Origin of the sequence: Undibacterium sp. Jales W-56, from assembly GCF_025548535.1 — a bacterium.
GTDB lineage: Bacteria > Pseudomonadota > Gammaproteobacteria > Burkholderiales > Burkholderiaceae_D > Undibacterium.
In genome coordinates this window covers 230,687-287,003 of the sequence record NZ_JAJLQW010000005.1, presented here as the reverse complement: position 1 = coordinate 287,003, position 56,317 = coordinate 230,687, and the positions used below count along the sequence as shown (strand labels likewise).

At 52.8% G+C, this 56,317-nt stretch carries 60 protein-coding genes (2 of these 60 cut by a window edge); 30 read left to right on the top strand and 30 right to left on the bottom strand.

What is annotated here, in order from left to right; all coding sequences use genetic code 11:
• On the bottom strand, nt 1-1,034 hold the 5' portion of the coding sequence (locus tag LPB67_RS14955) for an MFS transporter (protein WP_262838179.1). It extends 151 nt beyond the left edge of the window; only the first 1,034 of its 1,185 coding nucleotides appear in the window; its start codon is at nt 1,032-1,034; its stop codon lies beyond the left edge, outside the window.
• Nucleotides 1,035-1,224: 190 nt separating this feature from the next.
• Here LPB67_RS14955 and uvrA point away from each other — a divergent pair, with 190 nt between their 5' ends.
• Nucleotides 1,225-4,176, top strand: a complete 2,952-nt coding sequence (gene uvrA / locus LPB67_RS14950) for an excinuclease ABC subunit UvrA (RefSeq protein WP_262838077.1) — start codon at nt 1,225-1,227, stop codon at nt 4,174-4,176.
• Here the strand turns inward: uvrA and LPB67_RS14945 are convergent.
• On the bottom strand, nt 4,133-4,513 hold the full coding sequence (locus tag LPB67_RS14945; RefSeq protein ID WP_262838076.1) for a hypothetical protein: 381 nt from the start codon (nt 4,511-4,513) through the stop codon (nt 4,133-4,135). The genes uvrA and LPB67_RS14945 overlap by 44 nt on opposite strands.
• A 208-nt stretch (nt 4,514-4,721) precedes the next feature.
• Here LPB67_RS14945 and LPB67_RS14940 point away from each other — a divergent pair, with 208 nt between their 5' ends.
• From LPB67_RS14940 to LPB67_RS14925, 4 genes are all read left to right on the top strand, one after another.
• Entirely contained in the window at nt 4,722-5,402 is a 681-nt protein-coding gene (locus LPB67_RS14940) for an ABC transporter ATP-binding protein (RefSeq protein WP_262838075.1), read from the top strand.
• Nucleotides 5,403-5,415: 13 nt separating this feature from the next.
• Nucleotides 5,416-7,851: an FtsX-like permease family protein gene (locus LPB67_RS14935; RefSeq protein WP_262838074.1), complete on the top strand. Its 2,436-nt coding sequence runs from the start codon at nt 5,416-5,418 to the stop codon at nt 7,849-7,851.
• 316 nt (nt 7,852-8,167) lie between these two features.
• A complete protein-coding gene (gene pth / locus LPB67_RS14930) occupies nt 8,168-8,743 on the top strand; it encodes an aminoacyl-tRNA hydrolase (protein ID WP_262838073.1) in 576 nt (191 codons plus the stop codon).
• A gap of 19 nt (nt 8,744-8,762) precedes the next feature.
• Nucleotides 8,763-9,860 carry a patatin-like phospholipase family protein gene (locus tag LPB67_RS14925; RefSeq protein ID WP_262838072.1) on the top strand — a complete coding sequence of 366 codons (1,098 nt, stop codon included), beginning with the start codon at nt 8,763-8,765 and terminating at the stop codon, nt 9,858-9,860.
• A gap of 29 nt (nt 9,861-9,889) precedes the next feature.
• Here the strand turns inward: LPB67_RS14925 and LPB67_RS14920 are convergent, their stop codons facing one another.
• The 3 genes from LPB67_RS14920 to LPB67_RS14910 form a co-directional block, all read right to left on the bottom strand.
• On the bottom strand, nt 9,890-10,090 hold the full coding sequence (locus LPB67_RS14920; protein ID WP_262838071.1) for a hypothetical protein: 201 nt from the start codon (nt 10,088-10,090) through the stop codon (nt 9,890-9,892).
• Between the two features lie 4 nt (nt 10,091-10,094).
• The gene (locus LPB67_RS14915) at nt 10,095-10,574 is read right to left on the bottom strand and encodes a hypothetical protein (protein WP_262838070.1); all 480 of its coding nucleotides are present in this window, start codon (nt 10,572-10,574) and stop codon (nt 10,095-10,097) included.
• A 343-nt stretch (nt 10,575-10,917) separates the two neighbouring features.
• The gene (locus LPB67_RS14910) at nt 10,918-11,841 is read right to left on the bottom strand and encodes an SPFH domain-containing protein (protein WP_262838069.1); all 924 of its coding nucleotides are present in this window, start codon (nt 11,839-11,841) and stop codon (nt 10,918-10,920) included.
• Between the two features lie 394 nt (nt 11,842-12,235).
• Between LPB67_RS14910 and LPB67_RS14905 the strand changes: the two genes are divergently transcribed.
• The 5 genes from LPB67_RS14905 to LPB67_RS14885 all read left to right on the top strand — a co-directional run bounded on the left by LPB67_RS14905 (nt 12,236) and on the right by LPB67_RS14885 (nt 17,845).
• The gene (locus LPB67_RS14905) at nt 12,236-13,603 is read left to right on the top strand and encodes an MATE family efflux transporter (RefSeq protein ID WP_262838068.1); all 1,368 of its coding nucleotides are present in this window, start codon (nt 12,236-12,238) and stop codon (nt 13,601-13,603) included.
• Nucleotides 13,604-13,726: 123 nt separating this feature from the next.
• Complete coding sequence (gene ychF / locus LPB67_RS14900) at nt 13,727-14,818, top strand: redox-regulated ATPase YchF (protein ID WP_262838067.1); 1,092 nt, start codon at nt 13,727-13,729, stop codon at nt 14,816-14,818.
• Nucleotides 14,819-15,336: 518 nt separating this feature from the next.
• Complete coding sequence (locus LPB67_RS14895) at nt 15,337-15,666, top strand: hypothetical protein (RefSeq protein ID WP_262838066.1); 330 nt, start codon at nt 15,337-15,339, stop codon at nt 15,664-15,666.
• Nucleotides 15,667-15,792: 126 nt separating this feature from the next.
• The gene (locus LPB67_RS14890; RefSeq protein WP_262838065.1) at nt 15,793-16,656 is read left to right on the top strand and encodes an MOSC domain-containing protein; all 864 of its coding nucleotides are present in this window, start codon (nt 15,793-15,795) and stop codon (nt 16,654-16,656) included.
• Between the two features lie 49 nt (nt 16,657-16,705).
• Nucleotides 16,706-17,845, top strand: a complete 1,140-nt coding sequence (locus tag LPB67_RS14885; protein ID WP_262838064.1) for a sensor domain-containing diguanylate cyclase — start codon at nt 16,706-16,708, stop codon at nt 17,843-17,845.
• 17 nt (nt 17,846-17,862) lie between these two features.
• Here the strand turns inward: LPB67_RS14885 and LPB67_RS14880 are convergent, their stop codons facing one another.
• The 3 genes from LPB67_RS14880 to rsmD are packed head-to-tail and all read right to left on the bottom strand — an operon-like array spanning nt 17,863 to nt 19,371.
• Nucleotides 17,863-18,129, bottom strand: a complete 267-nt coding sequence (locus tag LPB67_RS14880; RefSeq protein WP_262838063.1) for a YfhL family 4Fe-4S dicluster ferredoxin — start codon at nt 18,127-18,129, stop codon at nt 17,863-17,865.
• Nucleotides 18,130-18,161: 32 nt separating this feature from the next.
• A complete protein-coding gene (gene coaD / locus LPB67_RS14875; RefSeq protein ID WP_262838062.1) occupies nt 18,162-18,656 on the bottom strand; it encodes a pantetheine-phosphate adenylyltransferase in 495 nt (164 codons plus the stop codon).
• 43 nt (nt 18,657-18,699) lie between these two features.
• Nucleotides 18,700-19,371, bottom strand: a complete 672-nt coding sequence (gene rsmD / locus LPB67_RS14870) for a 16S rRNA (guanine(966)-N(2))-methyltransferase RsmD (RefSeq protein ID WP_262838061.1) — start codon at nt 19,369-19,371, stop codon at nt 18,700-18,702.
• Nucleotides 19,372-19,520: 149 nt separating this feature from the next.
• Here rsmD and ftsY point away from each other — a divergent pair, with 149 nt between their 5' ends.
• The 4 genes from ftsY to rpoH all read left to right on the top strand — a co-directional run bounded on the left by ftsY (nt 19,521) and on the right by rpoH (nt 23,329).
• The gene (ftsY, locus tag LPB67_RS14865) at nt 19,521-20,579 is read left to right on the top strand and encodes a signal recognition particle-docking protein FtsY (protein ID WP_262838060.1); all 1,059 of its coding nucleotides are present in this window, start codon (nt 19,521-19,523) and stop codon (nt 20,577-20,579) included.
• Between the two features lie 13 nt (nt 20,580-20,592).
• Entirely contained in the window at nt 20,593-21,267 is a 675-nt protein-coding gene (locus LPB67_RS14860; RefSeq protein WP_262838059.1) for a cell division ATP-binding protein FtsE, read from the top strand.
• Nucleotides 21,268-21,288: 21 nt separating this feature from the next.
• Nucleotides 21,289-22,203, top strand: a complete 915-nt coding sequence (locus LPB67_RS14855) for a cell division protein FtsX (protein WP_262838058.1) — start codon at nt 21,289-21,291, stop codon at nt 22,201-22,203.
• Nucleotides 22,204-22,432: 229 nt separating this feature from the next.
• Entirely contained in the window at nt 22,433-23,329 is an 897-nt protein-coding gene (gene rpoH, locus LPB67_RS14850; protein WP_262838057.1) for an RNA polymerase sigma factor RpoH, read from the top strand.
• 47 nt (nt 23,330-23,376) lie between these two features.
• Here rpoH and LPB67_RS14845 read toward each other — a convergent pair whose 3' ends face one another.
• From LPB67_RS14845 to LPB67_RS14825, 5 genes are read right to left on the bottom strand one after another with little or no spacing between them, the layout of a single operon-like run.
• On the bottom strand, nt 23,377-23,958 hold the full coding sequence (locus LPB67_RS14845; RefSeq protein ID WP_262838056.1) for an SCO family protein: 582 nt from the start codon (nt 23,956-23,958) through the stop codon (nt 23,377-23,379).
• Nucleotides 23,955-24,839, bottom strand: coding sequence for a heme o synthase (gene cyoE, locus LPB67_RS14840; RefSeq protein ID WP_262838055.1), 885 nt, complete (start codon nt 24,837-24,839; stop codon nt 23,955-23,957). Before cyoE ends, LPB67_RS14845 begins: the two co-directional genes overlap by 4 nt.
• A 27-nt stretch (nt 24,840-24,866) precedes the next feature.
• Nucleotides 24,867-25,955 carry a COX15/CtaA family protein gene (locus LPB67_RS14835; RefSeq protein ID WP_262838054.1) on the bottom strand — a complete coding sequence of 363 codons (1,089 nt, stop codon included), beginning with the start codon at nt 25,953-25,955 and terminating at the stop codon, nt 24,867-24,869.
• Between the two features lie 2 nt (nt 25,956-25,957).
• Nucleotides 25,958-26,476, bottom strand: a complete 519-nt coding sequence (locus LPB67_RS14830) for an SCO family protein (RefSeq protein ID WP_262838178.1) — start codon at nt 26,474-26,476, stop codon at nt 25,958-25,960.
• Between the two features lie 55 nt (nt 26,477-26,531).
• Nucleotides 26,532-27,245, bottom strand: coding sequence for an SURF1 family protein (locus LPB67_RS14825; protein WP_262838053.1), 714 nt, complete (start codon nt 27,243-27,245; stop codon nt 26,532-26,534).
• Nucleotides 27,246-27,278: 33 nt separating this feature from the next.
• Between LPB67_RS14825 and LPB67_RS14820 the strand changes: the two genes are divergently transcribed.
• Nucleotides 27,279-27,479, top strand: a complete 201-nt coding sequence (locus LPB67_RS14820) for a twin transmembrane helix small protein (protein ID WP_262838052.1) — start codon at nt 27,279-27,281, stop codon at nt 27,477-27,479.
• A gap of 73 nt (nt 27,480-27,552) precedes the next feature.
• On the opposite strand, the gene LPB67_RS14815 is transcribed toward LPB67_RS14820, so the two are convergent.
• From LPB67_RS14815 to LPB67_RS14785, 7 genes are all read right to left on the bottom strand, one after another.
• A complete protein-coding gene (locus LPB67_RS14815) occupies nt 27,553-28,413 on the bottom strand; it encodes a cytochrome c oxidase subunit 3 (RefSeq protein ID WP_262838051.1) in 861 nt (286 codons plus the stop codon).
• Between the two features lie 51 nt (nt 28,414-28,464).
• Nucleotides 28,465-28,680, bottom strand: a complete 216-nt coding sequence (locus tag LPB67_RS14810; RefSeq protein WP_262838050.1) for a DUF2970 domain-containing protein — start codon at nt 28,678-28,680, stop codon at nt 28,465-28,467.
• Between the two features lies 1 nt (nt 28,681).
• Entirely contained in the window at nt 28,682-29,260 is a 579-nt protein-coding gene (locus LPB67_RS14805; protein ID WP_262838049.1) for a cytochrome c oxidase assembly protein, read from the bottom strand.
• A 10-nt stretch (nt 29,261-29,270) separates the two neighbouring features.
• The gene (locus LPB67_RS14800) at nt 29,271-29,381 is read right to left on the bottom strand and encodes a cytochrome oxidase small assembly protein (RefSeq protein ID WP_410482748.1); all 111 of its coding nucleotides are present in this window, start codon (nt 29,379-29,381) and stop codon (nt 29,271-29,273) included.
• A 31-nt stretch (nt 29,382-29,412) separates the two neighbouring features.
• Entirely contained in the window at nt 29,413-31,017 is a 1,605-nt protein-coding gene (ctaD, locus tag LPB67_RS14795) for a cytochrome c oxidase subunit I (RefSeq protein WP_262838048.1), read from the bottom strand.
• 24 nt (nt 31,018-31,041) lie between these two features.
• Entirely contained in the window at nt 31,042-32,214 is a 1,173-nt protein-coding gene (gene coxB / locus LPB67_RS14790) for a cytochrome c oxidase subunit II (RefSeq protein WP_262838047.1), read from the bottom strand.
• A gap of 247 nt (nt 32,215-32,461) precedes the next feature.
• Complete coding sequence (locus LPB67_RS14785) at nt 32,462-33,370, bottom strand: methyltransferase domain-containing protein (RefSeq protein ID WP_262838046.1); 909 nt, start codon at nt 33,368-33,370, stop codon at nt 32,462-32,464.
• Between the two features lie 72 nt (nt 33,371-33,442).
• Between LPB67_RS14785 and LPB67_RS14780 the strand changes: the two genes are divergently transcribed.
• Complete coding sequence (locus tag LPB67_RS14780; protein WP_262838045.1) at nt 33,443-34,198, top strand: phosphoribosyltransferase family protein; 756 nt, start codon at nt 33,443-33,445, stop codon at nt 34,196-34,198.
• A 38-nt stretch (nt 34,199-34,236) separates the two neighbouring features.
• Nucleotides 34,237-34,707, top strand: a complete 471-nt coding sequence (trmL, locus tag LPB67_RS14775) for a tRNA (uridine(34)/cytosine(34)/5-carboxymethylaminomethyluridine(34)-2'-O)-methyltransferase TrmL (RefSeq protein ID WP_262838044.1) — start codon at nt 34,237-34,239, stop codon at nt 34,705-34,707.
• Between the two features lie 40 nt (nt 34,708-34,747).
• Here trmL and rfaE2 read toward each other — a convergent pair whose 3' ends face one another.
• The gene (rfaE2, locus tag LPB67_RS14770; RefSeq protein ID WP_262838043.1) at nt 34,748-35,224 is read right to left on the bottom strand and encodes a D-glycero-beta-D-manno-heptose 1-phosphate adenylyltransferase; all 477 of its coding nucleotides are present in this window, start codon (nt 35,222-35,224) and stop codon (nt 34,748-34,750) included.
• Between the two features lie 93 nt (nt 35,225-35,317).
• Nucleotides 35,318-36,178, bottom strand: coding sequence for a ferritin-like domain-containing protein (locus LPB67_RS14765; protein ID WP_262838042.1), 861 nt, complete (start codon nt 36,176-36,178; stop codon nt 35,318-35,320).
• Between the two features lie 213 nt (nt 36,179-36,391).
• Between LPB67_RS14765 and LPB67_RS14760 the strand changes: the two genes are divergently transcribed.
• From LPB67_RS14760 to LPB67_RS14725, 8 genes are all read left to right on the top strand, one after another.
• Entirely contained in the window at nt 36,392-36,967 is a 576-nt protein-coding gene (locus LPB67_RS14760; protein ID WP_262838041.1) for a glutathione peroxidase, read from the top strand.
• 222 nt (nt 36,968-37,189) lie between these two features.
• Complete coding sequence (locus tag LPB67_RS14755) at nt 37,190-38,476, top strand: NAD(P)/FAD-dependent oxidoreductase (protein ID WP_262838040.1); 1,287 nt, start codon at nt 37,190-37,192, stop codon at nt 38,474-38,476.
• Between the two features lie 13 nt (nt 38,477-38,489).
• Nucleotides 38,490-39,278 (top strand): DUF1365 domain-containing protein, encoded by a 789-nt coding sequence (locus tag LPB67_RS14750; protein WP_262838039.1) that lies wholly within the window; start codon nt 38,490-38,492, stop codon nt 39,276-39,278.
• Entirely contained in the window at nt 39,275-40,513 is a 1,239-nt protein-coding gene (locus tag LPB67_RS14745) for an SAM-dependent methyltransferase (protein WP_262838038.1), read from the top strand. Before LPB67_RS14750 ends, LPB67_RS14745 begins: the two co-directional genes overlap by 4 nt.
• Nucleotides 40,510-41,088: a chalcone isomerase family protein gene (locus tag LPB67_RS14740; protein WP_262838037.1), complete on the top strand. Its 579-nt coding sequence runs from the start codon at nt 40,510-40,512 to the stop codon at nt 41,086-41,088. Before LPB67_RS14745 ends, LPB67_RS14740 begins: the two co-directional genes overlap by 4 nt.
• Nucleotides 41,089-41,137: 49 nt before the next feature.
• Entirely contained in the window at nt 41,138-41,689 is a 552-nt protein-coding gene (locus LPB67_RS14735; RefSeq protein WP_410482747.1) for a DUF3833 domain-containing protein, read from the top strand.
• Nucleotides 41,690-41,694: 5 nt separating this feature from the next.
• Nucleotides 41,695-42,468, top strand: coding sequence for an SDR family NAD(P)-dependent oxidoreductase (locus tag LPB67_RS14730; protein ID WP_410482746.1), 774 nt, complete (start codon nt 41,695-41,697; stop codon nt 42,466-42,468).
• Nucleotides 42,465-42,911 (top strand): nuclear transport factor 2 family protein, encoded by a 447-nt coding sequence (locus LPB67_RS14725; protein ID WP_262838035.1) that lies wholly within the window; start codon nt 42,465-42,467, stop codon nt 42,909-42,911. The genes LPB67_RS14730 and LPB67_RS14725 overlap by 4 nt, the downstream gene beginning before the upstream one ends.
• Nucleotides 42,912-42,933: 22 nt before the next feature.
• Here LPB67_RS14725 and LPB67_RS14720 read toward each other — a convergent pair whose 3' ends face one another.
• Nucleotides 42,934-43,761, bottom strand: a complete 828-nt coding sequence (locus tag LPB67_RS14720) for a PhaM family polyhydroxyalkanoate granule multifunctional regulatory protein (RefSeq protein WP_262838034.1) — start codon at nt 43,759-43,761, stop codon at nt 42,934-42,936.
• A 70-nt stretch (nt 43,762-43,831) separates the two neighbouring features.
• Nucleotides 43,832-45,115, bottom strand: coding sequence for a branched-chain amino acid ABC transporter substrate-binding protein (locus LPB67_RS14715; RefSeq protein ID WP_262838175.1), 1,284 nt, complete (start codon nt 45,113-45,115; stop codon nt 43,832-43,834).
• A 394-nt stretch (nt 45,116-45,509) separates the two neighbouring features.
• Between LPB67_RS14715 and LPB67_RS14710 the strand changes: the two genes are divergently transcribed.
• Nucleotides 45,510-46,703, top strand: coding sequence for a DUF3108 domain-containing protein (locus LPB67_RS14710; protein ID WP_262838033.1), 1,194 nt, complete (start codon nt 45,510-45,512; stop codon nt 46,701-46,703).
• 2 nt (nt 46,704-46,705) lie between these two features.
• Entirely contained in the window at nt 46,706-47,473 is a 768-nt protein-coding gene (locus LPB67_RS14705; protein ID WP_262838032.1) for a DUF3108 domain-containing protein, read from the top strand.
• Between the two features lie 36 nt (nt 47,474-47,509).
• Here LPB67_RS14705 and LPB67_RS14700 read toward each other — a convergent pair whose 3' ends face one another.
• Nucleotides 47,510-48,319, bottom strand: coding sequence for a substrate-binding periplasmic protein (locus LPB67_RS14700; RefSeq protein WP_262838031.1), 810 nt, complete (start codon nt 48,317-48,319; stop codon nt 47,510-47,512).
• 277 nt (nt 48,320-48,596) lie between these two features.
• Nucleotides 48,597-49,886 carry a lipopolysaccharide biosynthesis protein gene (locus LPB67_RS14695; protein ID WP_262838030.1) on the bottom strand — a complete coding sequence of 430 codons (1,290 nt, stop codon included), beginning with the start codon at nt 49,884-49,886 and terminating at the stop codon, nt 48,597-48,599.
• Between the two features lie 302 nt (nt 49,887-50,188).
• On the opposite strand from LPB67_RS14695, the gene queC reads away from it, so the two are divergent.
• From queC to LPB67_RS14680, 3 genes are all read left to right on the top strand, one after another.
• Nucleotides 50,189-50,902, top strand: a complete 714-nt coding sequence (queC, locus tag LPB67_RS14690) for a 7-cyano-7-deazaguanine synthase QueC (protein WP_262838029.1) — start codon at nt 50,189-50,191, stop codon at nt 50,900-50,902.
• Nucleotides 50,903-50,971: 69 nt separating this feature from the next.
• On the top strand, nt 50,972-51,715 hold the full coding sequence (locus LPB67_RS14685; protein ID WP_262838028.1) for a metallophosphoesterase family protein: 744 nt from the start codon (nt 50,972-50,974) through the stop codon (nt 51,713-51,715).
• Nucleotide 51,716: 1 nt separating this feature from the next.
• The gene (locus LPB67_RS14680) at nt 51,717-53,174 is read left to right on the top strand and encodes a bifunctional serine/threonine-protein kinase/universal stress protein (RefSeq protein WP_262838027.1); all 1,458 of its coding nucleotides are present in this window, start codon (nt 51,717-51,719) and stop codon (nt 53,172-53,174) included.
• Nucleotides 53,175-53,179: 5 nt separating this feature from the next.
• On the opposite strand, the gene LPB67_RS14675 is transcribed toward LPB67_RS14680, so the two are convergent.
• The 4 genes from LPB67_RS14675 to LPB67_RS14660 form a co-directional block, all read right to left on the bottom strand.
• Entirely contained in the window at nt 53,180-54,250 is a 1,071-nt protein-coding gene (locus tag LPB67_RS14675) for a flavodoxin family protein (RefSeq protein ID WP_262838026.1), read from the bottom strand.
• A gap of 75 nt (nt 54,251-54,325) precedes the next feature.
• Nucleotides 54,326-55,030, bottom strand: a complete 705-nt coding sequence (locus tag LPB67_RS14670) for an ABC-type transport auxiliary lipoprotein family protein (protein WP_262838025.1) — start codon at nt 55,028-55,030, stop codon at nt 54,326-54,328.
• Nucleotides 55,027-55,983, bottom strand: coding sequence for an MlaD family protein (locus tag LPB67_RS14665; protein ID WP_262838024.1), 957 nt, complete (start codon nt 55,981-55,983; stop codon nt 55,027-55,029). The genes LPB67_RS14670 and LPB67_RS14665 overlap by 4 nt, the downstream gene beginning before the upstream one ends.
• Nucleotides 55,984-55,997: 14 nt before the next feature.
• Nucleotides 55,998-56,317, bottom strand: partial view of an ABC transporter ATP-binding protein gene (locus LPB67_RS14660; RefSeq protein WP_262838023.1) — the 3' end only. 511 nt of this gene lie beyond the right edge of the window; the window shows 320 of its 831 coding nt (coding positions 512-831); its start codon lies off the right edge, out of view — the gene reads right to left on this strand; it ends in the stop codon at nt 55,998-56,000.

Below are 56,317 nucleotides of genomic sequence, written 5' to 3'. Positions count from 1 at the left end.
CCGCAAGCCAGACCCAGCGCCTGCAAGGTGTTATACACGCCCAAAGCAGCGCCTTTGGCGGCTGGCGGCGCGATCCGCGATACCAGGGACGGTTGGCTGGCTTCCAGAATATTAAAAGCCAGAAAAAACGCAAACAATAATCCCAGCAACATCGCCGGATTGTTCAAAAATTGCCAGAAACCGATCTGCACTGCGAGCAATAAAGCGATCGCCATGATGAATACCTGTTTCATCCTGCCTTGTTTTTCACCGATGATGATCGCCGGCAGCATCGCAAAAAAAGACCCGAGTACGGCCGGCAGATACACTTTCCAATGCGACGCCAGGGGCATGTCTGCGTATTGAATCAACGCCGACGGGACAACGACAAACATCGCGACCTGCGTCAGATGCAAAACGAACACCCCGTAGTTCAGGCGCATCAGTTCAGGGTTTTTCAGCACGACGCTGAAAGCTACTTTTTCTTGCGTAGTCGCGGGGGCGGCGGGAGTCACCCAGATCACGACGGCAATCGCCGCGACCGCCAATAATGCCGTCATGCTGAAGATACCGTCCATGCCGATACCTTGATACAGTGCCGGAGCAGCGACCAGAGATAGCGCAAAAGTGAGTCCGATCGAACCGCCGACCATCGCCATCGCCTTGGTGCGATGCTCTTCGCGGGTAACGTCGGCGATCAGCGCGGTAATCGCTGCAGAGATGGCACCCGCACCTTGCACAGCCCGGCCTATCAGGATCCCCATGACGGTGTGCGACAAAGCAGCGATCAATGCACCGCAGGCGAACAATATCAGGCCAATCACGATAATGCGTTTGCGACCGAATTTATCCGATGCGATCCCAAACGGAATTTGCAAGCATGCCTGAGTCAGCCCATAGATCCCCATCGCCAGACCAACCAGGGTCGCGTTATCGCCGTCAGGCAGGGATTTTGCATGAATTGCAAAAACCGGCAAGATCAGGAACAAGCCCAGCATGCGTAAAGCGAAGATAGACGCCAGCGAACTGCCGGCACGGATTTCAGCGCGACTCATGCCTTCGGGCAGATGATGCACGCTGGTTTGTGTAGCAAAAGTCATAATACCAATGAGTTACGGAAACAGGGCAGAAACAAAGCGGATACGTCATCCGCGTTAAATTTCAAAAACCCGTTATAGTATCAGGTTGCTTGTTCCCACATCAAAATCGCGGGACGCCACATCATCCTTTTGGAAAGCAGTTGATATGACACAAAATACGGCCAAAGTTCGCTCAAAATCGGCTAAAGCCTCCAAACCGGCAGAAATTGACTTTGACCGTGCCGGTCTCGTTGCGCCGAAGAAAGAAGAAATCCGGATTCGTGGCGCGCGCACCCACAATTTAAAGAATATTAATCTCGATCTGCCCCGTAATAAGCTGGTGGTGATCACGGGATTGTCGGGTTCGGGCAAGTCCTCATTGGCCTTCGATACCTTATATGCGGAAGGGCAGCGCCGCTACGTCGAATCGCTGTCGGCGTATGCGCGCCAGTTTTTGCAATTGATGGAAAAACCCGATGTCGATCTGATCGAAGGTTTGTCGCCGGCGATTTCGATCGAGCAAAAAGCTACCTCGCATAATCCGCGTTCGACCGTCGGCACCGTGACCGAGATCCACGATTACCTGCGCTTGCTGTACGCCCGGGTCGGTACACCGTATTGCCCCGATCATCCTGAAAATCCGCTGGCGGCCCAATCGGTATCGCAGATGGTCGACACCGTCCTGGCGATGCCGGAAGATACCAAGCTGATGATCCTGGCGCCGGTCGTTGCGAATCGCAAAGGCGAGCATCTGGATTTGTTTGAACAGATGCAGGCGCAAGGTTTTGTGCGCTTCCGCGTGCAGAGCGGTACCCACAATGCGAAGATCGTTGAAGTCGATGATCTGCCTAAGTTAAAGAAAACCGAAAAGCATACGATCGATGTCGTGATCGACCGCGTCAAGGTCAAAGCCGAGATCAAACAGCGGCTGGCGGAATCCTTCGAGACTTCGCTGCGCATCGCGAATGGCCGCGCCCTGATCGTGAATATGGACAGCGGCCACGAGCAATTATTTTCGAATAAATTTGCCTGCCCGACCTGCGGTTATTCGCTGCAAGAACTGGAGCCGCGCCTGTTCTCCTTCAACAATCCTATGGGTGCCTGTCCGGAATGTGATGGACTCGGCCATATCGAATTTTTTGATCCCAAGCGGATTGTCGCCTTCCCGAATTTATCGCTGGCCAGTGGTGCGGTCAAAGGCTGGGACCGACGCAATCAGTTCTATTTCCAGATGCTGTCGAATCTCGCTGCCTTCTACGACTTCGACATCGATACGCCGTTCGAGCAATTACCGGAATCTGCGCAGCAAGTCATTTTGTACGGATCGGGTAAACAAAATATCCCGTTCACGTATATCAATGAACGCGGCCGCACCGTGATCAAGGAACATACCTTCGAAGGCGTGATCCATAATCTGCAACGCCGTTACCGCGAAACCGATTCGATGGCGGTGAAAGAAGAACTCGCCAAGTTCATCAACGAAAAACAATGCCCAAGCTGTAACGGCGCCCGCTTGCGGATCGAAGCACGTTATGTGAAGGTCGGCAACGGCGCACAGGAAAAAGCGATTTATGAAATCAGCGCCCTGCCTTTGCGCGCTACGCTGAGCTTCTTTGAGTCACTGACGTTGCTGGGAGCAAAGAGAGAAATCGCCGACCGCATCATCAAGGAAATCAGTTCGCGCCTGACCTTCCTGAACAATGTCGGACTCGATTATTTATCGCTGGACCGCAGCGCCGATACCTTGTCCGGCGGCGAAGCGCAGCGTATTCGGCTGGCATCGCAAATCGGCTCCGGCCTGACTGGCGTCATGTATGTACTGGATGAGCCTTCGATCGGTTTGCATCAGCGCGATAACGACAGATTGATAGAAACGCTGAAGCATTTACGCGATATCGGCAACTCGGTGCTGGTGGTCGAGCATGATGAAGATGCGATCCGCTGCGCCGACTTTGTGGTCGATATGGGCCTTGGCGCCGGCGTGCATGGCGGTGAAGTGATTGCCCAGGGTAGCCTGGAAGACATTATGAAGAGCGAACGCTCTTTGACTGCGCAATACCTGAGCGGTGCGATGGGAATCAAGGTGCCGAAAAAACGCACCCAATTCAGTCTGGACAAACAGTTCGTGATCGAAGGCGCACGCGGCAACAATCTGAAAAACGTCAGCTTGAAATTGCCGGTCGGTTTGCTGACCTGCGTGACGGGCGTATCGGGCTCAGGCAAATCGACGCTGGTCAATGACACCTTGTACCCAGCCGCCGCCCGCCATCTGTACGGTTCGCAGACGGAGCCGGCGGCGTTTGACAGCATCAGCGGCCTGGAACATTTTGATAAAGTCATCTCCGTCGACCAGGCCCCGATCGGTCGCACACCGCGCTCGAATCCGGCAACCTACACCGGCCTGTTCACGCCGATCCGCGATCTGTTCTCGACCGTGCCGGTAGCCAAAGAACGCGGCTACAGCGCCGGCCGGTTCTCGTTCAACGTCAAAGGCGGGCGCTGCGAAGCCTGTCAGGGCGACGGCGTGATCAAGGTGGAAATGCACTTCTTGCCGGACGTGTATGTGCCCTGCGACGTCTGTCACGGCAAGCGCTACAACCGCGAGACTCTGGAAGTTCAGTACAAGGGCAAGAACATCAATGAAGTGCTGAGCATGACGGTAGAAGACGCGTATGAATTCTTCAAACCGGTTCCCGTCATCGCCCGCAAGCTGCACACCCTGCTGGACGTCGGCCTCGGCTATATCCGCCTGGGACAGAGCGCGACCACCTTGTCGGGCGGTGAAGCGCAGCGCGTCAAGCTGTCGCTCGAATTATCCAAACGCGATACCGGCCGTACCTTATACATCCTCGATGAACCAACCACCGGCCTGCATTTCCACGATATCGATTTGCTGCTGAAAGTCATCCATCGCCTGCGCGACCAGGGCAATACCGTAGTCATCATTGAGCACAATCTGGACGTGATCAAAACCGCCGACTGGATCGTCGATCTGGGACCGGAGGGCGGGGCTGGCGGCGGCATGATTATCGCGACCGGTACGCCGGAACAAGTCGCGGTCAATGCCGACAGTGTCACAGGCAAGTATCTGGGGCCTCTGTTGAAGAAAAGCAAATAAGCTCAGGACTTACGCAAAACGACACGCTGCTTACAACAACGTACATTGAACCCGCATGCTGGATGAGGGTTTCAGCGGCATTTCGTGCCAACAAGCGCACCCAGCTTGCGGGTCCATTTGAATATCGAAACGCCATGGTGCCTTTCCTCTCTCGCCTTTTCTCTGTGTCTCCGTGTCTCTGTGGTGAGAGGTTTGGTTTTTGCGTAAGTCCTATAAGCTGAGTTACACGATATCTATTCAGTATGTTTTTTTCAGGTGCTGTTTCCTGCAATACGGAAACAGCACCTTTTTCTTTTAGAAGCTGTAAAAAATAAATGATACCGGCGACAGTTTTCATCGGGGCAATCGATCGGCATAATCGATCGGGGAAATGCATGGGAAAAATGAATGCACTGTCCGCAATCGGACGATGCCGGTTGTCCGATTGCGGACAGTTTTCAATTTCAGCGGTGTTTTTGTGGCGTTTCTTCCCAAAAGCGGCGTATTTTTACCTGGCACAGGCTTTGCAATAAGACTCAATACATCAACCCGGAAAGTGAACTCTCATGATCAAGCTCAAAGGCGTCAGCAAAATCCATATCAGCGGCGCAGTACAGACTACCGCACTGGACCAGATTGATCTTGAAATCGATGCCGGTGAATATGTCGCCATCACCGGACCGTCGGGCTGCGGCAAATCCACCTTGCTCGGCTTATTGGGTTTAATTGATGTACCCAGTCAGGGCGAATATATTTTTGAAGGCCAGAATATCGCGGGCCGCAGCGAGAGCAAACTCAATCAGTTGCGGCGTGGCCGTATCGGTTTCATCTTCCAGAGTTTCAACCTGATCGAGGAATTGAGCGTGGCCGAGAATGTAGCGCTGGCACTGGAATACACAGGCACTCCGGCAAAGGAAAGACGGGAAAGAGTCGCTGCCATGCTGGCAAAGCTGGGCATCAGCCACAGAGCCGGACACCGGCCTTCGCAGCTCTCGGGCGGTCAGCAGCAACGGGTGGCAATTGCCCGCGCCCTGATTGCCAATCCGGCCGTGCTGTTAGCCGATGAACCTACCGGCAATCTTGACACAGCCCATGGCGACGAGGTCATGCGTCTGCTGCGCAAAATCAATGCCGAAGGTACGACCGTGGTGATGGTCACGCACTCCCCTACGCATGCGGCACAAGCATCACGCACCTTGCACCTGCTCGACGGGCGCATTGTGATTGATGCCCTGCAAGCAGCCTGACCGGAAGAACATCATGAAGCTAAGAGATTTCCGGATTGGCTGGCGCGTCCTGGCTCAGGAACCTGTATATTCGGCAGTGACAATTCTGGGGCTTGGCATTGGCCTGGCCGTCTGCCTGCTGATGCTGGGCTTCGTGCGTTATGCCTTTGAATACAATGCCCAGGTGCCGGATGTGGATCAGGTGTATGTGATCAAACATCGTTACAACGTCGATCCGGCCGAAGTCTGGTTTGATGAAGCGCCGCTGGCGTTGCGCGAAGCTGCCATGAAAATACCTGGCGTCGTCGATATAACGGGCTACCTGCGACGCCCCGCAGACTCGATCCGCGCAGGCAATCGTTTAACCAAGCTCAAGATCCTTCCCGTGCTGCCACGCTTCGCGGACATGCTCGGGGTACAGGTCATCGAGGGCGATTTAAAGGCCGCACTGGAACGGCCGGAGAACCTTGCCATCACCGAAGCATCGGCATTGCAAATTTTCGGTAAATCGCAGGCGCTGGGTCTGCGTATTCAGGCCGGCGACAAGCTACTGCGGGTCGCCGCCATCCTGCGCAATCCGCCGGATAACACGACCATTCCGTATAAGGCCATGGTCGGGTTAAATTCCATTCTCCTGGCCGATCCCGAACGCACGGAAGCGCTCACCGGAGCCTATGGGTCGGCGGGCAAGCTGTTTATTCGCCTACAGCCTGGCAGTTCGATTGCGGCGATCACGGCAACCCTGCAAGACTTGGTCGATCATGCGCCTGGCGTGCAAAACAATGTGATGCCCGACGCCAGGGAACGCCTCGGCAAGCGCAAAGTCATGGATCTCAGCCTGTCGCCTTTACGGGATGCGTATTTCGATCGCGAGGTTGCCAACAACCCGATTAGCTTGCCGGGGGACCGTGGCGATCCGGTCGTCATCAAGGGGCTGACTGCCATCGCGCTGCTGATCTTGGTACTGGCAGCAATCAATTATGTGAATCTGGCGACCATCCGCACTTTGCGTCGTCAACGTGAGATCGGTATGCGCAAGGTGCTCGGCGCCGGTACACGGCAGCTCATCTTGCAGTTCCTCGCCGAGTCCTTATTGGTGTCGCTGCTGGCAACCGGTCTTGGCTTGCTGCTTGCCTACCTGGCCTTGCCATTGTTTGCCGAACTGATGAATCGCAAGCTCGAAAGTGTCCTCTCTGTTACCAATATTACGGCAGCCGTTGCCATCGGTATTCTGCTCGGCGTACTGAGCGCCATCTATCCGGCATGGATCGCCATCCGGACCAGGCCCAGCCAGGTGCTGGCGGGACGCCCCGGTAGCGAATCCGCGCAAGGCAGGCAATTGCGCAGGCTGCTGACGGTCTTGCAGATCGCCACGGCCATGGGGCTGGCCAGCGTTACCATTGCCATCGCCTGGCAGGCCGACTTCGCCATTCGCGCAGCGCCCGGCTTTGATCCGGCACAGATCCTGGTGATCGACCTACCTGAGCCAGTCAAAGACAGCAAGAATGCACACGGCCTGATGGCGGCGCTTGCGCAAAAACCCGATGTCGCCGGTACCGCCATATCCGCCGATGCGGTTGGTCGATATATCAATCCCTGGCTGCTCGATATCCGGCTTCCCGGCGGAGCGAGAATTGCGCCCGATATGAAATCCGTCAGCGCAAACTTCTTCGATATCTACCAAATAAAACCGCTGGCCGGACGTTTGTTTGATACCGGCCTAGACAAGGAAGATGATGCCGAACCTATGGTGCTCAATACCGTTGCAGTGCGCCAGCTGGGCTTTAGCTCACCCGAGGCCGCGGTCGGCAAAATTCTGGTCTATACCCTGCCCGATGGCAAGCTGGCAAATAAACGCATCATTGGCATTGCGCCTGAACTGCGTTTTCATTCGCTGCACGAAATACCGCGCGCGATCGCCTATGAACTATGGACTGCGGGAACGACGCTCAGCATCCGCAGCCGGGGTTCGCTCACGACCACCGAGCATACGGTGCAAAGCCTGTGGGCAAATTTTTTCCCCGACAAGACGCTCGATATGCATCATGCCCAACAAATCCTCGATGCCAACTATGACGAAGAGCAGCGGCTTACGACGCTCCTGGCCATCTCTACCGGCATTGCTCTGGCAATCGCGGCGTTTGGCACCTATGCGCTGTCAGCCTATACCGTGCAAAGACGTGAGAAGGAAATCGCCTTGCGCAAGCTATACGGTGCGCGCAAACGGCATATCTCCCGCTTGGTCATGAAAGAAATAGGCACATTGACTTTGGTTTCTGCCATGATCGGATTGCCTATTGCGGCATTCCTGATCGAACTGTACCTGGCAAGCTACATCGAACGTGCTCCCATCGCTTATTGGACCCTGCTATTGTCGCTGGCCTGGTCATGCGCGATCGCCCTGATCGCGGTCCTGCTTCACGCGAAGCATGCCATGAGCAAGCAGCTCTCCCTTTCCCTGCATGCTTAGGGCCTGACGCAAAAAAGAAAAATAGGCGCAGAGACGCAAAGAACGCGGACTAAGAAACTGTTCTTTGCGTTCTCTGCACCATGTCGCTTAATCTTCTGAACTCTTGTTTTTCCGGCTTGCAATTGGGCTTGGTTATAATAGCCATCGATTCATCTTGCATAAAAATATGCAAGATGAAGAGACATGGTTTTTCAGGCAATCGCCGCTCATCTCCACAGCGCGGTAGTCGTCGCCGATGACGAGAATGCGCAAACAGTCAGCACGACCTATCTCACCGGTCTGGTCCTGTAAGAAAACACAAGAAACTGCCCAAGCAATGACAATACGATTGATAGTTGGCCTGGGAAATCCCGGCCCCGAATACGAACAGACCCGCCATAACGCTGGCTTCTGGCTGGTCGATCAACTCGCGACAAATGGTTTGCAACGCGATAAAAACTTCAACGCTCTGGTGGCAAAAACACGGATTGCCGGCGAAGACGTGTGGCTGCTGGAGCCGCAAACATTTATGAATCGCTCCGGCCAGTCGGTCGCTGCGATTTGCCGCTTTTATAAAATCACTCCCGATCAGATGCTGGTGGCGCATGATGAACTCGATATCCTGCCAGGTATCGCCAAATTAAAACTCGGTGGCTCATCCGGCGGTCACAACGGATTGAAAGATATTACGGCGGCCCTGGGAACGCAGGATTACTGGCGACTGCGCATCGGCATCGGTCATCCGCGCAGCCTGAACTTGCAGCAAGGCGTCGCCGACTTCGTACTGCATCGTCCGCGCAAAGAAGAACAGCCTTTGATCGATGAATCGATTGCCCGCAGCCTGGAGATTATCCCCATGCTGGTGGAGGGAAAATTTCCTGCGGCGACGACGCAATTGCACACCATAAAATAAATAAAAAAATCACGACATAATGCATTCAGCCATCCAAATTCATGCCGGCAAAATCGCCCTGGAACATCTCCGCAACAACGGTTTGCAGGCCAGCGATATCGCGGTCATTCCGGCTGCGGCAGGCGGCCCCAAGGGACTGATTTTGCAAGCTCTTGATCAGTGGCTGTTTGGCGAATGGTTGCCCGCGGCGCCGCGCGAACGCAGCCTGATCGGTGCATCGATCGGTGCCTGGCGCATGGCCGCGGCGAGTCATGCCGATCCGGTTGCGGCGTTTCAGCGTCTGGGCGATTTGTATTGCGAACAGCGCTATCCCGAGAAGCCTTCTGCGCGTTATGTGACGGATGAAATTCAGCGTCTGTTGCAGGATTTTATCGGCGGCCATGAAGATGAAATCGTGCATCAGCCTTTGCATCGTTTGCATCTGCTGGCAGTGCGCGGTCGCGGATGGTTAGCGGCACCGCAAAGCAGCGCTAAGGCCAAGGCGGGGTTTGTCGCAGCGACGTTCTCGAATCTGGCCTCGCGCGCCAAATTGGCGAAACATATGGACAGGGTGGTGATCGGCGATATGCGCGACCCGCTGTTTTGGCTGAAGGCGAAATTCGACAATTTCGATACGCATTTTTCTTCGCTGACGCCGGACAATCTGGTGCCGGCTTTATTGGCATCGGGTACTTTGCCGCTGATCATGGAGCCGGTGCGCCACATTCCGCATGCGCCGACAGGCACGTATTGGGACGGCGGCATCATCGATTATCATCTGGCGCTGCCGTATTCACGCCTGACTGGCGGCAAAGACGGCGGCCTGGTCCTGTACCCGCATTTCACCGATCACATCGTGCCGGGCTGGCTGGACAAACCCTTGCCCTGGCGTCGCGCCGGTTTGGGAGAAAACCGCAGCTGGCTGGATAACGTGATCATGATCTCACCCTCGCCGTCGTTCTTGCGCACCCTGTCGCGCGGCAAATTACCCGACCGTAAAGATTTTTTCTATTACGGCAGCAATCATGATTTCCGGATCCAGAACTGGAAGCTGGCAATTGCAGAAAGTGCCCGCATGCGCGATGCGTTTGTGGCGTTTGTCGAGCGACCGGATCTGAGTCAGGTATTGCCGCTCTGAGTTGGCAATCAAAATTTCAGCATCAGCAACTAGGAACCTGCCTCGTCTTGATCGGTAGCTGGCGCTGGCATGCTGTCCGGCGTCCGGCCGCGCCGGACAAGCGCATCTCTCAGCAGATATTCGACTTGCGCATTGCTGCTGCGCAGTTCTTGCGCTGCGAGCCGTTCGATCTCTGCCCATAATGCAGGATCGATACGCAGTAAAAACGATTTTTTCCCCGGACTGGCCATGTTGTTAGCGCGTTGCTGAGTTGAGAATCGATGAGTCCAGCAGTTGATGTAATTGCGCGTACAAACGGTCCGGCTCGGCAGAACCTAAGCGCAGCGAACTGCCATCGGCTTTCGTAATACGCACAGCGCCGCTGCCTGCGGCGTTGTACAGCATGCCCTGCGTTGTCAAACGAATGCCCCAGCCTTCGGTCCAGCGCGTCTGGCACAACTCAACCTGGCGAATTTCACTCAACGCAACTTTCCAGGCCGGCCAGCCCAACAGACCGAAATGCCAGCGCAGATGGGTACTATCGATCCTGATCGTGAGACGGCCCAGCAAACCCAGCACCAGGCAATTGATCGCGGCAATGGTAAGTAAGGCGCGCAGCCGCTCCGCTGGGTTCTGACCATTGGTCTCTAACATCATCACGATCAAGGTAATCAGCGGCAGCGTGATCCACAATACTTTGATCCACTGGCTTTGTTGATATTTGATTTGGTTCACTGCTATTTTCCTCAGTTTTTTGCAATTTTTTAAATCGATTGATCGATTGACTATGTTATTGATGACGAATAAAACGGCGGCATACAAACCCCGGTCAATGTGAGAATTAATCAGGACTTACGCAAAACAGAAAACTGCTTAACACCATTTACAGCACGCCCGCAGTCTGGGTGCGGCTTGCAGAGACATTTCGTGCCAACAGGCGCAGCCAGCTTGCGGGTTCACTTTCATACCGACACACCATGGAGTCTTTTCTCTGGCCTTTTCTCTGTGTCTCCGTGTCTCTGTGGTGAGAGGTTTTGGTTTTTGTGGAAGTCCTATTAATTAAGTGCAGCGCTCGATCTTAATTGTAAAGCGTACCGGTATTGATGATCGGCTGCGTCTCTTTGTCCGAGCATAAGACCACCAGCAGGTTGCTGACCATCGCCGCTTTACGCTCATCATCGAGGTTCACGATTTGACGTTCCGACAAACCTTTTAAGGCTTCCTCGACCATGGATACGGCGCCGTGGACGATCTTTTTACGGGCGCTGATAATCGCTTCGGCCTGCTGTCTGCGCAACATGACCTGGGCGATCTCCGGCGCATAGGCGAGGTGCGTGAGTTTGGCGTCCTCCACATCGATACCGGCAAATTCAAACCGCTTGCCCAGCTCTATGCTTAAGGCTTTGGTGACTTCATCGAGACCAGCGCGCAAAGTAATTTCATGGGTAGGAACATCATCGGCTTCGTCGTACGCGTATTGCGATGCCAGATGACGGATCGCGGTTTCTGCCTGCACATTCACGAAGCGCTCGAAGTCGTCGATGTTAAACAGAGCCAGCGCCGTATCTTGCACACGCCATACGATCGCGGCGCCAATCTCCACCGGATTGCCGCGCTTGTCGTTGACTTTTAAGGTCGGCGAATTCAGGGTGCGGGCACGCAAGCTGACCTTGCGCACAGCATAAAAAGGATTCGCCCAACGCAAACCCGGATTGCGATCCGTGCCGACGTATTGTCCGAACAAGGACAGCAAGGCCGCCTCATTCGGTTGCAGCATATATAGCCCCGATAGCAAGAAGGCTCCCAGCACGCTGGTCAGCAATTTGATCAGCAGACGAGCCACATCAAGATCAGATGCGCCCGACCATGCCCAGTAAACGCCACCGGCAATCAGCAAGAGGCCGACCGCCACCATCAGATATCCATCGGGAGATGCATGGATGCGTTCATGCATCAAGACTTTGTTGCCGGCTACCCCAGCTGGTTTGCTAGATTTGTCCATATATTCTCCGTCTCAATGAAATCAAAGTGATATCACTTTAGTAGCAAGTAAATCGAATGTCAAGGTCAAAAAATCTATATTGGAGTTATGCCAAACAGTAAGCTGCTTACCACCATATACATTGAACCCGCAGGCTGGATGCGGCTTGCAGGGACATTTCGTGCCAGCAGGCGCACCCGGCTTGCGGCTTCGTTTTTTCTCTGTGCCCCTGTGTCGCGGTGGCGAGAGGTTTTGCTTGTTGCGTAAGTCCAAATATAAATCCAAACCCTGAATTCAAGCCTGAAACTCCGGATAAGGTAAGATGCTGATTTCTTCGCAGCATGATTTCTGTCTGCCTGATGCAAAAACCGACTCTATCGCATCAGCCGTACGCGCTATTTGCCTCACCCGCCTTATGAAAACAAAAATCCTCACCGAATCCCGTGCCTTGTGGCAGCTTGCATGGCCCGTATTGATCGGTCAGCTCGCCACCGTCGGCATGGGCGTATCTGACGTGGCAATGACAGGACATGCCAGTGCCAACGATCTCGCCGCGGTCGCGCTGGGCGCCTCGCTCTGGTCTATCGTGCTGGTCACGGTGATGGGTGTGATGATGGCCATTAACGCCATTGTTGCGCATGAAGTCGGCGCCAGCGCTGATCACAAGATTCCGCATATCGTCCGTCAATCTTTGTGGATGGGCTTCGGTGTCGGCGTCTTGGCGTGTGTGCTGCTAAACCTGTCGACCCTGGTATTCGATCACCTGTATCTGGAAGACAGTGTGCGCGATAAAGCCGCTGAATTCGTGCATGTCATCAGCATCGGCCTGCCGGCTTTTGCCTGTTATCGCGCCCTGTACGGCTATACCGCCAGCCTGAATCAGACCAAGCCGGTGATGCTGATTGCGATCGGCGGACTGGCGTTCAATATCTGCATCAACTGGCTGCTGATTTACGGCCACTGGGGCTTGCCGCAACTCGGCGCGACGGGTTGTGCGGTTGCGACCGGCGTTGGCTTGTGGCTGATGCTGGCTGCGATGATCTGCTGGATCAGAAAAGCGCCGGCCTACCAGAGCACCTATCCGTTCACCCATCGCGAAGCGCCGAACTGGCATGAGATCCGCAGCATGCTGCGCATCGGTTTGCCGATCGGGGTCACGTATTTTGCCGAAGTCAGTGCGTTTGGCGTGATCGGTTTGCTGGTCGCCCGCTTCGGTGTCACCGCAGTATCGGCCCATCAGATCGCGCTGAATTTTTCATCGCTGGTATTCATGGTGCCGCTGAGTTTCGGCATCGCCTCAATCACGCGCGTGGGCCAGGCCCTGGGTGAAAACGATCCGCACAGAGCACGCTTTTCATCCTGGGTCGGGGTCGGCATGGCACTCGGTTTTGCCATTATCTCGGCCTTGCTGATCACCGTATTCCGTCACGAAATCGCCGCCGCCTACACCAGCGACGCAGCGGTACAGCAGGTGACGATCAATTTATTATTACTCGCTGCGCTGTTCCAGCTCTCTGACGGCGCGCAAGTTGCCGCTGCATCGGCAATCCGCGGTTATAAGGTCACCCGCACGCCGATGCTGATCCACCTCGCCGCGTTCTGGGGCGTCTGCATTCCGCTGGGATGCGCATTGGGACTGGCGCCTGCGTGGCTGCCGTGGCGTCCGGCCCAGCCGATGGCAGCGACCGGATTCTGGATATCGCTGGTGGTTGGTTTAACGATTGCCGCGATTGCGCTTCTGATTTACTTGCATCGGGTCTCGCATCGCCGGCTGAGAGCCTGATCATCATCACCCTGCGACCGCTGCCAAAAACAGGTCAAACCCGCCGATTCTGCGCGAAACTGCCTTAGCGACCGGATGTTCAAGTAAAATAGCGGGTTAATCTTACCCACTCGGCAAACTATCATGAGTCTCAAATGCGGCATCGTCGGCCTGCCTAACGTCGGCAAATCCACCCTGTTTAATGCACTGACCAAAGCAGGCATCCCGGCAGAAAACTATCCTTTCTGCACGATTGAGCCTAACGTCGGCGTGGTCGAAGTACCGGACCCGCGTCTCGCGCAATTGGCCGCCATCGTCAAACCGGAACGCATTCAAAACGCGATTGTCGAATTCGTCGATATCGCCGGCCTGGTCGCCGGTGCCTCCAAAGGCGAGGGCCTGGGCAATCAATTCCTCGCCCACATCCGCGAAACCGATGCCATCGTCAATGTGGTGCGCTGCTTTGAAGATGACAATGTGATCCACGTCGCCGGCAAAGTCAGCCCGCTCGATGATATCGAAGTAATCCAGACCGAACTTGCATTGGCCGATATGGGCACGGTAGAAAAAGCCATACACCGCGAAAATAAAAAAGCCCGCTCCGGCGATAAAGACGCAGCGAAACTGGTCGCCCTGTTAGAGCGCATCATGCCCGCATTGAACGAGGCCAAACCGGTACGCGCACTCGGCCTGGATGCCGAAGAAATGCTGCTGATCAAGCCGCTGTGCCTGATCACCGCCAAGCCGGCGATGTACGTCGCAAACGTGTCTGACAGCGGCTTCAAGGACAATCCTTTGCTCGATCAGCTGAGCGCTTACGCCCAATCGCAAAACGCACCTATCGTGGCGATCTGCGCCGCGATTGAATCGGAAATCGCCGACCTCGACGATGCCGACAAAGCGGAATTTCTGGCCGATATGGGCATGCAAGAACCCGGCCTGGATCGCCTGATCCGTGCCGGCTTCAAACTGCTCGGCCTGCAGACTTATTTCACAGCGGGCGTCAAAGAAGTGCGGGCCTGGACCATCCATGTAGGCGACACGGCGCCGCAAGCAGCCGGCGTGATACACACCGATTTTGAACGCGGCTTCATCCGCGCACAGACCATTGCATTTGACGACTACATCGCCTGCAAAGGCGAGACCGGCGCCAAGGAAGCAGGCAAGATGCGCGCCGAAGGTAAAGAATACGTAGTCAAGGATGGGGATGTATTGAATTTCTTGTTTAACGTCTAAGCAGGAAACATCAAATCACCGCACTTCATACAGTCTCAAAATATCAAGCTAGCCCTATGAAAGTAGGGCTTTTTTGTATCTTGAATCGCCCCGGCTTTCGTAGAGGCTCGTTGGTGTGAGTCATGTCGACACGGACAAAAATGCTGCTACCTCTCCTTACCTTCCGTATCGCGCGAGGGCCGCAAACCATGCCACCGGATATACCACCGCACCCAGTACAAATAGGTTTTTTCCGCCGGGAGCATGGCAATGCCTGTACCGAATACGCTCGCACATCTGATCGAGCAAGCGCATGGAACACAATGGCGGCTTGCGTGGTTTGTCGGTTTTGTTACAACTGCACATATGCACAGCATATTTACGCAAGAGCCAAAAAATCAGGAAGGCTTCCGGAGAGCTAAGTTTCCATGTTATATCGCAAGCTTCCATGTTAAATTGGCATCTTGCAATATATAGCACGTTAGGCCGCACATATTCCCTCTTGTTGTCTGCTCACTACCCCAACTCCGGCGAAAAGAATGATGAAAATCTTGTTGCTGCTTGTTCTTGCCATCCCGCCCTGGCTTGCCGTCAAGTTCGGCGCACCGAAGTGGGGGCTGGCACTTTCGACTGCCCCGTTTTTTCTTCTCGCTATGAGCATGGGAGATCCGGACGACCACATGTTTGGCGAGGCATCCGAATGGATCGGAAAATGGCTACTTCTGTTCGTTGGCCTTGGTGGAATCGCGCTCGGGTTGGCCGCTTGGACTCTGCGGGGTACATCGTCGCTATTGGGGCTGGCTTGGTGGGTGGGACCGATTGCGTTGATCGTCGCGATCATTGCCGTTGTGCGAATACTGCGCAAGTAGTCCGTGAGCGAGCGGACTTTCAACAGCGCCTGCTAACAAAAGACTAATCTGTAGATTTTTCGTTTAACGCCTGCGGTAACATACAGGTTTGTCGTATCCAGCACATTTTCATCATTCCACGACTCTATGCCGACCGTCACTGCACTTAGCCTCTATCCCATCAAATCCTGCGCCGGCATTTCACTCGCCAGTGCAACCGTCAGCGCTGCGGGCTTGTCGCATGGGTCTGTCCACGACAGGGAATGGATGCTGGTCGATCAGGACGGTCTGTTCATCAGTCAACGCGAATATCCGCGGATGGCCTTGATCCGGCCAGAGATACAGGGTGCCACTATGATCCTGCGTGCCCCCGGCATGCCCCTATTGGGTATCGATTTAAACCCAGATGCTCTGGAAGACGCGCCGCGTATTTCGGTACAGGTGTGGGACGATGTGGTAACGGCACGTGTTTATGATCAGCCAGTATCGGCATGGTTTAGCCAGGTCCTGGCAACGCCATGCCGGTTGGTGCGTTTTGATGCCAGTTCACGGCGGCTGGCTAGCCGCAAATGGACCGGCGAGCAGGATGCGCCTACCCATTTTGCCGACGGCTATCCGCTGTTGCTGACATCCACCGGATCATTGGAGGATCTGAATCAAAAACTGGTGGCGCAGGGACGTCCGGCGATTCCTATGGATAGATTCCGCCCGAATATTGTGCTGTCCGGCATCGAGGCATTTGAAGAGGACTATGCGGGTTCTTTCACTATTCTGCACGAGGCTGGCGAGATACAACTCCAGCCCGTCAAGCCTTGCACCCGCTGCACTATCCCGGCGGTCGATCAGTTAAGCGGTGAAGCCGGACCGGATCCGGTCGATATTTTGCAGACCTATCGTGCTAATCCCCTGCTGGATGGCGGCATCACTTTCGGAATGAATTTGATCGTCAGAAAAGGGATCGGTAGCGATATTCATGTTGGCGATCAGGTCGATATTCAGTTAGCATTCTAATCAACAAAAACTGGGCCAACCCGGATACCTAACACACAAGAAAGCTGATATGGGGACAGGTGCCACACCGCCGCTGGATCTGAGCACGCAATATACGATCAATGAACTGCGCAGAGAAAACGCTATGCTGCGCAACCAGTTGGCGAATTTGCTGGAACATGCGCATCAGAATCAACAAATCATGTCGCGCCACCAGGATTTTGACCTGAAGCTGATCAGCACTAGTAGTTTCCGCGAGTTGGTCGAAAATATTTTCAGTACGCTGGCGAAAATGTCAGAGCTGGATATCGTGACGCTAGGTCTATTGGACAGACAAAAGAGTCTGCAAAAAATCATTGGCGAACTGAACATTAGTCCTGAAGAGTTTCCATCTCTCTTTTTTGTGCAAAACGAATTCGACCTGCGCATACGCGGCGAACCATTGCGCAAGCCGGTACTCGGTATATTTAATCAAACAGACCACGGCAAGATGTTTGCAACCTGTGCAAAAAAACCGGGCAGCGTAGCGATCGTCCCTTTGATACGGCAAAATAAATTATTGGGCTACCTGAACCTGGGCAGCTTTCAGGCATCGCGGTTTAATGCAACGATGGCGACCGATTTCATCGAGCATATGGCGTCCATCATCGCCATCTGCCTGGAAAACGTGATCAATAACGAACGTCTGACGCACATGGGTTTGACCGATCCTTTGACCAATGTCAGCAATCGCCGCTACGTCGAACAACGCATGCTGGAAGAAGTCGGACGGGCGCGCCGCCAGCAATACAGCGTCGTGTGCATGTATCTCGACATCGATTTTTTCAAACAGATCAATGATCGCTACGGTCATCAGGGCGGTGACGATGTCCTGATCGAGGTCAGCAACCGGATTAAAGCCGAGCTGCGCCTGAGCGATACCATGGGACGTTTTGGCGGCGAGGAATTTGTCGCACTGCTGATCAATGCGAGTGCCGAGGACGGCATGTTGGTAGCGGAACGCATACGCAAGAGCGTCGCAGGAAAGGCGTTTCAGCTAAACAGTTCCGGCAGTTGCCAGGTCACGATTTCTATCGGAGTATCGACTTTATCGGAATCCCTGAATTACGGCAAAATCGACAACGTCGCCCGTGAGTTGCTGCAGGATGCGGATCAGGCCTTATTCCGTGCCAAGAACCAAGGCCGCAATCGCGTGTGCGAATCTACCTAGACAAGCAAACTAAGGCATCAGGGCTGAGCCGCTTTGATGTCCGCTTGCAGGCGCTCGTACTTGGCCTGTAATTGCTCGTTGGTTTCACGCCATGCAGGATTGAACGGAATGCAGCTGACAGGACAGACCTGCTGGCATTGCGGCTCTTTGTAATGTCCCACGCATTCGGTGCATTTATGGGGGTCAATTTCGTAAATCTCCGGCCCCATATAAATCGCATCATTCGGGCACTCGGGTTCACATACGTCGCAATTGATGCAATCGTCTGTAATCAATAAAGCCATACGTTCTCCTGCTACTGCATGTCACTACTTGCTTAAACTTTCAGAGCCTGTTCGGCTACTTTTTTCTGCAACCACTTGTCCACGGACGGAAATACGAATTTGGACACATCGCCGCCAAACATGGCGATCTCGCGCACGATGGTGCCGGAGATGAATTGATACTGGTCAGAAGGTGTCAGGAATAAAGTTTCTACGTCGGGCAGCAAATAACGGTTCATCCCTGCCATTTGAAATTCATATTCAAAATCGGACACGGCACGCAAACCGCGGACGATCACACGCGCATCGTTTTTACGGACAAAATCCTTGAGCAAGCCGGAAAAACTCTCAACTCGGACATTCGGGTAATGGCCCAATACTTCGTTGGCAATCGACAATCTTTCATCCAAAGAGAAAAAAGGCTTTTTGTTTTTGCTGTCTGCAACGCCGACGACCAGCGTGTCAAACAAACCGGAGGCGCGACGCACCAGATCTTCATGACCGCGCGTCAGCGGATCAAAGGTTCCCGGATATACAGCTGTGACCATTTTTACTCCCTCATTTGTGTCTGTGCACCAATTTGAAGAGGCATTATGCCTGATTTCCTAGCGCCTCATGCGTCATAATGTTGCGTTGCAGTATATGAAAATACACACTGCCAGCCTGATCGGCACGAATCACTTTCCAATCTGCCAACCAGTCCGGCATCGCTTGCATGAGCGGCTCTGTGGGCAATGCATACTCTGCTTCGACATAAACCAGGCCTCCTGCGGCTAACAGTTTTGCACAATACGGCAGGATTTTCGGCAGATAAGCCTGCTCAAAAGGCGGGTCCAGGAAAATCAGATCATACTGTTGTTGGCGCGCCACCATGCTCTGGACAATCGTCAGCGCATCGCCCCTTAGTAAATTCACCTGGCTGGCGTTCAGCTTCTGCCTGACCTGATCTAATTGCTTAAACGCAGGCGTATGGTATTCCACCATCGTCACGCCGGCAGCCCCGCGGCTCGCCACCTCAAATCCCAGCGCACCAGTTCCGGCAAACAGATCCAGGCAAGTGAGCGCTGACCACCTGCCGTCAGTCAGATGAGTCAACCAGTTAAATACGGTTTCCCTGACACGATCGGGAGTAGGACGCAAACCCTCTGCATCAATTACGCTGAGTACGCTACGCTTCCATAGCCCGCCGATGATACGCACCTGGTGCGGTACCCGCTTTGGGGCTGTTTGCGGCGCATGGGGTTTCCTGGCTTGTGCTTTCATTGTTTTTTAAAGATCTACTCTGTTAATTCGTTACCACATGGCATAAGTGTCGCATTATGACGCAGTCTGCGTGCTGCCCCAACAAACTTGCGTCTGTTAGAATGGCGGGATTCTAATCTGTCGCATATCCAGAGTTTCCACTATCCTCGATGTTTAGCTTTTTCAAGAAAAAACCCAAAGAAGAACCCGCAGCTTCAACGGTTGCCGCAACTCAGGCTGCACAGCCCGCCGTTACTGCACCGGCTGAACCAGCGCCAGTCAATATCGTCGTTCCGTCCGATGCGAATCCATTCACAATCGCAGCCACGCCGAAGCAATCCTGGCTGAGCCGTTTAAAAGCTGGGCTCTCCAAGACTTCGTCGAGTCTGACCACGCTGTTTGTCGGGGCACGAATTGATGACGATCTCTACGAAGAGCTGGAAGCGGCCTTATTGACGGCAGATGCCGGCGTGGAGGCAACACAATTTCTACTTGATGGCTTGAAAAGAAAAGTCAAAGAACAAAAGCTGACCGAGGCCGAGCAAGTCAAAACCGCGCTCAAGGCCTTGTTACTGGAGTTGCTGACCCCGTTGCAAAAACCCTTGGAGCTGGGGCGCTATCAACCCCTGGTCATGATGATTTCCGGCGTGAATGGCGCCGGCAAAACGACGACCATAGGCAAGCTCGCCAAACATTTGCAAAGCCATCAGCAATCGGTGTTGTTGGCGGCAGGCGACACCTTCCGCGCCGCTGCCCGCGAGCAACTGACGGTTTGGGGCGAGCGCAATAATGTCACCGTGATTTCGCAAGAATCCGGCGATCCTGCTGCCGTTGCTTTTGATGCAGTCGCTTCCGCCAAGGCGCGCGGCACCGATGTAGTGATGGTAGATACTGCCGGTCGCTTGCCTACCCAATTGCATTTGATGGAAGAGCTGAAGAAGATCAAGCGTGTGATTGCCAAGGGCATGGATGGCGCACCGCAAGAAATCCTGTTAATCATTGACGGCAACACAGGACAAAACGCGTTGGCGCAAGTCAAGGCCTTCGATGATGCACTGACCTTGACTGGCCTGGTCATTACCAAACTCGATGGCACTGCCAAAGGCGGGGTGCTGGCGGCAATCGCCAAGACGCGCCCTGTTCCGGTTTATTTCATTGGTGTCGGCGAGCAAATCGAGGACTTGCAGCCATTCAACGCCCAGGAATTTGTAGATGCCTTGTTGAGCTAAAAGGACAACGCCGATGATAGAGTTCCAGCAAGTCTCCAAACAATATCCGCATGGTAGCTATGCGCTGCGCAATGTGTCGCTGAAGATCAACGACGGGGAACTCATTTTCATTGCGGGGCCATCGGGAGCCGGTAAATCTACGCTGCTCAAAATGATCGCCGGGATTGAACGCGCCAGCAGCGGAGTCGTCAGCGTGAATGGACAAGATATCAGCAAATTGAAGACCGGCAGCCTGCCTTATTTACGCCGCAAACTCGGTTTGATTTTGCAGGACAAGGGTTTGCTGCTGGATAGAAGCGTGCTGGCAAACGTCATGCTACCGCTGATTGTGACCGGCGCATCTGCGGCAGAAGCCGAAACCCGCGCCCGTACCGCACTCGACAAAGTAAATCTGGCTGACAAGGCAGAGGCGTTCCCGCTGGCGCTCTCCGGCGGCGAACAGCAGCGGGTTGCCATCGCCCGCGCTATCGTCAATCGCCCGCAAATTATTCTGGCGGACGAACCTACGGCTTTCCTCGATCGTGATAACGCCAACAAGGTCATTAGCGCCCTAAAAGCCTTTCAAAGTGCGGGAGTGACCTGCATTATATCCAGTCACGATGAGCAGTTTCTGGATCAGGCCAGCCGCGTTATTTATTTGAACAGGGGAGAATTATCGGACTCCTGGCAATCTTCCATCGCGGCATAGTCTGGAAAATAGGAAAATTCGATGACCATCTGGTTCCGTCAGCATCTGTTTGCCCTTAAAAGCGCCTTATCCCATTTGCGCTCCAGCCCGGGCAATTTCTTATTCAATGTGCTGGTGGTCGCGATTGCGCTGGCCTTGCCGATCGCGGGTTTGACGCTGATTGAGAATATTCGTCCGGTTTCTGCGCAGCTATCAATCGAACCTGAGATCAGCATTTTTCTTAGCCCGGATACGCCGAGATCAGATGCCACGGCCCTGTCGGTATCGATCAAAAAACTGCTCAAGGACGCGAATATCAGTGCAAAACTGAATTTCGTCACCAAAGACAAAGCGCTCGCTGCATTAGAAGAAACTTCCAGTCTGGCGGAAGTGCTCTCCACTCTGGGCGGCAATCCCCTGCCGGACGCTTATATTTTATCCTTGTCGAATTCGGATGCGCACCGGGTCGAGTTCCTGACCCAACAGCTAAAAAGCTTGCCAGGAGTCGATGTCGTGCAAGTGGATTCAGCCTGGGTAAAACGGCTGGCAGCGCTGGTGCAAGTGTTGCAGTTATCCCTGTTATTTCTGGCAGTCACTCTGAGCGTGGTAGTGATTGTGGTGATTTTCAATGCGACCCGCCTGCAAGTCATTTCGCATCAGGCTGAAATCGCGATAGCGCGCTTATTGGGCGCGACGAACAGCTTTATACATCGCCCTTATTACTACACCGGCGCCCTGCTGGGATTGCTGGCCGGAGGAATAGCGCTGGGCTTAATTGCAGCGTCCTTGCGCCCGCTCAATCAGGCCATCGCGGAATTCGCTAAATTGTACGCATCAGAATTCCACTTGGTGCCATTGGGATGGATTGCCAGCATGCTGTTGCTGGCGACTAGTGTATTACTCGGCCTGTGTGGTGCGTTTCTCTCGGTCAGAAGACAATTGTCACGTTTGAGTTAATTCGGAATTCATTCGCTATCATCAAATAATCCGAAACTTTTTCATCAGACAGTTCTCTAAGTATTCATAGCGGTTTCAAATTAACCATCATTTTTTAATATATTTTTTCTATATTAAGCATATGAATTTGGAGTATTAGCACTCAACTCAAGAGAGTGCTAAGATAAGAACTTGAAATTGATGATTTAGCCCAAATTTGTGGCTAAATCGGCAGCAATAGGGAGGAAGAATGAATCAATCATCGACATCTGTGATGCCATCTTCGGATAGCACAGCGCTCGCTTTAGGTTTTACCGGCAGTCTGGGCAATATTGACGCCTACATCTCAGCGGTGAACCGCTTGCCTATGCTCACGCATGAGCAAGAGATCGATTTGGCAAGAAAGCTCATCCAAAATAACGATTTGAACGCTGCGCAGCAATTGGTTATGTCGCATTTACGCCTGGTGGTATCTATCGCGCGCGGCTACCTTGGCTATGGCTTGCCGCATGCCGATTTAATTCAGGAAGGCAATATTGGCCTGATGAAAGCCGTGAAGCGCTTCGATCCTGACCAGGGTGTGCGGCTGGTGTCCTATGCGATGCACTGGATCAAGGCGGAAATGCATGAGTACATTCTGAAAAACTGGCGCCTGGTCAAAGTCGCGACAACCAAGGCGCAACGCAAATTGTTTTTCAATCTGCGCAGCCATAAAGAAGGTTTGGATTCAATGTCGCCGAAGCAAGTCGATGCATTGGCTAAAACCTTGGATGTCAAACGCGAAGAAGTCATCGAAATGGAAATGCGCTTATCCGGCAGAGATATCGCTCTGGACGCGCCGACCGACGATGATGACGACAAGTTTGCTCCTATCGCTTATCTGAAAACCGAGACGGAAGAACCGACCCGTGTGCTGGAAGCACGGCAACGCGATCGCTTGCAAAGCGAAGGCCTGGAAACGGCTTTATCCAAACTGGATGCGCGCTCACGCCATATCGTTGAATCACGCTGGTTAAAAAACGACGATGGCTCTGGTTCTACATTGCACGAGCTTGCTGATGAGTACGGCGTTTCTGCCGAACGCATCCGCCAAATCGAGAGCGCTGCCTTGAAGAAAATGAAAGGCGCTTTAGCCAATTTCACCTGATAAGTCATCATTCGCTCAAACAAGAAGCACTCCTCGGAGTGCTTTTTTTATTGCAACAGCAATTTCAGGTCATGGGCAATCGGTTCCGCCCCCTGTCCATGGCGCAGAAACAAGCGTATCCGGCCCTCCGGGTCGAATACATAGCTACCGGCGGTATGATCCATCGTGTACGAGGTCGCGGTTTTGCCCGGAATTTTTTGGTAATAAACTTTAAAGTCCCTGGCGACTTTGGCAGTAGCAGCAGCATCACCGTACAGCCCTAAAAACCTCTTATCAAAATTAGGGACGTAAGCGGCTAACAAGGCTTGCGTGTCGCGCTCAGGGTCGACTGTCACAAACAAGACTTGCACCTTCTCTGACAGACTGCCTAACTGCTTCATGACCGCAGCCATCTCAGCCATGGTGGTAGGGCAAACGTCGGGGCATTGCGTGTATCCGAAGAAAATAACCACGGCTTTACCCTTAAAATCGGCCAAGCGGCGTGGCTGGCCATTGTGGTCTGTCAGGGCGAAATCTTTGGCGTAGTCGAGGCCGGTCAGATCTGTATTATTAAACTGCGGCGAAGGTTTGCTGCATGCGGTCAGACACAATATCAGCAACACGCCCGCCAAACGGATTAGTTTAGTCATAATTTAATATAGTGATCGACCAGCAAAGCGGCAAACAGCAAGGACAAATAAATAATGGAAAAAGCAAATGTCTTGCGAGCGAGAACATCATCGTAGCGACGATAAATGCGCCACGCATACCATAAGAAAATCAGGCCAAGAATGACTGCGCTGACCAGATAAATCAATCCGCTCATATGCACTGCATAAGGCAGCATGGTGGTCGCAAACAGGGCAATGGTGTACAGCCAGATATGCAAACGGGTGAGCTCTGGGCCATGCGTGATCGGCAGCATAGGCAAGCCGGATTTAGCGTAATCATCGCGCCGGTACATCGCCAGCGCCCAGAAATGCGGCGGGGTCCAGATGAAAATAATCAATACCAGCAACCAGGCTTGCATCGGTACATCGTTCGCAATGGCTGCCCAGCCAAGCGCAGGCGGCATGGCGCCGGATAAACCGCCAATCACGATATTTTGCGGCGTTGCCGGTTTCAGAATAATCGTATAAATGACCGCATAGCCGACAAAAGTAATCAAGGTCAGCCACATCGTCAGGGGATTAACCATGGTGTAAAGCACCCACATGCCGAGGCCGCCGATAACACCGGAAAAAATTAAAATCTGCGCAGGATGGATTTCACCTTGGGCAGATGCGCGTCTTGCGGTCCTCGCCATACGCGCATCGATTTCACGCTCAACCAGGCAATTCACAGCAAATGCGGCGCCTGCCAGCAGCCAGATGCCTATCGTGGCAGCGACGACGATTCGCCAATCCGGCAAGTCTGGCGTGGCCAGGAACATCCCTATCACTGCACAAAATACGGCTAATTGCGTGACGCGAGGTTTCGTCAACGCCCAATACTGAGCCATACGACTGGATGAGATGCTAAGTGATGTCATAGAAAATCTGAGGGGGAAGGACCGGCGCTACTCAGTTGTTACCGAGGCACTTACCGCGTGTCTAAGGCGGTAGTTTAACATGCTCAATAGGAGCACGAGTAAGGCAGCGCCGCCATTATGCAAGACGGCAATGAATAAGGGCCAGGAGAAGAATACTGTCGATACGCCGGACAAAAATTGCAACCCGATGACGATGAGCAGGTAGTTTCCCAACGCCGCTACATGCGCTTTTTTACGCGCCAGATAAGCCGTTACAGCGACCGCAATAATCACCAGCCAGGCGAAGCTCCTGTGCACCCAATGGATGGCAACCAAAGCTGAAAACGGCAAATACGATCCATCCGCCTTCTGACCTAATTGCCGCCACAAGCTAAAACCATGTTCAAAATCCATCTCGGGAATCAGCATGCCATGGCACAAAGGATAATCCTGGCAAGCCAGGGCCGCATAGTTGGTACTCACCCAACCGCCGAGCGCGATTTGCAGCGTCAATAATATCAGCGCCACGGTCGCCAAAATGATTAGTGAATCAGGTTCTGATTTCGCTATGCTCGTTAACGACTGTGTGTGACTCTGGCTCGCCAGTGACCAGGCCTGGATTGCCAGCAAGGCCATGCCGAGTAAAAGATGGGTAGTCACAATCACCGGCTGCAATTTTAAGGTCACGGTCCAGGCGCCAAAAGCGCCTTGCACACACACCAGAAAAAATATCCCGGTCGGCAACCACGCTGAAGTCAACAAGTCCTTCCGTCGCCACCAGGCATACGCCATTTGTGTGACGATCAAGAGGCCCACACTCATTGCCAGATAGCGGTGAATCATTTCTATCCACGCTTTTGACAAGGTAACCGGCCCGGTCGGCATCAACGCCTGCGCGGCACTGATCGCATGGTGCGCCTGAAACGGATTCGCTTCGCCGTAACAACCGGGCCAGTCCGGGCAACCCAAGCCTGAGTCGGTCAGCCGGGTAAATGCACCGAACATGATCAGGTCAAAGGTCAGGAACAAGCTGACCGATATCAGCTTGTGATATTTACTCTGGCCTTTTGAAAACCAGACCAGACTGAGTGGGATCGTCGCGAGAATCAGCGCAGTAATGGCAATTTGCATCCACATAATTAGCCTATTGCAGATGCCTTCAGCAACTTAGCGATGTCTTTCTTAATCCTATTCGGGTCCGCATCTTTGGGAAAGCGCATCATCAAATTACCTAAAGGGTCAATCATGTAGATGTGATCACTGATGCTGGTATTGCTGTCGCTTGGCAGCCAGGATTTAAGCTTGTCGACGTTCACTGTCAACATGCGGGTGCCATCATACTCACGGATTAAAACGGTATCCACCGGCTTGTCGTCGGTAATCAGCCAGACACGCTCTATGCGCTCCATTTCTTTGCCCTGAATCAGGCGTAACTGCCGCATGTCATACAGCTTTTTCTTACACGCTTCAGCGCAGTCGCCGCTGTCGGCTTGCAGCATGATCCACTTACCATGATAGGCGTCCAGCTCTTTGGGCTCGCCCCCCAACAAACGCGCATCCAGCTTAGGCATAGGGTAGGAGCGCGGGTCCAGAATGACGCCATAATTGGTTCTGCCTTCCGGCTTAATCACAAAATAAAACAAATAGGAGAGCAGCATAGGTGCGGCACACACAGCCAGAACCAATAAAAGTTTCCAGCGACCTGCATGCGTATTATTCGGTTTTTCCACGACGATATCCTGTAACTACAAAAAATATAATTGCCATCAACGACAAGGCATACCATTGAAACGCATAGGCTCTATGTTTATCCGCGCCATCCGATGGCAGCGGCCAATCCCGCGTTAATCCATCAGCCGGACCGGAACTTTGTTCAACCATCAGAGGAAGCAATTTCCATCCTGTCTGTTTTGCTAAGTCGGCTGGATTCAAGTTTTGGAGCACGGCACCGGGCCTGACTATTTCAGCCTGCCCCAATTGCATCACATGGCCCAAATTCTCATGTAACTGCCCCTCGATCTGCACCAGGCCCGGCGGCGTGATGAGTGCTGGCATACGCGTTCTATCATGCGCATCGCGTGCCTGCCAACCTCTGCCGACCAGAATGACCTGATCCGTCCCCTCCATCTTAAACGGCATAACAACATAAAATCCTGCCACCCCTTTTAACGGACGGTTATCCAGATAGAGTGGCCATTCCGCAACAAAATGCCCCGTTAAACGAATACGCCTATACACCGACGCGCGGGACGACAATGCATCTTGCGCAGACAAGGGTGGTAATTTAGTCCGCTCCTGCATGGCCTGAGCGATGGCTTCTTTTTCCTGCGCTCTGCGACTTTGCCATTGTCCCAGGCTGATACCAAGCGCGCAGAGCAACAAGGTGATCAGTAAAGGAATCCAGCGAAAACGAAACTTATTAGGCATTACAATAGAGGTTTTACGGTTAGGTAGAACAGCATGAAAATCCTTGTAGCAATCGCATTTTTCCTGATTATCTTTAGCATGGGATCTGCATTGGTTTACCTCATGAAAGACAAGGGTCGCAGCAATCGCACAGTCAAAGCGTTGGCATATCGGGTCGGCTTTTCGATCAGCCTGTTTATCCTGATCTTACTGGCAAACCATTTTGGCTTCATTCAGCCGACCGGCATCAGGTAAACAATCAGCGACTCCGCTTAACAAAAAGCCGCACAGTGTGCGGCTTTTTTATTATGTCTTTTGAGTGTATCGCTTATAACCAATACACTACGACATACAAACCAAGCCAGACCACGTCAACAAAGTGCCAATACCATGCTGCGCCTTCAAAAGCGAAATGATGTTCAGGCGTGAAGTGTCCCTTCATGACACGATACAAGACAACGGATAACATAATTGCCCCCATCGTCACATGGAAACCATGGAAGCCGGTCAACATAAAGAAAGTAGAACCGTAGATGCCGGATGTCAGTTTCAGGTTCAATTCGCTGTATGCATGCATGTATTCGTATGCCTGGAAACCCATGAACACTGCGCCCAACAAGACGGTAGCGAATAACCAGAATGCTGTTTTGGCGCGATGGCCTTCACGCAATGCATGATGTGCAATCGTCAGGGTAAGGCCAGAAGTCAACAGTAAAGCCGTGTTGATGGTAGGAATAGGAAACGGCCCCATCGTCTTAAACGCTTCAACCGTCCCCGCTGGTCCGGCATTACCCCACTGAGCAGCGAAATCTGGCCATAGCACTTTATGGTCGAGATCAGCCAGCCAAGGCATGGAAATACTACGTGCATAAAACAAAGCGCCGAAGAACGCGCCGAAGAACATCACTTCCGAGAAAATGAACCAGCTCATGCTCCAACGATAAGACACGTCGATACGTGCGCTGTATTTACCGCCCTCAGATTCAGCAATCGCGTCGCCAAACCAGTTGTATAAAACAACCAAAGTCAGAAAAATACCTGCCAAATTGAGGTAAACACCCCAAGTAACACCATTGACCCATGCCGATGCACCGATCATAGTCAATAACAAACTCGCGCCACCCAGCACTGGCCATTGCGATGGGCCAGGTACAAAGTAGTACGGTGCATTAGCGTTTTGAGAACTCATTTCCATCTCCCGATACAATTTTTAAACTTGAAGTATTACTTGATTTGTCGCTTACTTTGCCACCACAGCTTTTACGATAAATACCAAGATCGCAATAAAAATCAGCGCACCAAAAATGCCTGCCATGATTACGTGAACTGGATTTAACTGTGCCGCATCCTGCTCATAATCGTTCTTTTTACGTATTCCTAAAAAAGACCAGAATACGGCTTTCATCGTGGCAAAAAAAGAAGCCTTACGTTTGCTCGCCGATTTCAAATCATCCATCTCATGCGCCTTTATCAACCGCTTTGGGCTTTCCGCCGACTTCAAAAAATGTGTAAGACAAGGTGATGGTCTTCACATCTTTAGGTAATGCCGGATCGATATAAAACACCACCGGCATTTGTCTGGCTTCATTCGCCTCCAGGGTCTGCTGCTTAAAACAAAAACATTCCATTTTTTTGAAATAGGCAGAGGCCTGCTGCGGTGCGTAACTGGGTATAGCTTGAGCATCCATTTTGTAGGACTGCTTGTTCACTACCTCATATACAACTTGCGCCATTTCGCCAGGATGGACCTTCATGCTCGATACCGTAGGACGAAAACGCCAAGGTCCCTGAGTATTCGCATCGAATTCGATAGTCACCTCTCGCGAGCGATCAATTTGCGAGTTTGAAATTTCTTTCGCCGAAATGTCTTTCGGCGTCAGGATATTTACCCCAGTCAACTCACAGATCTGCTTATAGATAGGCACCAAAGCATAACCAAAGCCAAACATCAGAACAGCAATCACCAACAGCTTACCCAACATGGTGGCGTTGAGTTTATTCTTACCAAACTTCGCTTGGTCTAATTCATCCGACATACCCCGTGCCTCAGCGCAAGGTTTGCTTGACGAATACACCAATAAAAAACACCAAGGCAACAGAGAACAAAATCAATGCCGTTCTGAGATTGTTTGGTTTTTTGCCCTTATTCATTTTCATTTAGGACACTACCAGAGTGCCCTACCCTCATTTATTTAACGACAGGTGGTTCTTCGAATGTGTGGAAAGGTGCTGGACTAGGTACGGTCCATTCCAGTCCTTCTGCGCCATCCCAAGGTTTTGCCGCTGCTGGCTGACCACCCTTGATCGATGGAATAACCACTGCGAACAAGAAATAGACTTGCATCAGACCAAACCAGAATGCACCGATTGTCGCTACCTGATTGAAATCAGTAAATTGCGCCGGATAATCGGCATAACGACGTGGCATACCGGCTAAACCCAGGAAATGCATAGGGAAGAAAGTCACGTTGAACGCAATCAATGAACCCCAGAAATGGATCTTGCCGCGGGTTTCGTTGTACATGAAACCGGTCCACTTCGGACCCCAGTAGTAGTAGCCGGCGAACAGCGCGAACAGGGAACCTGCCACCAGCACATAGTGGAAGTGCGCCACCACGTAGTAGGTATCCTGCAGCTGGATGTCGATCGGCGTTACCGCCAGGATCAGGCCGGTGAAGCCGCCCATCGTGAACACGAAGATGAAGCCGATCGCGAACAGCATAGGCGTTTCGAACGTCATCGAACCCTTCCACATCGTGGCGATCCAGTTGAATACCTTGACGCCGGTAGGAACCGAAATCAGCATCGTTGCATACATGAAGAACAGCTGCGCAGTTACCGGCATGCCCGTAGTGAACATGTGGTGGGCCCAGACGATGAAGGACAGGATCGCGATGGAAGCCGTTGCATACACCATCGATGCATAACCGAACAAAGGCTTGCGGGCAAACGCGGGAACGATCTGCGATACGATACCGAACGCAGGAAGAATCATGATGTACACCTCTGGATGTCCGAAGAACCAGAAGATGTGCTGATACATCACAGGATCGCCGCCGCCGGCCGCGTTGAAGAAGGAAGTGCCGAAGTGACGGTCGGTCAAAGTCATCGTGATCGCGCCGGCCAGTACCGGCATAACGGCAATCAGCAGGTAGGCGGTAATCAGCCAGGTCCAGCAGAACATCGGCATCTTCATCAGCGTCATGCCGGGAGCGCGCATGTTCAGGATGGTGGTGATGATGTTGATCGAACCCATGATCGAAGAAGCACCCATGATATGGATCGCGAAAATCGCCATGTCCATGCCTGGGCCCATCTGTGTGGACAGCGGCGCATACAGCGTCCAGCCAGCGGCGGTGGCGCCGCCAGGCACCCAGAACGAACCCATCAGCAATAAAGCTGCCGGCGGCATCAGCCAGAACGAAAAGTTGTTCATACGGGCGAACGCCATATCGGACGCGCCGATTTGCAGCGGAATCATCCAGTTGGCGAAACCGACGAAGGCCGGCATGATTGCGCCGAACACCATGATCAGGCCGTGCATCGTGGTCAACTGATTAAAAAATTCAGGTTGCATCAATTGCAAACCTGGCTGGAACAATTCACTACGTATCATCAGGGCCAGGACACCGCCGGATAACAACATCGTGAAAGCGAACCACAGGTACAGGTTACCGATGTCCTTGTGATTGGTGGCGTATAAATAACGGCGCCAGCCATGAGGATGATCATGTGCATGATCATCATGCGCGTGGTCGTGAGCGTGAGCGTGCGCGACGGTAGTTGAGCTCATCAAATTCTCCTGTTCTTCCTGCAATTACTTACGCGCAGCAAGCACTTCTGCTGGCTGAACAATGTTTTCGGCGGCTTTATTGGACCAGCTATTACGTGTGTAAGTAATAACGGCGGCAATTTCCGTATCGGATAAAGTGGCTTTCCATGCCGGCATGCCGTTCTTGCCATTCAACAGAATCGCTTCCTGGCCTGCTTTAGGTCCATTGACGACGGCAGAACCGTCCAGTGCCGGGAAAGCACCTGGAACGCCTTTGCCTGTCGCCTGGTGGCAAGCCACGCAATTTGCCGCGTAAACTTTTTCACCGCGCTGCTTCAACTCATCAACCGTCCAGACTTTGTTTGGATCGTCTGCCTTGGCTGCCATTTCTTTTTTCTTGCCATCGACCCAGACTTTGTAATCTGCTTCAGAGACAACTTTAACCACGATAGGCATAAACGCATGCTCCTTGCCGCACAGTTCTACGCATTGACCGCGGTACGTACCGAGTTTCTCGGCCTTGAACCATGTATCGCGCACATAGCCAGGAATTGCATCCTGCTTTACGCCGAAAGCAGGAACAGTCCAGGAGTGGATGACATCGTTTGCGGTCGTAATAATGCGAACTTTTTTGTTGAGCGGCACCACGACTTCATTGTCGACTTCCAGCAAATAGTTATCGCCGCGCGCTTCTGTAGGAGCAACGCCAGGCGCGCCGACCTGCGACCTTGGCGTAGAGAGAGTGGATAAGAAAGAAATGCCTTCGCCATCACCCTTGAGGTAGTCGTAACCCCATTTCCACTGCATGCCCGTCGCCTTGATGGTGATGTCAGCATTTGACGTGTCTTTCATCGCCACAACAGTTCTGGTTGCAGGCAATGCCATTGCAATCACGATAATGAAAGGGACGATGGTCCAGGCGATTTCAACTGAAGTGCTCTCATGAAAACTTGCGGCTTTATGCCCTACCGATTTACGGTGTTTTAAGATCGAATAAAACATTACGCCAAACACGGCAATAAAGATTACCAGGCAAATACCCAGCATCAAATTGTGGATGGAGTAGATTTGTGACGCAATCTGCGTCACAGGTGTTTGCAAGTTTAACTGCATGACCGCTGGACCGCCTTGACTATCTACCACTGCCCAAGATGGCAAACTTGCCGCCAGGAGCGAGGCACCAAGCATTAACGACGGTAATCGCTTCGCATGTTTCATGATTTCCCCAAAAAACCCATTAGAATTCTTTTAACAGAAGTGCCCGTTTTGCGACAAATTCGACAAAATATAGCGTCAATGCACAGGGACAACTTCCACAACTGCAAGAGTATAAGGTGTAAAGCGACCTCATATCAAGCGGAAAGCGGGTCATATCGCCATGATCGGGCCCAGATCGGACCCAAATCGAGACATCCGAAATAAGTGCCGGGGAAAAATTCCCGCCGATATTTGCGATAGATGAAATTCATTTTTTGGGGAAATCAAGCCGGATAATTGACTCGCCTGATGCCAGTTTTTTGAGAATGGGTCGAAACGCATGTCCATAAACCACTTCGAGGGTCAGCGGAATTCGACCATCTGCGCCGCGCGTGCGCAACAAAGCATCGCATAAACGCTGATGAGCGGCTCTACCCAATAGCCCCTGACGACGCGTCAATAATGGGTTGCCGCCTAAAGATTTGACGTCGGCAAACAGTTGCTCCACGCTTTGGTAAGTCAGGGTAATTTTTTCCATATCCATCACTGGAGTAGAAAATCCGGCATTCACCAGCATATCCCCGAAGTCATGCATATCGACAAAAGGCAAGGTGTGAGGCAATGCATCGATATCGGCAAAAGCACGACGCAATTCCACTAAAGTATCCGGCCCGAAACAAGAAAACATCAGCAAACCCTCTGTGCGCAACACTCTGCGCCATTCAGCAAATACCAGATCGGGTTGCGGATGCCAGTGCAAAGCCAAGTTGGACCAGACCATGTCTAGCGAATTTGTTGCAATTGGCAGTCGCGCAAAATCAGCGCAAATTAAATTGTCGGCCGCCACAGCACGCAGGCCGGTCGGCAACCACTTGTTCAATAAGCGCCCGACCGAACTCTGGGCTGCGTCACGGCTCTGCCGTGCCACTTGCAGCATCTGGTGCGAAGCATCCACACCGAATAATTGCGCATGCGGATACAAACCCTGCATATGCATTAAGTCTGCCGCTGCACCGCAGCCCGCGTCCAGCAAGCGGCCCGGCTGTATTTTGACCAGCTCTAACTTTTCACGCATGCGGAGCGCAACCTCGCGCCTTAAAAAATCGGAACCTGCCACTTTTTTTGGCTGTGAAAATAATTGCCGTACACGTGACAAATCAATTGGAGCGCTCAACATAGTTATACAGGTTTAGAGAATGCGATAATGTACCGAGTTTACACGCTTGTTACCCAGACCGCAGATACTTGCATGCCCTCCTCTCAATTCAACCGGCTCACCACCTGCCTCGCGCAAACCGCGCAGTTATTGCCGTCGTCATGCGCGCTGTGCGGTGAGAGCGATGAAAACATCTTGTGCGATGCCTGTCGCAGCAACCATTTCTGTAACCAGCAGATGCGCTGCTCGATTTGTGCTTTACCGATATTCGCTCCATCTGCAACAGACACAGAATCGCCGCCGCTTTGCGGTGAATGCATCGCGACGCCACCCAGTTTTGACCGTACGATAGTAGCGTGCAATTATGTAGCGCCCGCCGATCAGTTAGTGCTGGCACTGAAATTTGCGCATCAATTGATGCTCGCGCCTTTGCTTTCAAACCTGTTGAGAGATGCAGTTTTAGGCAATGTCAATCAAACCTTGCCCGATTTATTGACGGCAGTTCCGCTTGGACAAAAGAGATTACAAGAACGCGGATTTAATCAGGCAGTAGAAATAGGACGGCCGCTTTCGAAGCAGCTTGGCATCCGCTTTCAAGCAAATCTGCTCGAGCGGACCAGGGAAACCCAACAGCAAAGCAGTCTGCATCCTGACGCCAGGCACAAAAATATGCGACGGGCATTTGTTCCCAACGAACGCTTCCTGGAAGAGATCAAGGGACGCCATATCGGCGTCGTCGATGACGTCATTACCACAGGTACTACAATGAACGAGATCGCGATTACATTGAAGCGTTTTGGTGCAATACGCGTCAGCAATTATGTATTTGCCAGAACACTGCCTCACTAAATCCATTACCGATTTATTCAAAATTAAAGGAAATCACCTTGTTTCATGTCGTCTTAGTAGAGCCGGAAATTCCTCCGAATACAGGCAATATCATTCGCCTCTGCGCCAACACCGGCGTTCAATTACATCTGATTGAACCGTTAGGCTTCCCATTGGACGATAGCAAAATGAAGCGCGCAGGATTGGACTATCATGAGTACGCCAATATGAAAGTACATAAAAATTGGGAAGCTTTCCTGGAACAGGAGCAGCCCGATCAAACCCGCATGTTCGCGCTCACCACACATGGCTCGTCGCGGTTTTCAGAGGCCCGTTTCTTGCCCGGGGATTATTTCGTATTCGGCGCAGAAACCCGCGGCTTACATCCCGATCTGAGGAATTCTTTTCCCGGGTCGCAACGCATACGACTGCCAATGCGACCGGATAACCGCAGCCTCAATTTGTCCAATACGGTGGCGATCGTCGTCTACGAAGCATGGCGTCAACATGACTTTGCCGGCGGAGCCTGACGGACTAAAGCCGAATAACGATCAAGGCGTGTGCGGTAAATTACTTAGCCCTTACCTTGGCTAATAATTTACTGGTTGAGCGGTCATGCTCGAAATCAATTGCCCTCACTTGCCCGCCGTAGGCCAATACCGCCTGGCCTTCCGGGATTGCCGTCATATCGTAGTCGCCGCCCTTAACATAAATATCCGGCCGGGCAAGTTCGACAATTTGCAGCGCCGTATTGTCATCAAAATCGACGACTAAACTCACCGACTCCAGGGCGGCCAAAACCGCCAACCTGTCTTCGCAACTGTTGACAGGTCTGTCGTCGCCTTTGCCCAAGCGTCTGACCGAGGCATCCGTGTTCACGGCGACCACCAGCGATGCGCCCAAAGCGCGCGCCTGATCGAGATAAGTCACATGGCCACGATGCAAAATATCAAATACGCCATTCGTCATCACGACTGGCTTTGGCAGCGCCGCGATACGATCCGGGAGATCGTTTGCCACCGTGATTTTTGATTCGAAGCTAGTCATGAGGTATTTTTATATTAGGTAATTTGAATAAAAAAAGCCGCAACAGCGTGCGGCTTTTTTTATTGTAATCCAATTGCACCCGGATTCGGATTTCTATGCGGCGCCCAGGATGGCAGTATCTGCGGCCAAGCGCTGCGTCACCTCTTTACGATAGCGATTCAAATCCTGAACAGATTCAAATGTACGTTCAAACAGCAAGGACATATTGTGCAAAATACGTTCGATGACTTTCTTTTCCCAAACGCCGTCGAACATGATTTGACCGTCCAGCCAGCGTTCCAGCCAGTCTGGGTCGGGCAAGCGGCTTTGTACCGTATCTTGCGGGAACAGCGATTGATTCACATGCAGATTCGTCGGGTGCAATGGCTTTTCAGTACGGCGCGCCGACGCCATCAATACACCAATTTTTGCGAATGCGGCACGCGCTGTATCGCCGGCTTCAACCAAGGCTTTTTTCATGTAACGCAGATAAGCACCGCCATGACGCGCTTCATCCTGGCTGATGATTTTATAAATCTGTTTGATGACCGGCTCGGTATGCCAGTCGGAGGCGCAACGATACCAGTGGTTCAAACGAATCTCGCCGCAAAAATGCAGCATCAATGTCTCCAGCGGTGGCGCCGGATCGAACTCGAAGCGCACATTGTCCAGTTCCTCTTCCGTAGGAACTAATTCGGGGTGAAAACGGCGCAGATATTCCATCAACACCAAAGAATGCTTTTGCTCTTCAAAAAACCAGATCGACATGAAAGCAGAGAAATCACTGTCGCCACGGTTATCACGCAAAAACATCTCGGTCGCCGGTAAGGCAGACCACTCGGTAATCGCATTCATCTTGATAGTCTGAGCCTGCTCAGGCGTCAATTTGGATGCATCGTACTGATCCCAATTGATGTCCGTTTCCATATTCCAACGGACCTGCTCTAAGGATTTAAACAATTCTGGGTAAAGCATGATGACCTTTACGAAGTGGAGGCGAAAATAGAGTGAATTTTCTAATTTTACCAGACGGATGTGACGGCTTCACGACAAGCTTGATTTTGCCTATTTTACATCTTTCTATTATTTTGATAATTGGGGACTCATACACAGTTTTTCAAATGGGATAAGATGGTTTTCAACAAAAAAACCTGTTAATCCACCCAAAACCAGACCAAGGAACCCATCATGAGACGACTTTTTCGCATTTTGACGATCGCGACACTAGGATTTATTGCAAATACGGCATCAACATTGAACGCTTTTGCTGAAGATACGACAAGTTGTCCCGCAGTCTTGAACCATAAATTTAAACGCCTGCAGGATGAATCGGCACAAGATCTTTGCCAATATTCAGGCAAAGTTACCTTGGTAGTCAATACTGCCAGCTACTGCGGCTTCACCAGCCAGTATGAAGGTTTAGAAGCCTTGCATGCCAAATACAATCCAAAAGGTTTAGTGGTGCTGGGTTTCCCATCGAATGATTTTGGTCAGCAAGAGCCTGGCAACGATAAGCAAATTGCAGATTTTTGCTTCAATACCTATGGCGTGAAATTCCCGATGTTCACCAAGACCTCGGTAAAAGGCAAAGATGTCAATCCCTTGCATGCGCAATTGATTCAGGCAACCGGCACGACGCCTAAATGGAATTTTTACAAATACCTGATCGACCGGAAAGGAAACGTTGTTGCAGCGTATTCCAGTGTCACCACACCGGACGATAAAAAATTGGTGGCCGATATAGAAAAAGCCTTGGCGCAATGAGTATGTTTTAACAACGCAAAATAGCAACATAAAACCTCAGGGTGCGGGCAACGCACCCTTTTTTTCATCAAAGCCGGGGAGATCGCCTGAATTTAGAGATCTGACTGCCGAGAGCATTATTTTCGCAATAGTTGAATCCATTACGCGATTTCGAACGAATAAGACATAAGAACATCGATTCATTGCCAGAAATTTATTGTTACCCTGCCCACACAAAATAATATGAAAATTGCGGTCATCGGCTCCGGCATCTCCGGTCTCTCCTGCGCATACCGCCTGTCACAGGCGCAATACGACGTCAGCCTGTTCGAGGCAAACGACTATTTCGGCGGCCATACCCACACTGTCGATGTGACTCTGGATGGTCAGACCTATGGTGTTGACACCGGTTTTTTAGTCTTCAACCATAAAACTTATCCGAATCTGGTTAACTTATTTGAAGAACTGGAAATAGAAACCGCTGCGACCGACATGTCATTTTCGGTCAAGATGCCGATCAAAAACCGTAGCTTGGAATGGGCCGGCGCCAATCTGGATACGGTGTTTGCGCAACGACGCAATCTGTTCAGTCCGCGCTTTCTGGGAATGCTGCGCGATATCCTGCGATTTAACCGGCAAACCACGGCGCTGGCCAACACAGTGCCTGTGGTTGATAGCGATTTCCAGTTGTCGCTGGGCGACTTCCTGGATAAACACCGCTACGGACAGGCATTCCGCACCTGGTATTTACTACCGATGGCAGCCTGCATCTGGTCTTGCCCAACCGCCATCATGATGGGTTTTCCCTTGTCGTCGTTCGTCAGGTTTTGTCATAACCATGGATTGCTGCAAGTGAACGACCGTCCGCGCTGGCAAACCGTCAAAGGCGGAGCGCGCCACTACGTAGAAAAAATTCTCGAGCGGATTCCGAAGAAATATTTGAACACGCCGGTTCTATCCGTACGCAGAACAGCGAAACATACCGTACAACTGCTCACCCAAAATGGCGCACAGGAATTTGATCATGTCGTACTCGCGACCCATAGCGACCAGAGTCTGGCCATGCTGAGCGATGCATCATCCGATGAGAGAAACATCCTGTCCGCAGTCACTTACCAGCCCAACAAAGCAGTGTTGCACACCGATGCTTCGTTCTTGCCGGAACAGAAGAAAGCCTGGTCTGCCTGGAATTACCAGAGTGAAAGCGGCAATGAGGCAAAAGTCTGCGTCCATTACCTCATCAATCAATTGCAGCCGCTGCCATTCAGCACCCCAGTCATCGTCAGCTTGAATCCGATTTCGGCACCCGCAGCATCCTGCGTGCTGGCCAGTTTCGATTATGCGCATCCGGTATTTGATCAAAAAGCGATGGATGCACAAAGTCGCCTGCACCAGATACAAGGTATTAACGGCATCTGGTTTGCCGGTGCCTGGACTGGTTATGGCTTCCATGAAGATGGCTTGAAATCCGGTCTGGCGGTTGCGGAACAGTTGCAAAAATCAGACCGGCCAGAAGCACGCGCCGCTTGAGATGAATACAACTATGCCATCGATACGTTTATGCACCGGAGAGGTCAGGCATCATCGCCTGCGTCCAGCCGTGAATCGCTTTACTTATGGCGTATTTTTCATCCGGGTGATTTTACGTAGCGACGTCAACCGCGAGTCTGAAAGCGTCTGTCCCGGTTTTTCGCACAACCGCTTTAACTTGCTGTCTTTTTTCGACAAAGATCATGGTGACGGTCAGCAAACGCCGCTTGCCTGGGTCGAAAATCTATTACGCTCCGAAGGCGTCGCGGATGCCGATGGCGATATTGAACTGCAATGTTTCCCGCGCGTGTTTGGCTATGTATTTAATCCTGTCTCGTTCTGGTTTTGCCATCGTAAGGACGGTGAATTGCGCGCCGTGGTTTGCGAGGTGCGCAATACTTTTGGCGAAAAACATATCTACTTGTTGGACACGGGCGGCATACAACATTACGGGCAGGAGTTAATCGCTAAAAAGATATTTCATGTCTCGCCGTTTTGCCCTGTCGAGGGTCAGTATCGCTTTCGCTTCATGAAGACCGCGCGCGAGGTCGGAGCGCAGCGACAAAATCAGCATGTCGCCCGCATCGAGTATGACGATGCCAGCGGGCCGCTGCTGCTAACCAGCATCGCCGGTAGCGAGCGGGACATCAGTACGGCGAATATCGCCAGAGTCATGTTGCGCTATCCGCTGATGACCTTGAGCGTAGTCGCCCGCATCCATTTGCAAGCGCTTTACCTCTGGATAAAGCGCGTGCCTTTTTTTTCCAAACCTGTCCCACCTGCTAACGAGGTCAGCCGATGAGTAGCCTGCATCCCACCATCAATCCCCATCAGGAACAAAGCGCGCCTTTGAACACGGCACAGTTCCCGGCCGAAGCAAAATTCGTGTTGAGCTTGCTGCACAAACTGCAAGACGGCAATTTGACGATTCAATTTCCTGATGGTCAGGAAGGACATTTCGGCGACCACAACCATAGTCCTGTACGGATCGTGCTGAAGAACTGGCAACTCTGCCGCACCATACTCAAATCCGGTGACATCGGTTTTGCCGAAAGCTATATCGAAGGTCATTGGACTACCGGCCAGTTACCCGGTTTAATCGAACTGATCTCACGCAACCGTCAGCAACTCGAATCCGTGATCTACGGCACCTGGTGGGGCAATCTGCTGTACCGCATTAAACATGTGTTGAATCGGAATTCGCGCGCTGGTAGCAAAAAAAATATTCATGCCCATTACGATATCGGCAATGACTTTTATCGATTGTGGCTGGACCCTTCGATGACTTACTCCAGCGCCCTGTTTTCCGGCGATAAAGTCGAGACCTTACATGATGCGCAACTGGCAAAATATCGGCGCATCCTGCAACAACTCGCGGTTCATCCGCACGATAATATTCTGGAGATAGGTTGTGGCTGGGGCGGTTTTGCCGAAGTGGCGAGTACCGAAGCTTTTGCGCATGTGACCGGTCTGACGCTATCTAACGAGCAATTGCATTTTGCCCAGGAGCGTCTGCAAAAAGCCGGCTTGCATGAGAAGAGCAAATTGCAGATTCAGGATTATCGTGATGCGCATGGCAGCTACGATGCGATTGCCTCGATAGAAATGTTCGAAGCCGTGGGCGAAGCCTACTGGCCCAGCTATTTCGAATGCATCAGCCGCAACCTGAAGCAGGGTGGCAGAGCTTGCGTGCAGAGTATTGTCATCGCCGACGAACTGTTTGAACGCTATCGCAAAGGGACTGATTTTATCCAGCAATATATTTTTCCCGGCGGGATGTTGCCATCGATACAGGTCTTCAAGGCATATGCGAAGCAGCATGGATTACAGGTCGTGGACACCTTCACTTTTGGTCTCGACTATGCCCGCACCTTGCAAGAGTGGCGTCAGGCCTTCATGGCGAAATTACCGGAAATCAAGGCGCAGGGCTTCGATCAGGAATTTATCCGTACCTGGGAATTTTATCTCGCGTATTGTGAAGCGGGCTTCCGGGCGCATAGCATCGATGTTGCGCAATTCACGCTAATCAAGTCATGATTCTGCTCAATCGCGCATGTTGGACAGGCTGCGTCAGCGCCATGCTGTTGTATGCCGCGCTTGCTTTCGCGGGTAGCCAACAAACGCCTGCTGGCAGCCATATTCAACAAGAGCTGAATCAGGCTAAGCCTCTGGGCCACGGCACGTTTCGCTGGTTTGGTATCGCTGTGTACGATGCTCAATTATGGGTCGGCAAAGACGGCTATGCGCCTGAAGCCAATGGTCAGCTTGGCCGTCAGCCGATTGCGCTGGATCTGACCTATGCCCGTTCTTTGATAGGAAAGAAGATTGCCGAAGCAAGCATAGAAGAAATCCAGAAACTCAAACTCGGCTCAGAAGAACAAAGGAAAACCTGGCTGGCGCAAATGACCCAGCTGTTTCCCAACGTCAAAGAAGGCAATCACATCACCGGTGTATTTTTGCCCGGGCTGGCTGCCCGTTTTTATTTCGACGGAAAGCTTCTGGGCGAAATCAGGGATCCTGAATTTGCGCATGCTTTCTTTTCCATCTGGTTAGATAAAAAAACCTCCGCGCCGGGACTGCGCGACAAGCTATTGGAAGCCAGTAACAAATAACAAGTAGCCTGCGATAGGCAGGCGCTCACCAGCTAGCAAGGACATGATCATGCAATTCCTCACATTGATGCGAACTATTTTCATCGCTAGCGCGGCACTCATACTCAGCTCATGCGCCAGCACTAACGATCCCAAACTATATGCAGCGGAGCAACCTGCGCTGGTATTGCCTCAATTTTTCAATGGAACTGTCGATGCCTGGGGAATGTTCCAGGATCGTTCCGGCAAAATCGTCAAACGATTTACCGTCGTGATGCGTTGCGAATGGCAGGGTGAAGTAGGCCGGCTGGATGAAGATTTCACTTATTCTGACGGCACCAGGCAAAATAGAATCTGGACATTGAAAAAAACAGGGACCGGCACTTTCATCGGGACAGCCGCCGATGTCGTGGGCGAAGCTAAAGGGCTTGTGTCAGGCAACACGCTGCACTGGAATTATGTACTGGCACTGCCAGTCGATAAAAAAATCATTCACGTTGATTTTGACGACTGGATGGTGCTAATGGATGATAAAGTCATGCTGAATCGCGCCATCATGAGCAAGTACGGGATAGAGCTTGGCAGCGTTACTTTGTCATTTACCAAACGGAGCAGCAAGTAAGCGCGATGGCTATGAATCCCAAGATCGCCGACTGGCACGGTAAAAAAATCTGGATCATCGGCGCCTCTACCGGCATAGGCGCAGAAACTGCCCAGCTCTTGCTAAAAAAAGGCGCGCAAGTTGCTCTATCTGCGCGCCAAGCCGATCTGCTGCACGCAGTCGCGGCCGGCCATGAGCGGGCGGTGATCCTGCCCGTCGATATTACCGACCACACAACGCTAGCCAACGCTCACGCCTACCTGAGCCAGTTATGGGGCAATATTGATCTGGTACTGGTGGTGGCTGGCGGCTACAACGCGATGCGGGCGGACCAATTCGATCTGGTCGCTGCGAATCGCCTGATTGATCTGAACCTGCGGGGAATATTGAATTGCCTGGATGTAGTTTTACCCAAGCTGATCCGGCAAGGACATGGCGGCATCGGGATTGTCGGTTCCGTTGCGGGCTTGTCCGGCCTGCCAAAGGCCTTGATCTATGGTCCGACCAAAGCAGCGATCATCAATTTATGCGAATCTCTGTATTTTGATTTACATCCGAAAAATATCGCGGTCTATCTGATCAGTCCGGGCTTTGTAAAAACGCCGCTGACTGCGGGTAATGACTTTGAAATGCCGGCACTGATCACCGCCGAAGTCGCGGCCAAAGAGATCGTATCAGGTATGGAAAACGGAGAATTCCATATTCACTTTCCAAAACGGTTTACCAACTGGCTGCGGCTGGCACGCCTGCTCCCTTACCGCTGGTATTTTGCCCTTATCCATAAGACGACTGGCCTATGAACAACGATGTCATTTCCTATGAAGAGGCCTTGCGCAAGCTCGTCACCTTCTTTGAAACGCTGACCCCAGAGAGCGTGCAGCAGATTCCTGCCATGTATGCAGAAAAAGCTTACTTCAAAGATCCCTTCAACGAAGTTCAGGATGTCGCTGCGGTACAAACCATCTTTGTCCATATGTTCGCGCAAGTCGAGCAGCCGCGCTTTAAAGTCCACACCCGCTTATTGCAGGGGAACGAGGCGTTTATCAGCTGGGATTTTCTGTTCACGATGAAACGGTTCTCCAAAGAACTGCAAAGAATCAAAGGCGCAACCCATCTGCGCTTTCTGGAGGACGGACGGGTCAGTTATCACAGGGATTACTGGGATGCTGCCGAAGAACTGTACGAGAAGCTTCCCGTATTAGGCAGCCTGATGCGCATGCTGAAACGTGCTGCCAGGAATTAGGGCTTTGAACATGCCCTAGAATTCACTTCCCGCCAGCAGTGGATTTTTTACCGCTGACAACATGTGCTTTTGAGACCACTGCAGGTTTGCGCGACGCCGTTTTTTTAGTCACCGGGCTAAGCGTTTTTTTGCCGGTAGCCGATATCTTTTTGTTTGCGGCGCTGCTAGTTTTGGCGGTGCTCGCGCTTCCTTTCGTGACGGTCTTTTTTACTGGTTTGTCTTGCTTCACGCTTGTTGAGACAGCAGCCTCATCGATCATCGCATGGCTCACCGCCTGTTTGAACTGATCCTGCAACAAATTCCACCATGCAGCCGGATTAGAAAACGCCGAGTTATTCTCCGCCGGCTGGGCTTTCGCCGTACCTGCCGAAGCAGCGACCTCGGGCGCAGTGGTAGTCGCAGATACTGGTTCTGCGATGGGCTCCGCTACAGGTTCCGGAACCGGTTCTTTTTTTGCCTCGGGTGTCGCAGTGGCATTAGGCCAGAAATCATGCTTGGCAAATTCGAAGGGTTTTGCTGATTTTTCTGCTTGCGCCGACTGGTCCGGTTTATCCGCAGTCGCATTCGCCATCGTGCTGGCAAAACTCTCCCCCAGGGAATTCAGCGCGGCAATCGTCGCCCTTTGTACTTCAAGTGCCTGTATGGTTCCGCGCAGCATATTCATATTCACGGTCAGCCATGACTCGACGGTTTTAAGATCCTTGATTTTTTTGTCCAGCTCATCGACCGAGACTGTCGGCGTCACCATGCCAGGTACATGCATGCCACCCCAGATATTTTTAACAAAGGATAGCGTGTCGTTCATCGCATTCATGCCTGGGAAATCGTTTCCTTGAAATGGGGAAGTCATGCTGCTCTCCTAAAGGGGCTATCAGGTCGTTCATATCATCGGAATACGCAACACTACAGAACGCCATGTTCTAGTGACGCGAGACGCTTTTATCCATCTTGCATGAGCTTGGCAACGCCGTCAATGCGGATGCGAAATAGCGCTCGGTTTTAAAACCATAACCGCTGCCTTCATTGTCAAAACGCAGGCCGCTCTTGCCATCCGGATTGCGCTTTTGCATCACCGATACATACAGCGGCTGTATCAGTTGATGATCGGCAGCACGCATGGTGGCATCATGAAAACCGTTACTAAAACTTGCGCCCTCCAAAGTTCTGGCAACGGCATCTGCTTCCACGCTGCCGGCTTTTTCGATCGCGGCAACCAGCATATTCACCATGATATGCATACGCAGATGCACATAGTCGTCGCGCGGATCGGGATAGCGCTGCCTGAAGCTTTGATAAAACGCATCGCTGCCGGCACCGCCGACATTCGGGTGCCATTCGGCAACAGCCCTGACGCGGCCAATGCCGGCCTCGCCAATCGCCGCCGGTGCGCCCAAGGCATTTGCATAAAAAGTATAAAACTTCACCTCCATGCCAGCGTCTTTCACCGCCTTGATGAGTAAAGTCAGGTCATTACCCCAGTTACCGGTGATCACGGTATCCGCACCGCTCGCCTTGATCTTGGCGGCATAGGGAGCAAAATCCTTGATCTTGCCTATCGCATGCAGATCCTCACCGACGATGCTGATGTCGGGGCGTTTTTTAGCCAACATGGCGCGCGCGGTGACTGCCACTTGCCTGCCAAAACTATAGTCCTGGCCGATCAAATATACCTTTTTGGCGCGCGCATCATCGCGTATCACTTCAGTCAAGGCATGTAAGCGCATATCCGCATTGGCATCGAAACGAAAATGCCAATAACTGCATTTGTCATTGGTCAGACTAGGCTCCACGGCGGAATAATTCAAGAACAGGACCCGCTGCTGCGGCATGCGCTGGTTATGTTTATTCACGGCATCGAGCAGCGCTAACGCGACCGCCGAGCTATTGCCTTGCACGATAAAGGGAATGTCCTGATCCGTTACATGCTTGAATACCGTCAGGCTGTCTTCGACCCCTTGCTTGTTATCAAAGGTTGTCAATTGCAATAAATGCCTGCCGTCTGCCAGGCGCACGCCGCCTCGTGCATTGACCTGCTCTATCGCCATTTGCAGATTACGCACGACTGCCTCGCCCGCATTGCTAAACGCGCCGCTCAGGCCATCGATCATCGCAATCCGTATCGGTCTGGCGACGCTGGCCTGACTGGTCGCTTGCGCAGCGGAGATTGAGAATACCGAGAGGAGGCTGAATGCGGCGCACCTCATTTTCTTTGATACTAAAGACATCAAAACCTTCTTTTTTTTAGGATTTACGCAAAACGGCAAGCTGCTTACCACCATGCACATTGAACCCGCAGGCAAGATGCGGCTTTCGGAGACATTTCGTGCCAGCAGGCGCACCCAGCTTGCGGGTTCGTTTTAATATTTACACTCCATGGAGCCTTTCCTCTTGCTTTTCTCTGTGTTTCCGTGTCTCGGTGGTGAGAGGTTTTGGGTTTTGCGTAAGTCCTATTTTTTTACATTTACCGCAAGTTAACCGAGACTCAACAACAGTCGCTCCTATTTTTCTCCGCATTTTACATGGCGGAGGTCATCGCAACTCGTACCCAGAACGTTTACACTACTTGCAGCTCACCTTTTGTCTATATCCCCTTGCATCATGATTGCACCCTGGCTACTTCAACTACCGCGCCGTCAGATTCTGGCTTTTGCAATGGCGACCGCCGCCCTGCACCTGGCAGCGTTCTCGTGGCTGACTGCGCTACAAAGCAACACAGAAAGCCGGATCGTCAAAGAATCGAAGGTGCAGATCAAGCTGCTGAAACTGGATCAGCCACCGGCAGAGAATAAAATCGCAGAGAACAAAACAAATGCTCGTCCGGCAGCAAGCGACAGCAAAAAAACTGTGCAAAAAACCCAGAAACTTACGCCAGCTGTACCACCCCGGATTGCCGATAATAATGACGACAGTGCGATCTACCAATCCGCCTCCGGCTACCTGGCAGTGACACCGACACTCAAGCCAGATCCCGATGTTCCCTTTGCCAAAACAGAGACGGAGACAAGCGCATCAATACCCACGGCGAATACAGAAGCCACGAACGCCGTGCTTGAAAAGAATACCGGCGCAAGCAAAGCGATTGATCCAGACACCCCCAATCTGGCGCAATTCACCTCAAGCCCTTTACCCTCTGCTCAGCTCAAGCTGCAATTGATACGCACCGAACCGAATAAAAATCCCTATTACGGCGTTGGCGAAATCAACTGGCAACTGGCGGGCGATCGTTACACCATGACCATCGACGCCGGACTGGACTTGCTGCTGACGACGCTGAATTTATTCAAACTCAAAAGCGAAGGAAAAATTTCGCAAGCAGGGCTGACGCCGATTACCAGCAGCGAGACTCGTCGCAATCGCTCCGAGACGGCAACCCATTTCAACCATGCCGACAATCTCTTGAGTTTTTCATCCTCGAATAAAACACAGACCATGGCGCACGCGGCTCAGGATAAAGCGTCCGTATTAATGCAGCTGGCCGGTATCGGCTATGCTGACCCGACGCAATTTAAAGTTGGCCGGGAAATTATTATTCAGGTCGCTGAAGAACGCGAAGCGACTATTTTTCGTTTCATCATCGCGGGGCAAGAAGAACTGAGCACCAAATTAGGTACTTTGATGACCTGGCATATCGTACGACCACCCAGGGCCGGTTCGTATAACTCGCAATTGGATATCTGGTTTGCACCAGGCATGAATTGGTATCCGGTCCAGATACGCAATACCGAAACCAACGGTGCAATCACGACCCAGATTGTGACCAGCATTCTTCACCCTGCCGTCATTGAAAGATAAGCATGAAACTGTTTCAGACTTCCCGTATCAAAACAGGACCGATGGTATGCACTGCGCTGCTCCTCAGCATCGGTCTCAATGCGGCCTGCATGGCGGACACCGACAACAAGCATGCGATCAATCTGCCGCCGTCGGCGAATTTGATTTATACCATCAAGGCCAGGCAAAGCGGCATTCCCCTCAGCGGTGAAGCCAGCGTCAACTGGCAACTCAGCGAAAAAAAATACAGCATCGTGACCGAAACCCGTGCCATGCTGGTCGGGAAAATTCTGGATGCGAGCAGCACCGGCACTGTGGATAACTACGGTCTGGCACCCGACAAATTCGTCGAAAAAAGATTCCGCAAAAATGAGAGCATCACCCGTTTCGAGCGCAGTGGCGCGAACAAACTCATCAGCTTTAGCGAATCGACAGAACAATATCCGATTACCGGCGGCGAACAAGACCGCACCAGCGCGACCTGGCAACTGGTTGCCATGGCACGCGCAGCCGGGGAGAAATTCAAAGCCGGTAGTGAATGGAAAATGTTTGTCGCAGGCCGGCGCGATGCAGAGCCATGGACCTTCAAAGTCATCCAGAAAGAAAGCATCAGCACGGCACTAGGGGAATTTGCGACGATCCACATCATCAAAGCGCCGCCGCCAGATTCAAAAGACCAGCAACTCGAATTATGGCTGGCCCCCGCGATGGAATGGTACCCGGTGCGCCTGCGATTTAGCGATGCCGATGGCGACTATGTTGAGCAATCGATAGGACAAATCAAGAAATGACAGTGCAATGCCCCCTCCGCAAACCGATCCCCTGATCTATTTAAACAAGACAGGGTGCTGGCGCCATTCTTCACTGGCCTGCTCAATTACACGCTCGATAAATTTTTCTTTGCTCAGCCTATCCAGTTGTTTGTTGAATGCCCCAAGATAAGCCGCGCATGGACTTTGTGTGACGAAACCGGCCAGGTTCGGCGATTCGCTCAGATGAGGATGTAAAGCGATAATTTTCTGATCGCTTGCTGTCGCCAATAAAAATGTACGTCCGGGATAGAAACCCGTCACCACATAATCGAAACGGTCCGCCGACAACATTTTAAAACTGGCTTCCAGGTCATTGGATTCTTGCACGGTCAGATTATTTTTAATAAAACTATCGAGCGGTTCGCCAAATCGATTACCTCGTGCAACCCCGCCACGATAAGATGCCAGCTCGTTCCATTTTTTGATGTCCAGCAATTTATCCCGCCGCACAAATACGGCAACGGGGTTCAACAGAACCGTATTGCTGAAACTCAGGTAAGAGCGGCGTTCCGGCGTATCTTTTAAAGTCACCACCAGATCAATCGTGCCGCTTTGTGCCGCGGCAAGCACGCGGTTGAATGGGCCAAGATAACGAATTTCATACGGTATGCCGAGGTCCGAAAAAATCCGGCGCGCAACCGCAATACTGGCACCACGCATCGCAGTACCGTCATACCAGTGCAATGGCGGATAGGCAGGATCGGCAGAGATCACGACTTTGTCGCAGGTATTGCCCGCTGCTTCTAAAGCACATGTCAGGCATGCAGCGCACAGAATAGCGAAACGGCAGATAGACCGCCGGCAGCTTTGTAAGCCTGTCCACATGGGACGCTTATTGATCATTATGAACGTGCGCGATATCGCTGATACGTAACGGGTTTGAACAAGCTACGATCGATTTTCGTCAACATGTATTGTCCGATCAAGGCCTGCTGTGAGGAAAATCATCTAGCACGAATGTATTATCATAAATTAGATTGCCGACGTTCACAATTGAGAATTGGCTACAAAACTCATGCCCCCCAACACAGTGACCCGCAATGGCGGCATCCGTTGCGCATGAGCTTGCACCGGATTGCTGATAGGCGTAAATATGGCTTACTCAAACCTTCTTCTGTAAACCCGGCAAAATAAATTTCCAGACCACGCAGAGTTCAAACAGCTCGACCGCCATCAATGCAATGATTGCACCGGCGGCGCCCCAATGCGGAATCGCCCATGAGGTAATCGCCAATACCATTGCCAGCGTCACGCTGCCGAGGAAAAATAAAGAACGAAACGCGCCGCCGCTACTCAGCCATGAGGTACCGACCCAGCGCGCTGCATTAATCGCGAAATAGCCGCCCCACAGCATCACCAGCGGATCCAGGCCGCTGTATTTACTGCCGATCACATGCGCCTCCAGCCACGGCAACAGCAACAGCAAGACCACTACGTAAGCGCACACCACCAGCTCAATGCCGGCGATAGAAAACAAGGTCAGCTTGCGCAAGCCAGTCCAGTTGCGATCCGCCATCAGGCGGCTCGCTTCGGGCCGCGCAATACGCGACCAGGCTGCGACCGCCAGCGGAATCGGCATCAGCAATAAGCGCGAGGCATTCAGGTCGGCAATCGCCGCCACCCCGAGCCAGGCGCCGGACAGATACACATAACTATAATTCGATAACCAGCCGACCAGCACGCCGAGTATCGCCCAGCGTCCATGACCACTGATGGTGTCCTGATGCCCGGCAATTGCCTTTTGCATCTCATCTTGGGCATCGTGTTGCTGGCTGGCCGGCGTGTGGGTGCGCGCCTTCAGGCGTCCGGCGCTCAGTGCCGCACACAGGATGGAGGCGGCAGCCAGGCTCAGGAAAATAGTTTCCAGCCCCAGATAATCGCCGCTAAACAATCCCGCCAGACTGATGACGACCAGCACTACGTACAGCACATCCTGGCGCAATACGGCGACGATATCGGATTGAATAAAACCCACGGTACGGCCGTATTCGCGCAGTCCATTGCCGATCACATACGCGCCGAACGCCAGCGCCAGCCAATTCCCTATATGGCTATTGCGGGTCGCCAGCGGCACTAATGCCACGATGGCAAACGCCAGCCCGCCCATCAGCAGGGTGCTCCAGATCTGGCGTATCCAGTAATGGCGCAACAAGGCTTTACGGGTTGCATCCTGGACGGCGCTGGCAACCGTGGTCAGCGGACCGGCAATCCAGGAATCGACCACCAAGCCCGCCAGCAAACCGCCCGCATACAATTGGCCGTACAGGCCATACTCTTCTTTGGTCACCAGGCGTATCAACAGCATGCCGATCGCAAAGTTCAATGCGCTCAGCATGCCCTGGTCAATGACCGACAGGATGGAAGATGACAGGAATTTTCTGGTGAAACTCATGAAGGAATCGGAGGCAAAAGAATGCGCATTGAGCGAAACGACAAAACCATAGCATCATGCCTGATGGACGGTCAAAGTGTTTCATACTCTCGCCATGCTGAATGCCGCTTTTCGAAAAATAATCACCGCCGCCGACATTTGGGAGCGATATTGCTAAAATGCGCTTATCCGCATTGCAAATGCGTCACAGCATTCTGCAATCCATTAAAAATAGGGGAGTATCCGTTTTAAGCAGCCGATTCCGCACACAATCATTGCGGAGTTAATTTAAAAATAGATATACCCCACTCTAGTATATAAATATGACCACATCCAACGAAAGCGCCCTGGTCCTGTTCAGCGGCGGCCAGGACTCCACCACCTGCCTGGCCTGGGCTTTGTCACGCTATCAGCGCGTCGAGACCATCGGCTTCGATTACGGCCAGCGTCATGCAATCGAGCTTGAGCAGCGTCCGGTCCTGCTGAAAAAAATCCGCGGCTTCTCTGCCGGCTGGAACAACACGCTCGGCGAAGATCACATGATCGACCTGTCGCTGATCTCGCAACTCTCGCATACCGCGATGACCGAAGACATCGCAATCGTCATGCAAGAAAACGGCTTGCCGAATACCTTCGTACCTGGCCGCAATCTGATGTTCATGATGGTGGCAGCCACGCTGGCCTATCGTCGCGGCATCCATGTGCTGGTCGGCGGCATGTGCGAAACCGACTTTTCCGGCTACCCGGATTGCCGCGACGACACCATGAAAGCCTTGCAGGTCGCACTCAATCTCGGCATGGCAACCCATCTCAAACTCGAAACCCCGCTGATGTGGATCAATAAAGCGCAGACCTGGCAACTGGCCGAGCAACTGGGCGGTGCGGATCTGGTGAACCTGATCCGCGCCGATACCCACACCTGCTATCTCGGCCAGCGCGGCGAATTGCATCAATGGGGGCATGGCTGCGGCACTTGCCCGGCATGCGCCTTGCGAGCGAATGGCTATGCCGAGTACAGCGCGGCAAAGACAGCGTAGCGATGTAAGCATGGCGTTAGCTAGGGCGCGTAGAATCAGAAGCACACCATCACCGATAGACTGACCATCATGTTGCTAGCCATCCTGACCGACCTGCATGCAAACCGCGAGGCGGTGGAAGCGTGCATCGCCCATGCCGAGCAGCAACAGGCGGTTCAGTATGCGTTCCTGGGCGACCTGATCGGCTACGGCGCCGATCCGGCATGGGTCATGTCCACCGTCATGGACTACGTTCAGCGCGGCGCCTATGCCTTGATGGGGAATCACGATATCGCCATCCTGCAAGACGAGCGCCAGGGCATGAACCCGATCGCGCGTCAGGTGGTCGAATGGACCCGCTCGCAACTCAGCGACGCGCAGATCGCTTTCATCCGCAACCTGCCTTACCGCATCGAACTGCAAGACATCCTGCTGGTGCATGCAAATGCCTGGGCCCCCGATGAATGGGACTATGTCGACGGCGTGATGGAAGCCATGCGCAGCATGCATGCGACCCAGGCGCAGGTCACGTTTTGCGGCCATGTCCACATGCCGACCCTGTATCACATGAGCATGACGGGCAAGACCGGCGAATTCCTGCCGACACCGGAACACAGCATCCCGCTCAGCAAACAACGGCGCTGGCTGGTCATCCCCGGCTCGGTCGGGCAACCGCGCGACGGCAATCCGGCGGCCTGTTATGCGACCTTTGACACCGACACGCAAGAGCTCACCTACTTCCGCGTTCCGTACGACCATGAGGCCGCCGCCAAAAAAATCATCGCGGCAGGATTGCCCGCCAGCCTTGCACAACGCCTGTTGAGCGGGAATTAAATTGAACGACGCAGCGCCAGCCAGCAACACCCCCCATCAAAGCCTCAAGGCAGGGATGGAAATCAATGGCTACCGGCTCGAAGAAAAACTCCACACCGGCGGCATGGCAGCCCTATGGCGCATCAGCGATCGGCAACAACGTCATCTGTCCGAAGGCGAAACCGGCGCGCCGCCGCTGATCATGAAAGTCCCGCTGCTGTTTTCTACCGAAGATCCGACGGCGATTGTCGCGTTCGAGGTCGAGCAGATGATCATGCCCAAGCTCAAGGGCAAACATGTGCCGCGTTACTATGGCTCCGGCGATTTTGATACCCAGCCGTATATCGTGATGGAGCATATCGCCGGCACCTCGTTGCGCAGCCGTTTTGAAAAATCGCCGCTGCCGATTGACGAAGTGGTCGCCACCGGCATCCAGATCGCGTACGCCCTGCAAGACCTGCACCGCCAGCATGTGATCCACCTCGATATCAAGCCCAGCAACATCATGTTCCGCGCCGATGGCAGCGCGGTCCTGATCGACTACGGTTTATCGCGGCACGACAAGCTGCCGGATCTGCTGGATGAAGAATTCCGCCTGCCGCTAGGCACAGGCCCCTATATCTCGCCGGAACAAGTGTTAGGTGTGCGCAATGAGCCGCGCAGCGACTTGTTTGCCCTCGGCGTGCTGCTGTACCACCTCGCCACCGGTGAGCGTCCCTACGGCCATCCGACCTCGGTCGCCGGGCTGAAAAAACGCCTGTACCGCGACCCTCTTCCGCCGCGCAGCCGCAATCCGCTGATCCCGGACTGGTTGCAAGAAATCATCCTGCGCTGCCTGGAAGTCAGTCCGGCTGCGCGTTTTGACACCGCCGCCCAACTGGCTTTTTTACTTCAGCATCCGGACCAGCTCACGCTGACCGCGCGTGCCAACAAACGCCGTCAGGACGGTTATCTATCGGTGCTCAAACGGCGCTTTCAAGCCGCAGGCACCGAACCGCTATTGCAGCACAGCGTCTCCGATCAATTATCCCAGGCGCCAATCATCGTGGTCGCCCTCGACCTCGCCCATGCCTCCGCCGCACTGGCCGAACATCTACGCAACATCTCCCGGCGCATGCTACAAACCAGGCAAGGCGCCCGCCTGGCCTGCATCACCGTCCGCAAAACCAATCGCATCGGCATGGACGACAGCATCATTCAGCAAGGCCAGAACATCCACGTCAAACATTTAATCGATCTCAAGCACTGGGCCAGACCGCTGAATATCAGCCCCGACAAAATCACCTTCCACGTACTCGAAGCACACGACCCGGCTGCCGCGATTATCGACTACGCGAACAGCAACGACGTCGACCACATCCTGATAGGATCCAGCAGCCGCTCGGTATTGCAGCGTTTATTGGGAAGCGTGTCTGCACAGGTGGTGGCGGAGGCGCATTGCACGGTGACTGTGGTGAAGGTGCATGGCAAATTTACGTGAGCGCCTCATTTTAGACGAGGTCGCTGCAAGCCGGCATCCGGCGTCAGCAAATGCGCTTCTCTGATTTGAGTCACAGCATTCGCCACGCACTTGGCCACATTGCGTACTTCGTCTTGTATCGCGCTATCACGATCTAAGGCTTCATGGCTTTCCGCATAGGAATCGTAATAACCGATAAAACGGTCTAATCGCGCCAACGCGCCGGCATCGATCAACCCCGTCCAGTCCAACCAATCCGATAAGCCGCGACGCACTCCCTCAATACCGGCAACGTCGCCATGTACCACTAAGCCATAAGTTCGTCCGGCCAGATGTTTGGGATAGGGCCAGTCCTTAAGTTCCAGCTCCTTGGCTTTTTCCGGATTCTTTCCTGCAGTGCTGGTCGGGTCGGGATTGCCGCCGTCTGCACAAACCAGGCGGTCTATCATCTGCTTCAGTACGCCGGGAGTCTGGTACCAATACACCGGAGTTATGATGATCACACCATGCGCCGCAACCCATTTTTCGTAGATCTCGGCCATCCAATCGTTGGTTTGCCGCTGGCCATGATTCGGATAGCAACTGCACGGCCAATGGCATAGCGGCATCGCGGTGGAGACGCAGCCCTTGCAAGGATGGATATGTTTATCATAGGATGAAGTGAGCAGGCTGAGGTCCAGGATATCGACCTCGATCGCATTTGCTTCCAGGATTTCAGCGGCGATTTTGACCAGCCGGAAAGTCTTTGACATTTCGCCCGGACAGCTGCCATCGTTGCGCGCAGAACCGCAAATGAGCAGTACTCTGGATGGCGTCGTCGATTTTTTTTGCCTGGCTTCCGCAGCAATTAATTGATCGCGGGTCGCTTTCCATTCCACCGACAGATCGTAGTCAGGGTCGGCGAAACCGGGTCCGGCTTTTTGCGTGAGCGGTGCCTTATTTCCGTTGATATAGTTGTTCCACGCTATTTGCTCTATCTTTGCAATTTCTGCTTGCACAGAATCAAACGCGGGATCGCTGAATGAGCGGCGAAATTCCAGGTGGAACTCGTTTCTTTCCAAGACAGGCGGCGCTTGTCCTTTCCTCGATTTGATCATTGTATTCTCCTGACAGCGTGGTAGAACTGCATAGAAGCTTGTCTCTTGCGGCCAACGGCGGGACACGTATGTAGCTTAGCGTTTCTCCGGCAACCTGGTCGCGACAGGCGTCCAGTTGAGCGAGGTTTCGGCACAAAATAGTGCCAGACGCGTCAAGCTCATGCGGACCGCCTGATTAGCGGCCACCACCCCGCCGTAGGGGTTTTCACTGGGCGAATCAACCGCTTCATCGAATTCGCGCCAGGCGAGTATCTTGCGGGTCGTGTTATCGACCAGGTAAGCACGCAAGGTAAAGCGCACACGACTCGGCTGGCGGTCGAAATCCTGTTGCAGGCGCACGATTTCCGTGTCTAGCCTCAGGTCGCCGGATGCGGCGCTCGGCGTCAGCAAGACCGCCCGAAACATCCCGGTTTTATCAACGGCGTCGGCGATCAGCGGCGCAAGCATGCGTGCCGGTGTATCTATCCATTCGCTATGCGCAAAATAGTCGAGTTTGTGCGCTTCACGCGAATAGATCAGGTGCTTGCTGTCAAATCCTGAAGCGGCATGCGGCGGATTGATAATCAATGTCGGCGCGGAAGTTGATGCGGCTGGCAACGATGCTACTGATGAAACTGGCGAACGCACCTCGGATACGTTCACGTGACTATCAATAGAATAAAACGACGGTTGCGGTGTCTGGCGTACCGTGCCGCATGCGCTCACCAATACGATGAATGAGGCGGCAAGGCAGCGGCAATTTGCTGCTGCGGACCGTAGGCTGATGGCTGAATTATTCATGGTGGCGGCGATTCTCTGGTTGACTCTTTGCTGGATTCTTTGCCTGACTCTCCCGGCCCGTCCGGCACCGATTTTCGTCCGAATAACAGACTGGATGGGTTGCGCTCGGTTTGTTCCGACAGGCGTTCCAGTGTGCGTGACAGGACGCTGAGTTCACCCAGCAGATGTTCTAGCTGAGGCACGGTTTCCGAGGTTAAGCGGGTGACGTCGGCACCGACTGAGGTGACTATTTTTTCAGCACTGATACTGGTTCTGGCAACTTCACTCCCCATTTTTTCGACGGCGTCAGCGCCCCGGCCGATCTTATCGAATACGGCGCCGGCCTTTGCTGTGGCTCGCGCTGCATTCTCTGCAGTGCGGGCAGCGTTGATGATGCCCGCATCGATGGTATTTTTCTGCGCTGCGATTGTATGCGTGATGGTGGCGATATCGGCCAGCGTATTTTTAAATGCGACCTGATTTTCAGCACTGAAAATACTGTTAATACTGCTGGAGGTGCTGTCCAGCTTTGCGATCAAACTGGTGAGAACGTTCTCCAAGCGCGCGCTGAGGGATGCCTTGGTGCGGATGACCGGATATTCGTTTCCGTCCTTAGCCAGTAACACCGGGGCGTCACGCGCGCCGCCACTCAGTTCGACATAAGCAATGCCGGTCAGACCCTGTGTTTTGAGCACCGCCAGGGTGTCTTCCTTGATCGGCGTTCCGCGCTCAATCGCGAACAATAAATTAACCCGTTCTGCATTGATCTTGTCGAGCGAAATTGCGCGAACTTTGCCGACATCGACGCCGTTATATTTGACCGGTGCATTCAGATTAAGACCAGCAACCGATTCGGTCTCGACCGCAAGATACAGGTCATATTTTTTCTGTAAAGCGCCGCCCGATGCCAGCCATAAAGCGGCTGCGATCAAGATTGCGCCGAGGATCAGCACAAAGGCGCCGACTATCGTCATATTTACTTTGGTTTCTATGATGGCCTCCTGCCAGCTTCAGTATCTTGCCGTTGCAACTGGCGCTGTTCCTGCTGTTGCGCAGAGCGGCCACGTGGACCATCGAAAAAAGGTCGGACTGCAGGATTGTCGATCTGCGACAACTCGGACATTGAGCCGACGCTCTGCACCTTGCCGCCACCAAGAACCGCCACCCGGTCGGCCACCTGCCACAACAGATCCAGATCATGGGTGATCATGACAACGGTAAGACCATACAATTGACTCAATTCGCGCACCAGGTGATCGACCTCACTGGCACTTTCCGGATCGAGACCTGCGGTGGGCTCGTCCAGAA

Excerpts from the sequence above, each read along its gene's own strand:
- LPB67_RS14765 (WP_262838042.1), bottom strand. The coding sequence starts at position 36,178 with ATGCTTTACCCAGAATTGTTTAAATCCTTAGAGCAGGTCCGTTGGAAT.
- coaD (WP_262838062.1), bottom strand. The coding sequence starts at position 18,656 with ATGGTCACAGCTGTATATCCGGGAACCTTTGATCCGCTGACGCGCGGT.
- uvrA (WP_262838077.1), top strand. The coding sequence starts at position 1,225 with ATGACACAAAATACGGCCAAAGTTCGCTCAAAATCGGCTAAAGCCTCC.
- LPB67_RS14905 (WP_262838068.1), top strand. The coding sequence starts at position 12,236 with ATGAAAACAAAAATCCTCACCGAATCCCGTGCCTTGTGGCAGCTTGCA.
- LPB67_RS14710 (WP_262838033.1), top strand. The coding sequence starts at position 45,510 with ATGATTGCACCCTGGCTACTTCAACTACCGCGCCGTCAGATTCTGGCT.
- LPB67_RS14725 (WP_262838035.1), top strand. The coding sequence starts at position 42,465 with ATGAACAACGATGTCATTTCCTATGAAGAGGCCTTGCGCAAGCTCGTC.
- LPB67_RS14830 (WP_262838178.1), bottom strand. The coding sequence starts at position 26,476 with ATGCTGCTCTCCTATTTGTTTTATTTTGTGATTAAGCCGGAAGGCAGA.
- LPB67_RS14755 (WP_262838040.1), top strand. The coding sequence starts at position 37,190 with ATGAAAATTGCGGTCATCGGCTCCGGCATCTCCGGTCTCTCCTGCGCA.
- coxB (WP_262838047.1), bottom strand. The coding sequence starts at position 32,214 with ATGAAACATGCGAAGCGATTACCGTCGTTAATGCTTGGTGCCTCGCTC.
- LPB67_RS14760 (WP_262838041.1), top strand. The coding sequence starts at position 36,392 with ATGAGACGACTTTTTCGCATTTTGACGATCGCGACACTAGGATTTATT.
- cyoE (WP_262838055.1), bottom strand. The coding sequence starts at position 24,839 with ATGACATCACTTAGCATCTCATCCAGTCGTATGGCTCAGTATTGGGCG.
- LPB67_RS14735 (WP_410482747.1), top strand. The coding sequence starts at position 41,138 with ATGCAATTCCTCACATTGATGCGAACTATTTTCATCGCTAGCGCGGCA.
- LPB67_RS14860 (WP_262838059.1), top strand. The coding sequence starts at position 20,593 with ATGATAGAGTTCCAGCAAGTCTCCAAACAATATCCGCATGGTAGCTAT.
- LPB67_RS14745 (WP_262838038.1), top strand. The coding sequence starts at position 39,275 with ATGAGTAGCCTGCATCCCACCATCAATCCCCATCAGGAACAAAGCGCG.
- ftsY (WP_262838060.1), top strand. The coding sequence starts at position 19,521 with ATGTTTAGCTTTTTCAAGAAAAAACCCAAAGAAGAACCCGCAGCTTCA.
- LPB67_RS14785 (WP_262838046.1), bottom strand. The coding sequence starts at position 33,370 with ATGTTGAGCGCTCCAATTGATTTGTCACGTGTACGGCAATTATTTTCA.
- LPB67_RS14825 (WP_262838053.1), bottom strand. The coding sequence starts at position 27,245 with ATGCCTAATAAGTTTCGTTTTCGCTGGATTCCTTTACTGATCACCTTG.
- LPB67_RS14940 (WP_262838075.1), top strand. The coding sequence starts at position 4,722 with ATGATCAAGCTCAAAGGCGTCAGCAAAATCCATATCAGCGGCGCAGTA.
- LPB67_RS14715 (WP_262838175.1), bottom strand. The coding sequence starts at position 45,115 with ATGAGGTGCGCCGCATTCAGCCTCCTCTCGGTATTCTCAATCTCCGCT.
- LPB67_RS14730 (WP_410482746.1), top strand. The coding sequence starts at position 41,695 with ATGGCTATGAATCCCAAGATCGCCGACTGGCACGGTAAAAAAATCTGG.
- LPB67_RS14805 (WP_262838049.1), bottom strand. The coding sequence starts at position 29,260 with ATGTCGGATGAATTAGACCAAGCGAAGTTTGGTAAGAATAAACTCAAC.
- LPB67_RS14705 (WP_262838032.1), top strand. The coding sequence starts at position 46,706 with ATGAAACTGTTTCAGACTTCCCGTATCAAAACAGGACCGATGGTATGC.
- LPB67_RS14750 (WP_262838039.1), top strand. The coding sequence starts at position 38,490 with ATGCCATCGATACGTTTATGCACCGGAGAGGTCAGGCATCATCGCCTG.
- ychF (WP_262838067.1), top strand. The coding sequence starts at position 13,727 with ATGAGTCTCAAATGCGGCATCGTCGGCCTGCCTAACGTCGGCAAATCC.
- LPB67_RS14855 (WP_262838058.1), top strand. The coding sequence starts at position 21,289 with ATGACCATCTGGTTCCGTCAGCATCTGTTTGCCCTTAAAAGCGCCTTA.
- LPB67_RS14835 (WP_262838054.1), bottom strand. The coding sequence starts at position 25,955 with ATGTGGATGCAAATTGCCATTACTGCGCTGATTCTCGCGACGATCCCA.
- LPB67_RS14895 (WP_262838066.1), top strand. The coding sequence starts at position 15,337 with ATGATGAAAATCTTGTTGCTGCTTGTTCTTGCCATCCCGCCCTGGCTT.
- LPB67_RS14845 (WP_262838056.1), bottom strand. The coding sequence starts at position 23,958 with ATGACTAAACTAATCCGTTTGGCGGGCGTGTTGCTGATATTGTGTCTG.
- LPB67_RS14810 (WP_262838050.1), bottom strand. The coding sequence starts at position 28,680 with ATGGATGATTTGAAATCGGCGAGCAAACGTAAGGCTTCTTTTTTTGCC.
- LPB67_RS14880 (WP_262838063.1), bottom strand. The coding sequence starts at position 18,129 with ATGGCTTTATTGATTACAGACGATTGCATCAATTGCGACGTATGTGAA.
- LPB67_RS14780 (WP_262838045.1), top strand. The coding sequence starts at position 33,443 with ATGCCCTCCTCTCAATTCAACCGGCTCACCACCTGCCTCGCGCAAACC.
- ctaD (WP_262838048.1), bottom strand. The coding sequence starts at position 31,017 with ATGAGCTCAACTACCGTCGCGCACGCTCACGCTCACGACCACGCGCAT.
- pth (WP_262838073.1), top strand. The coding sequence starts at position 8,168 with ATGACAATACGATTGATAGTTGGCCTGGGAAATCCCGGCCCCGAATAC.
- LPB67_RS14885 (WP_262838064.1), top strand. The coding sequence starts at position 16,706 with ATGGGGACAGGTGCCACACCGCCGCTGGATCTGAGCACGCAATATACG.
- LPB67_RS14685 (WP_262838028.1), top strand. The coding sequence starts at position 50,972 with ATGTTGCTAGCCATCCTGACCGACCTGCATGCAAACCGCGAGGCGGTG.
- LPB67_RS14800 (WP_410482748.1), bottom strand. The coding sequence starts at position 29,381 with ATGAAAATGAATAAGGGCAAAAAACCAAACAATCTCAGAACGGCATTG.
- LPB67_RS14670 (WP_262838025.1), bottom strand. The coding sequence starts at position 55,030 with ATGAATAATTCAGCCATCAGCCTACGGTCCGCAGCAGCAAATTGCCGC.
- LPB67_RS14945 (WP_262838076.1), bottom strand. The coding sequence starts at position 4,513 with ATGAAAACTGTCGCCGGTATCATTTATTTTTTACAGCTTCTAAAAGAA.
- rpoH (WP_262838057.1), top strand. The coding sequence starts at position 22,433 with ATGAATCAATCATCGACATCTGTGATGCCATCTTCGGATAGCACAGCG.
- LPB67_RS14925 (WP_262838072.1), top strand. The coding sequence starts at position 8,763 with ATGCATTCAGCCATCCAAATTCATGCCGGCAAAATCGCCCTGGAACAT.
- queC (WP_262838029.1), top strand. The coding sequence starts at position 50,189 with ATGACCACATCCAACGAAAGCGCCCTGGTCCTGTTCAGCGGCGGCCAG.
- LPB67_RS14910 (WP_262838069.1), bottom strand. The coding sequence starts at position 11,841 with ATGGACAAATCTAGCAAACCAGCTGGGGTAGCCGGCAACAAAGTCTTG.
- LPB67_RS14890 (WP_262838065.1), top strand. The coding sequence starts at position 15,793 with ATGCCGACCGTCACTGCACTTAGCCTCTATCCCATCAAATCCTGCGCC.
- LPB67_RS14740 (WP_262838037.1), top strand. The coding sequence starts at position 40,510 with ATGATTCTGCTCAATCGCGCATGTTGGACAGGCTGCGTCAGCGCCATG.
- LPB67_RS14920 (WP_262838071.1), bottom strand. The coding sequence starts at position 10,090 with ATGGCCAGTCCGGGGAAAAAATCGTTTTTACTGCGTATCGATCCTGCA.
- LPB67_RS14675 (WP_262838026.1), bottom strand. The coding sequence starts at position 54,250 with ATGATCAAATCGAGGAAAGGACAAGCGCCGCCTGTCTTGGAAAGAAAC.
- LPB67_RS14935 (WP_262838074.1), top strand. The coding sequence starts at position 5,416 with ATGAAGCTAAGAGATTTCCGGATTGGCTGGCGCGTCCTGGCTCAGGAA.
- LPB67_RS14820 (WP_262838052.1), top strand. The coding sequence starts at position 27,279 with ATGAAAATCCTTGTAGCAATCGCATTTTTCCTGATTATCTTTAGCATG.
- LPB67_RS14720 (WP_262838034.1), bottom strand. The coding sequence starts at position 43,761 with ATGACTTCCCCATTTCAAGGAAACGATTTCCCAGGCATGAATGCGATG.
- rsmD (WP_262838061.1), bottom strand. The coding sequence starts at position 19,371 with ATGAAAGCACAAGCCAGGAAACCCCATGCGCCGCAAACAGCCCCAAAG.
- LPB67_RS14665 (WP_262838024.1), bottom strand. The coding sequence starts at position 55,983 with ATGACGATAGTCGGCGCCTTTGTGCTGATCCTCGGCGCAATCTTGATC.
- LPB67_RS14815 (WP_262838051.1), bottom strand. The coding sequence starts at position 28,413 with ATGAGTTCTCAAAACGCTAATGCACCGTACTACTTTGTACCTGGCCCA.
- LPB67_RS14700 (WP_262838031.1), bottom strand. The coding sequence starts at position 48,319 with ATGTGGACAGGCTTACAAAGCTGCCGGCGGTCTATCTGCCGTTTCGCT.
- LPB67_RS14695 (WP_262838030.1), bottom strand. The coding sequence starts at position 49,886 with ATGAGTTTCACCAGAAAATTCCTGTCATCTTCCATCCTGTCGGTCATT.
- rfaE2 (WP_262838043.1), bottom strand. The coding sequence starts at position 35,224 with ATGACTAGCTTCGAATCAAAAATCACGGTGGCAAACGATCTCCCGGAT.